54 protein-coding genes and 2 pseudogenes (1 of these 56 running past the window's edge) are annotated in these 55,595 nt (G+C 71.4%); 34 read left to right on the plus strand and 22 right to left on the minus strand.

Going from position 1 to position 55,595, the window contains the following annotated elements; all coding sequences use genetic code 11:
• Nucleotides 1-77: 77 nt before the first annotated feature.
• Together ACFVYA_RS20515 and ACFVYA_RS20520 are read right to left on the minus strand one after the other, a co-directional pair.
• A complete protein-coding gene (locus ACFVYA_RS20515) occupies nt 78-2,099 on the minus strand; it encodes a M4 family metallopeptidase (RefSeq protein ID WP_387046989.1) in 2,022 nt (673 codons plus the stop codon).
• A 250-nt stretch (nt 2,100-2,349) separates the two neighbouring features.
• Complete coding sequence (locus ACFVYA_RS20520; RefSeq protein WP_387046990.1) at nt 2,350-3,636, minus strand: tetratricopeptide repeat protein; 1,287 nt, start codon at nt 3,634-3,636, stop codon at nt 2,350-2,352.
• A gap of 348 nt (nt 3,637-3,984) precedes the next feature.
• Between ACFVYA_RS20520 and ACFVYA_RS20525 the strand changes: the two genes are divergently transcribed.
• The 7 genes from ACFVYA_RS20525 (at nt 3,985) to ACFVYA_RS20555 (ending at nt 12,738) form a co-directional block, all read left to right on the plus strand.
• Nucleotides 3,985-4,770: a TIGR00730 family Rossman fold protein gene (locus ACFVYA_RS20525; protein WP_285988417.1), complete on the plus strand. Its 786-nt coding sequence runs from the start codon at nt 3,985-3,987 to the stop codon at nt 4,768-4,770.
• Nucleotides 4,770-5,354, plus strand: a complete 585-nt coding sequence (locus tag ACFVYA_RS20530; protein WP_387046993.1) for a TIGR00730 family Rossman fold protein — start codon at nt 4,770-4,772, stop codon at nt 5,352-5,354. Before ACFVYA_RS20525 ends, ACFVYA_RS20530 begins: the two co-directional genes overlap by 1 nt.
• A gap of 557 nt (nt 5,355-5,911) precedes the next feature.
• The gene (locus ACFVYA_RS20535) at nt 5,912-7,549 is read left to right on the plus strand and encodes a glycosyltransferase family 4 protein (RefSeq protein WP_387046996.1); all 1,638 of its coding nucleotides are present in this window, start codon (nt 5,912-5,914) and stop codon (nt 7,547-7,549) included.
• On the plus strand, nt 7,534-8,445 hold the full coding sequence (locus tag ACFVYA_RS20540; RefSeq protein WP_285988420.1) for a glycosyltransferase family 2 protein: 912 nt from the start codon (nt 7,534-7,536) through the stop codon (nt 8,443-8,445). The genes ACFVYA_RS20535 and ACFVYA_RS20540 overlap by 16 nt, the downstream gene beginning before the upstream one ends.
• Nucleotides 8,446-8,512: 67 nt before the next feature.
• Nucleotides 8,513-10,447, plus strand: coding sequence for a hypothetical protein (locus ACFVYA_RS20545; protein WP_387046998.1), 1,935 nt, complete (start codon nt 8,513-8,515; stop codon nt 10,445-10,447).
• Between the two features lie 56 nt (nt 10,448-10,503).
• Nucleotides 10,504-11,832: an acyltransferase gene (locus ACFVYA_RS20550; protein ID WP_285988422.1), complete on the plus strand. Its 1,329-nt coding sequence runs from the start codon at nt 10,504-10,506 to the stop codon at nt 11,830-11,832.
• A gap of 42 nt (nt 11,833-11,874) precedes the next feature.
• Complete coding sequence (locus ACFVYA_RS20555; RefSeq protein WP_387047002.1) at nt 11,875-12,738, plus strand: class I SAM-dependent methyltransferase; 864 nt, start codon at nt 11,875-11,877, stop codon at nt 12,736-12,738.
• A 3-nt stretch (nt 12,739-12,741) separates the two neighbouring features.
• Here ACFVYA_RS20555 and ACFVYA_RS20560 read toward each other — a convergent pair whose 3' ends face one another.
• Nucleotides 12,742-13,416 (minus strand): lysophospholipid acyltransferase family protein, encoded by a 675-nt coding sequence (locus ACFVYA_RS20560; RefSeq protein ID WP_387047003.1) that lies wholly within the window; start codon nt 13,414-13,416, stop codon nt 12,742-12,744.
• 50 nt (nt 13,417-13,466) lie between these two features.
• On the opposite strand from ACFVYA_RS20560, the gene ACFVYA_RS20565 reads away from it, so the two are divergent.
• The gene (locus ACFVYA_RS20565; RefSeq protein ID WP_387047005.1) at nt 13,467-14,369 is read left to right on the plus strand and encodes a glucosyl-3-phosphoglycerate synthase; all 903 of its coding nucleotides are present in this window, start codon (nt 13,467-13,469) and stop codon (nt 14,367-14,369) included.
• On the opposite strand, the gene cydC is transcribed toward ACFVYA_RS20565, so the two are convergent.
• Genes cydC through ACFVYA_RS20585 form a run of 4 tightly spaced genes read right to left on the minus strand, consistent with a single transcriptional unit; the run spans nt 14,305 to nt 19,610 of the window.
• Nucleotides 14,305-15,897 (minus strand): thiol reductant ABC exporter subunit CydC, encoded by a 1,593-nt coding sequence (gene cydC / locus ACFVYA_RS20570; RefSeq protein WP_387047008.1) that lies wholly within the window; start codon nt 15,895-15,897, stop codon nt 14,305-14,307. The genes ACFVYA_RS20565 and cydC overlap by 65 nt on opposite strands.
• Complete coding sequence (gene cydD, locus ACFVYA_RS20575) at nt 15,894-17,450, minus strand: thiol reductant ABC exporter subunit CydD (protein WP_387047010.1); 1,557 nt, start codon at nt 17,448-17,450, stop codon at nt 15,894-15,896. The genes cydC and cydD overlap by 4 nt, the downstream gene beginning before the upstream one ends.
• Nucleotides 17,451-17,459: 9 nt before the next feature.
• Nucleotides 17,460-18,446 (minus strand): cytochrome d ubiquinol oxidase subunit II, encoded by a 987-nt coding sequence (locus tag ACFVYA_RS20580; RefSeq protein WP_387047013.1) that lies wholly within the window; start codon nt 18,444-18,446, stop codon nt 17,460-17,462.
• A 3-nt stretch (nt 18,447-18,449) separates the two neighbouring features.
• The gene (locus ACFVYA_RS20585) at nt 18,450-19,610 is read right to left on the minus strand and encodes a cytochrome ubiquinol oxidase subunit I (RefSeq protein WP_387047014.1); all 1,161 of its coding nucleotides are present in this window, start codon (nt 19,608-19,610) and stop codon (nt 18,450-18,452) included.
• 60 nt (nt 19,611-19,670) lie between these two features.
• Here ACFVYA_RS20585 and ACFVYA_RS20590 point away from each other — a divergent pair, with 60 nt between their 5' ends.
• Genes ACFVYA_RS20590 through ACFVYA_RS20610 form a run of 5 tightly spaced genes read left to right on the plus strand, consistent with a single transcriptional unit; the run spans nt 19,671 to nt 21,990 of the window.
• Complete coding sequence (locus tag ACFVYA_RS20590) at nt 19,671-19,988, plus strand: helix-turn-helix transcriptional regulator (RefSeq protein WP_285988430.1); 318 nt, start codon at nt 19,671-19,673, stop codon at nt 19,986-19,988.
• Nucleotides 19,985-20,653, plus strand: a complete 669-nt coding sequence (locus ACFVYA_RS20595; RefSeq protein WP_387047017.1) for a permease prefix domain 1-containing protein — start codon at nt 19,985-19,987, stop codon at nt 20,651-20,653. Before ACFVYA_RS20590 ends, ACFVYA_RS20595 begins: the two co-directional genes overlap by 4 nt.
• The gene (locus tag ACFVYA_RS20600) at nt 20,650-20,979 is read left to right on the plus strand and encodes a DivIVA domain-containing protein (RefSeq protein ID WP_387047018.1); all 330 of its coding nucleotides are present in this window, start codon (nt 20,650-20,652) and stop codon (nt 20,977-20,979) included. Before ACFVYA_RS20595 ends, ACFVYA_RS20600 begins: the two co-directional genes overlap by 4 nt.
• The gene (locus ACFVYA_RS20605) at nt 20,976-21,434 is read left to right on the plus strand and encodes an SRPBCC family protein (RefSeq protein WP_285988433.1); all 459 of its coding nucleotides are present in this window, start codon (nt 20,976-20,978) and stop codon (nt 21,432-21,434) included. Before ACFVYA_RS20600 ends, ACFVYA_RS20605 begins: the two co-directional genes overlap by 4 nt.
• Nucleotides 21,427-21,990 carry a DNA-3-methyladenine glycosylase I gene (locus ACFVYA_RS20610; RefSeq protein WP_387047020.1) on the plus strand — a complete coding sequence of 188 codons (564 nt, stop codon included), beginning with the start codon at nt 21,427-21,429 and terminating at the stop codon, nt 21,988-21,990. The genes ACFVYA_RS20605 and ACFVYA_RS20610 overlap by 8 nt, the downstream gene beginning before the upstream one ends.
• 22 nt (nt 21,991-22,012) lie before the next feature.
• Here the strand turns inward: ACFVYA_RS20610 and ACFVYA_RS20615 are convergent, their stop codons facing one another.
• Entirely contained in the window at nt 22,013-22,807 is a 795-nt protein-coding gene (locus tag ACFVYA_RS20615) for an enoyl-CoA hydratase-related protein (protein WP_387047022.1), read from the minus strand.
• Nucleotides 22,808-23,006: 199 nt separating this feature from the next.
• On the opposite strand from ACFVYA_RS20615, the gene ACFVYA_RS20620 reads away from it, so the two are divergent.
• Together ACFVYA_RS20620 and ACFVYA_RS20625 are read left to right on the plus strand one after the other, a co-directional pair.
• Entirely contained in the window at nt 23,007-23,174 is a 168-nt protein-coding gene (locus tag ACFVYA_RS20620; RefSeq protein WP_013222969.1) for a DUF3117 domain-containing protein, read from the plus strand.
• A gap of 90 nt (nt 23,175-23,264) precedes the next feature.
• Nucleotides 23,265-24,716, plus strand: a complete 1,452-nt coding sequence (locus ACFVYA_RS20625; RefSeq protein ID WP_387047025.1) for a leucyl aminopeptidase family protein — start codon at nt 23,265-23,267, stop codon at nt 24,714-24,716.
• Here ACFVYA_RS20625 and ACFVYA_RS20630 read toward each other — a convergent pair.
• The gene (locus ACFVYA_RS20630; RefSeq protein WP_387047026.1) at nt 24,641-25,606 is read right to left on the minus strand and encodes a LysR family transcriptional regulator; all 966 of its coding nucleotides are present in this window, start codon (nt 25,604-25,606) and stop codon (nt 24,641-24,643) included. The genes ACFVYA_RS20625 and ACFVYA_RS20630 overlap by 76 nt on opposite strands.
• A gap of 62 nt (nt 25,607-25,668) precedes the next feature.
• Here ACFVYA_RS20630 and ACFVYA_RS20635 point away from each other — a divergent pair, with 62 nt between their 5' ends.
• On the plus strand, nt 25,669-26,937 hold the full coding sequence (locus tag ACFVYA_RS20635) for an MFS transporter (protein ID WP_387047029.1): 1,269 nt from the start codon (nt 25,669-25,671) through the stop codon (nt 26,935-26,937).
• Here the strand turns inward: ACFVYA_RS20635 and ACFVYA_RS20640 are convergent.
• Nucleotides 26,930-27,574, minus strand: coding sequence for an O-methyltransferase (locus ACFVYA_RS20640; RefSeq protein WP_013222974.1), 645 nt, complete (start codon nt 27,572-27,574; stop codon nt 26,930-26,932). The two genes, ACFVYA_RS20635 and ACFVYA_RS20640, sit on opposite strands and share 8 nt — an antisense overlap.
• A 191-nt stretch (nt 27,575-27,765) precedes the next feature.
• On the opposite strand from ACFVYA_RS20640, the gene sigE reads away from it, so the two are divergent.
• The 5 genes from sigE (at nt 27,766) to ACFVYA_RS20665 (ending at nt 32,090) form a co-directional block, all read left to right on the plus strand.
• The gene (sigE, locus tag ACFVYA_RS20645; RefSeq protein ID WP_387047090.1) at nt 27,766-28,392 is read left to right on the plus strand and encodes an RNA polymerase sigma factor SigE; all 627 of its coding nucleotides are present in this window, start codon (nt 27,766-27,768) and stop codon (nt 28,390-28,392) included.
• Entirely contained in the window at nt 28,389-29,039 is a 651-nt protein-coding gene (locus tag ACFVYA_RS20650; protein ID WP_285988439.1) for an anti-sigma factor, read from the plus strand. The genes sigE and ACFVYA_RS20650 overlap by 4 nt, the downstream gene beginning before the upstream one ends.
• 575 nt (nt 29,040-29,614) lie before the next feature.
• Nucleotides 29,615-31,132 carry a trypsin-like peptidase domain-containing protein gene (locus tag ACFVYA_RS20655; protein ID WP_387047032.1) on the plus strand — a complete coding sequence of 506 codons (1,518 nt, stop codon included), beginning with the start codon at nt 29,615-29,617 and terminating at the stop codon, nt 31,130-31,132.
• A gap of 77 nt (nt 31,133-31,209) precedes the next feature.
• Entirely contained in the window at nt 31,210-31,632 is a 423-nt protein-coding gene (gene tatB, locus ACFVYA_RS20660) for a Sec-independent protein translocase protein TatB (protein WP_285988441.1), read from the plus strand.
• A gap of 47 nt (nt 31,633-31,679) precedes the next feature.
• On the plus strand, nt 31,680-32,090 hold the full coding sequence (locus tag ACFVYA_RS20665; RefSeq protein ID WP_387047092.1) for a GNAT family N-acetyltransferase: 411 nt from the start codon (nt 31,680-31,682) through the stop codon (nt 32,088-32,090).
• Between the two features lie 57 nt (nt 32,091-32,147).
• On the opposite strand, the pseudogene ACFVYA_RS20670 reads toward ACFVYA_RS20665, so the two are convergent.
• The 5 genes and pseudogenes from ACFVYA_RS20670 to ACFVYA_RS20690 form a co-directional block, all read right to left on the minus strand.
• Nucleotides 32,148-32,695, minus strand: a pseudogene (locus tag ACFVYA_RS20670) (IS30 family transposase); the annotation flags it as partial.
• A gap of 260 nt (nt 32,696-32,955) precedes the next feature.
• Nucleotides 32,956-34,101, minus strand: coding sequence for an Mrp/NBP35 family ATP-binding protein (locus tag ACFVYA_RS20675; protein WP_285988442.1), 1,146 nt, complete (start codon nt 34,099-34,101; stop codon nt 32,956-32,958).
• A 10-nt stretch (nt 34,102-34,111) separates the two neighbouring features.
• Entirely contained in the window at nt 34,112-34,612 is a 501-nt protein-coding gene (locus tag ACFVYA_RS20680; RefSeq protein WP_387047033.1) for a DUF1003 domain-containing protein, read from the minus strand.
• Entirely contained in the window at nt 34,605-35,882 is a 1,278-nt protein-coding gene (locus ACFVYA_RS20685) for a magnesium transporter MgtE N-terminal domain-containing protein (RefSeq protein ID WP_387047036.1), read from the minus strand. Before ACFVYA_RS20685 ends, ACFVYA_RS20680 begins: the two co-directional genes overlap by 8 nt.
• Nucleotides 35,883-35,892: 10 nt before the next feature.
• A complete protein-coding gene (locus ACFVYA_RS20690; RefSeq protein ID WP_387047094.1) occupies nt 35,893-36,804 on the minus strand; it encodes an aminoglycoside phosphotransferase family protein in 912 nt (303 codons plus the stop codon).
• Nucleotides 36,805-36,897: 93 nt separating this feature from the next.
• Here ACFVYA_RS20690 and ACFVYA_RS20695 point away from each other — a divergent pair, with 93 nt between their 5' ends.
• Nucleotides 36,898-37,776 (plus strand): slipin family protein, encoded by an 879-nt coding sequence (locus ACFVYA_RS20695; protein WP_387047039.1) that lies wholly within the window; start codon nt 36,898-36,900, stop codon nt 37,774-37,776.
• On the opposite strand, the gene ACFVYA_RS20700 is transcribed toward ACFVYA_RS20695, so the two are convergent.
• On the minus strand, nt 37,773-38,477 hold the full coding sequence (locus tag ACFVYA_RS20700) for a DUF4190 domain-containing protein (protein WP_387047041.1): 705 nt from the start codon (nt 38,475-38,477) through the stop codon (nt 37,773-37,775). The genes ACFVYA_RS20695 and ACFVYA_RS20700 overlap by 4 nt on opposite strands.
• Nucleotides 38,478-38,505: 28 nt before the next feature.
• Nucleotides 38,506-38,901 (minus strand): DUF4190 domain-containing protein, encoded by a 396-nt coding sequence (locus ACFVYA_RS20705; RefSeq protein ID WP_387047042.1) that lies wholly within the window; start codon nt 38,899-38,901, stop codon nt 38,506-38,508.
• A gap of 141 nt (nt 38,902-39,042) precedes the next feature.
• Here ACFVYA_RS20705 and ACFVYA_RS20710 point away from each other — a divergent pair, with 141 nt between their 5' ends.
• From ACFVYA_RS20710 to ACFVYA_RS20735, 6 genes are all read left to right on the plus strand, one after another.
• Entirely contained in the window at nt 39,043-40,245 is a 1,203-nt protein-coding gene (locus ACFVYA_RS20710) for an acyl-CoA dehydrogenase family protein (protein ID WP_387047045.1), read from the plus strand.
• A 113-nt stretch (nt 40,246-40,358) separates the two neighbouring features.
• Complete coding sequence (locus ACFVYA_RS20715; RefSeq protein WP_167455155.1) at nt 40,359-40,883, plus strand: general stress protein; 525 nt, start codon at nt 40,359-40,361, stop codon at nt 40,881-40,883.
• Between the two features lie 244 nt (nt 40,884-41,127).
• Nucleotides 41,128-42,450, plus strand: a complete 1,323-nt coding sequence (locus ACFVYA_RS20720) for an ABC transporter substrate-binding protein (protein ID WP_387047046.1) — start codon at nt 41,128-41,130, stop codon at nt 42,448-42,450.
• On the plus strand, nt 42,447-43,418 hold the full coding sequence (locus ACFVYA_RS20725; protein WP_387047048.1) for a carbohydrate ABC transporter permease: 972 nt from the start codon (nt 42,447-42,449) through the stop codon (nt 43,416-43,418). The genes ACFVYA_RS20720 and ACFVYA_RS20725 overlap by 4 nt, the downstream gene beginning before the upstream one ends.
• Entirely contained in the window at nt 43,418-44,257 is an 840-nt protein-coding gene (locus tag ACFVYA_RS20730) for a carbohydrate ABC transporter permease (protein WP_285988452.1), read from the plus strand. The genes ACFVYA_RS20725 and ACFVYA_RS20730 overlap by 1 nt, the downstream gene beginning before the upstream one ends.
• A gap of 4 nt (nt 44,258-44,261) precedes the next feature.
• The gene (locus ACFVYA_RS20735; RefSeq protein ID WP_387047050.1) at nt 44,262-45,443 is read left to right on the plus strand and encodes an ABC transporter ATP-binding protein; all 1,182 of its coding nucleotides are present in this window, start codon (nt 44,262-44,264) and stop codon (nt 45,441-45,443) included.
• Between the two features lie 43 nt (nt 45,444-45,486).
• Here the strand turns inward: ACFVYA_RS20735 and ACFVYA_RS20740 are convergent, their stop codons facing one another.
• Nucleotides 45,487-46,359 (minus strand): hypothetical protein, encoded by an 873-nt coding sequence (locus ACFVYA_RS20740; RefSeq protein ID WP_387047096.1) that lies wholly within the window; start codon nt 46,357-46,359, stop codon nt 45,487-45,489.
• Between the two features lie 285 nt (nt 46,360-46,644).
• Here ACFVYA_RS20740 and ACFVYA_RS20745 point away from each other — a divergent pair, with 285 nt between their 5' ends.
• Nucleotides 46,645-46,839: a PspC domain-containing protein gene (locus ACFVYA_RS20745; protein WP_285988455.1), complete on the plus strand. Its 195-nt coding sequence runs from the start codon at nt 46,645-46,647 to the stop codon at nt 46,837-46,839.
• Between the two features lie 39 nt (nt 46,840-46,878).
• Entirely contained in the window at nt 46,879-48,717 is a 1,839-nt protein-coding gene (locus ACFVYA_RS20750) for a HEAT repeat domain-containing protein (RefSeq protein WP_387047052.1), read from the plus strand.
• A gap of 1 nt (nt 48,718) precedes the next feature.
• Here ACFVYA_RS20750 and ACFVYA_RS20755 read toward each other — a convergent pair whose 3' ends face one another.
• Complete coding sequence (locus ACFVYA_RS20755; protein WP_387047054.1) at nt 48,719-49,384, minus strand: TetR/AcrR family transcriptional regulator; 666 nt, start codon at nt 49,382-49,384, stop codon at nt 48,719-48,721.
• 119 nt (nt 49,385-49,503) lie between these two features.
• On the opposite strand from ACFVYA_RS20755, the gene ACFVYA_RS20760 reads away from it, so the two are divergent.
• Entirely contained in the window at nt 49,504-51,003 is a 1,500-nt protein-coding gene (locus ACFVYA_RS20760) for an MFS transporter (RefSeq protein ID WP_387047056.1), read from the plus strand.
• Between the two features lie 40 nt (nt 51,004-51,043).
• Here ACFVYA_RS20760 and ACFVYA_RS20765 read toward each other — a convergent pair whose 3' ends face one another.
• From ACFVYA_RS20765 to ACFVYA_RS20775, 3 genes are read right to left on the minus strand one after another with little or no spacing between them, the layout of a single operon-like run.
• The gene (locus ACFVYA_RS20765) at nt 51,044-51,703 is read right to left on the minus strand and encodes a response regulator (RefSeq protein WP_387047058.1); all 660 of its coding nucleotides are present in this window, start codon (nt 51,701-51,703) and stop codon (nt 51,044-51,046) included.
• The gene (locus ACFVYA_RS20770; protein ID WP_387047059.1) at nt 51,700-52,842 is read right to left on the minus strand and encodes a histidine kinase; all 1,143 of its coding nucleotides are present in this window, start codon (nt 52,840-52,842) and stop codon (nt 51,700-51,702) included. Before ACFVYA_RS20770 ends, ACFVYA_RS20765 begins: the two co-directional genes overlap by 4 nt.
• Nucleotides 52,839-53,675: a CPBP family intramembrane glutamic endopeptidase gene (locus tag ACFVYA_RS20775; protein ID WP_387047061.1), complete on the minus strand. Its 837-nt coding sequence runs from the start codon at nt 53,673-53,675 to the stop codon at nt 52,839-52,841. Before ACFVYA_RS20775 ends, ACFVYA_RS20770 begins: the two co-directional genes overlap by 4 nt.
• Before the next feature lie 172 nt (nt 53,676-53,847).
• Between ACFVYA_RS20775 and ACFVYA_RS20780 the strand changes: the two are divergent.
• The 3 genes and pseudogenes from ACFVYA_RS20780 to ACFVYA_RS20790 all read left to right on the plus strand — a co-directional run.
• Nucleotides 53,848-54,331, plus strand: a pseudogene (locus ACFVYA_RS20780) (SigE family RNA polymerase sigma factor).
• Nucleotides 54,331-55,074 carry a hypothetical protein gene (locus ACFVYA_RS20785; protein WP_387047062.1) on the plus strand — a complete coding sequence of 248 codons (744 nt, stop codon included), beginning with the start codon at nt 54,331-54,333 and terminating at the stop codon, nt 55,072-55,074. Before ACFVYA_RS20780 ends, ACFVYA_RS20785 begins: the two are co-directional and overlap by 1 nt.
• Nucleotide 55,075: 1 nt before the next feature.
• On the plus strand, nt 55,076-55,595 hold the 5' portion of the coding sequence (locus ACFVYA_RS20790; protein ID WP_387047064.1) for a hypothetical protein. The gene runs 158 nt beyond the window's last position; 520 of the gene's 678 nt are visible here — the first part of the coding sequence; the start codon lies at nt 55,076-55,078; the stop codon falls past the right edge of the window.

Here is a 55,595-nt window from a genome sequence, read left to right on the forward strand (position 1 = left end):
AGTGTTTTATACTCGCCTGGGTGTGTTTCTCTCGGCTACGCGGGGCGGGGGCGGGCCCCCCCCCCCCGCGGCAGTGATCAGCCGGCGCCGGCGTCGCTCCAAACGGCCCACGAGCCGGGTGCGCCGGGTTCGGCCCCGGTGGAGTACCACAGCGACGTCCACTTGTGACCGTTGTGGCCCACCACGTCGTTCGGCACGTACGCCTTGGCGGAGTCCCACTCGGCGAGGCCGTCGCAGCCGGTCGGCGGCGGGGTGCCGGTGCCGACGGTGAGCGAGAACTGCGCGCTGTGGTCGGCGTCGGTGCCGTCGCCGGTGACCGTCACCTGGCTGGTGCCCTCCGGCGTGGTCGCCGACGTGGTGATGGTCAGCGTCGCCGTGCCGCCGGAGGAGATGCTCGCCGGGCTGATCGTCGCCTTCGCGCCCTCGGGCAGGCCGGACGCCACCAGCCGCACGGTCTGGGCGGTGCCCGAGGTGATGCGGGTGGTCACCGTGGTGGTCGCCGTCTGTCCGGGTTGGACGGACGCCGAGGTCGGCGACAGCGTCAGCGAGTAGTCGTTGCCGGCGGGCGGCTGGCCGCTGCAGGCCGGCTCACCGCTGACCGCGGGGACGCTCACCGCGTCCCAGGCGGCCTTGGTGGCGGCGAACTCGGTGCAGCTGCCCGGGAACAGCGCGACCGCGGCTTCCAGGGTGGCCTTGCGGGCCGCGCGGTGGTTCCACGACGACGTCTTCTTCAGCAGGCCGTTGTAGAAGATCTTGCCCGCCTTCTGGATGCCGACGCCGGCCACCGTCGAGTTGTTGCACGTCGGGCTGGCGCCGCTGCCCTGGGAAAGGAGGTAGAACCAGTGGTTCTGCGGGCCCGCGGCGGCGTGCACCTCGGTGCTCGGGATCGAGGCCGAGTAGCAGTTCGGGTCGCCGACCTTCGACGGGTTGTCCATGTAGCGGATCGGGCCCTGGCCGACGAGGTTGACGCCTTCGCCGACGGAGAAGTCCGGCGTGTCCTTGGGGTTGTCGGCGTAGTACTCGGTCAGCGCGCCGAAGATGTCGCCGGTGGACTCGTTGAGCCCGCCGTTCTCGTTGCCCGACCCGGCGCCGCCGGGCGTGGTCTGGAAGATCGCGTGGCCGAACTCGTGGCCGACGACGTCCATCGGCGTCGCCTGGCGGCGGTTGTCCTGCGAGTGCCCGAAGTGCGTCGAGGAGCCGTCCCAGTACGCGTTGACGTCGTTGAGGCCGACGCTCGCGCGGAACCCGCCGCCTGCCCCGTCGATGCCGTTGCGGCCGAGCCAGTCGGCGAGCATCTTCCACTCGGTCTGGACGCTGTAGAGCACGTCGACGCAACCGGTCTCGAGGTCGGTGCCCGAGCCGTTGCCCCAGGTGTTGCTGCTCTTCGTGAAGATCGAGCCGCCCTCGCGGCCGCAGGCGATGCCGCGGCGGCCGGGGTCGGTCATGGAGTACGAGCTGCCGGAGCCGGAGGTGTCGATGGAGACGGTGCCGGCGTAGTAGGAGTTGCCGGTACCGGCTTCGCGGACGTCGTCGCGCGTGTCGAGGATCTTTCCCGTGGTGCTGTCCACGAAGACGTGCAGGCGGGTGGGCTTGCCGTGGTCCCGGCCGCTGACGACGACCTCGTAAGCGAGCTTCGGGGCGTCCCCGGCCAGCACCACCAGCTTCGGCGTCTCCGTGCTGTCTGCTGTGGACACTTTCGCGGCGGCGATCTTCGTCGCCTGCTCGGCCTTCAGCGCGGCCTGCGTGCCGACGGTGATCGGAGCCGTGCGCGCGGCTTCGGTGCCGCGCACGCGCCCGGCGCCGTCGGCGACGACCACCGCGTCGCCGCCGACGACCGGCAAGCCGTGGTAAGTGCGCTGGTAGGAGGCGAAGTAGAGCCCGCCGCCACCCGGGGTGACTCCGGTGCGGACGAAGGCCTCCCCGGCGCCCTTCGCGAGCCGGTCGGCGCCGTTGAGGGCGGCCTGGTCGGCGGCGCGGGCGGCGAGCGCCTCGGGCGGGGTGGCGGCGGGAGGTGCGGAAGCGGCGGCGGCCGGGATCGCCGGCACCGCGAACGTCAGGGCCAGGCCGGCGATCGCCGCCAGCCCACGTGGGGATCTCATGGGGAACCTTTCCGGGGACCGGGAGGATTGTGCCCGGAGCAATAACTGGTGTTATTGCGCCGGACGCGTCCGAGTAAAGGTTCCACCCGCGGACGGGTCAATGGGCCGAACGGAGCAGTGCGGCCCCGTCGTGATCAGGTTGATTCGGGCAAAACCGCAGGTGGCAGCCCCTTCGCAGACTGGTCTGAACCAATTAACAGACTTTCGTAGGAAAGTGCTGTTGGTCCGGACCACCGAGCCCGCAGGTCCGTTACGTGTCGGTGCCGGCGGCCGAATCCAGGCCGCGGCGGTAGGCCTCGACGGCTTCGTCGAGGTGACCACTTTGCCGGAGCGTGTCGCCGAGCCGCAGGGCCGTCGAAACCGCGGCGCCGTGGAGAGCCGCCCGCGTCTGGATCTCGAAGGCCTGCCGCAGCAGCCCGGTCGCCGTCTCGGGGTCGCCCTGGGCCGCGGCGATCTGGCCCAGCAGGCTCGTCGCTTCGCCCAGCGACTCGACGTCACGGGACAACAGCTCCCGGACCTCGGAAACGAGCGTCGCGGCCTCTTCCGGCGCGCCCTGCCGGAGCCGGACTTCGGCCAGCTCGAGCGTCGCCCCGGCGAAGCCTTCGTCCGCGCCGATCGCCGCCAGCTGGCCGCGGGCCGCCGTCAGCTCCGCGCGGGCCTCGTCGAGGCGGCCCAGGTGCCGCAGGAAGTAGCCGCGCGCCCAGCGGCAGCGGGCCGCGTCGCGGTCGAACCCGACCGACGCGAACAGCCGGCACGCCTCGGTCAGGTCCTCGTCCGCCCGGTCCGCCCGGCCGGTCGCCTGCCACACCTGCGACGCCTGCCGGTGGAACCGCGCGACGAAGTCCGGCCGCGCCGCCGCCCGCGCCAGCCGCCGTCCGTCCTCGGCCGCGCGGCGGGCCCGGTGCAGGCCGCCCATCTCCATCAGCGGGTGGATCAACGCGGTGAGCAGGCACAGCTCGGCATCCGGGTCCGACGGCCGCGTCGCCAGCTCGGCCTCGAGCCGGGCGATCGCCGCCCCGGCGTCGCCGCGCTGGAACCGGCAGCCCGACCACCGGTGCACGATCATCGCCCGCAGCCACGGCGGAGCCGCGCCGGCCAGTTCCTCCGCGTGCTCCAGCCCCCGCTGCGCCCCCGCGACGTCGAAGAGCTGCCACCGCACCTCGGCCTGGCAGAACCGCGCGTAGCACTCGACGTCGTCGAGGTGGTAGCCCGCCGCCTGCTTGCCCGCGGCGGCGAACCGCTCCTCCGCGGCGGCGATCCGGCCCTGTTCGAGGTCGCGGTACCCCTCGTCCAGTGCCGCGCGCAGCTCGGCGGCGACGCCGGGCGGCCTGCCGAACCGCAGCTCGTCGACGGTCAGCCCGAGCCGCTGCGCCAGGTAGGCCAGCATCTCCTCCGACGGCGGGCGGCTGCCGGTCTCGACCTTCGCCAGGAAGCCCCGGTCGTAGCCCGGCTCGGCCAGCTCGCGCTGGGTCCAGCCGCGGCCGGTGCGCAGCCGCCGGATCCGCGCTCCGAGCGGTTCGGCGGGGGCACTGGTCATCTCCCCACGGTAGGTCATCGGCGCGACAGCCGGGGAGACAGACATGGTGACGCCTCCGGCCGCGCGCGGGCCGTTCACCGGCGGGAGCCTGGGGCGGCCGGAACGCCGCCACCCGGCGGTGTCCGCCCTCGAACTGTCCACTTTGGATAGACCGGGCACCCCGGCGTCGCGCCGGCGGAGACGAGTCCATTCCGGACGGGAGGTGCCGGCACGCGCCGAGGAGTGCACTCGTCCGCGTGAATCCGTCGGCGGCCGGGAAGCCGCCGCGCCGACGACCCGGGTTCACGGCCGGCGGGCTTCCTTCCCCGACTCCCGAAAGAAGTGGTTGCCAGGCCGTAGCATGGCGAGGTGAGCGAACAGTCTGAATGGCCGGACGGCCAATACCCCGAACGCCCGGTGGAGCGCCAGAAGGGCCCGGTCGTGCTGCGCGGCGACCGCCGTGACCAGGGCAGCACGACCGACCAGCGGCTGCTCGACTCGCGCGGCCCGAGCGACTGGGTGCACACCGACCCGTGGCGCGTGCTGCGGATCCAGGCCGAGTTCGTCGAGGGCTTCGGCGCGCTCGCCGAGGTCCCGCGTGCGGTCACCGTGTTCGGCTCGGCCCGCACCAAGCGCGAGCACCCGGAGTACGAGCTCGGCCGCAAGATCGGTGGGGCGCTGGCCAACGCCGGCTTCGCGGTGATGACGGGCGGCGGCCCGGGCGCGATGGAGGCGGTCAACCGCGGCGCGGCCGAGGCCGGCGGCTTCTCCGTCGGGCTCGGCATCGAGCTGCCGTTCGAGCAGGGCCTGAACCCGTGGGTCGACCTCGGCGTCAACTTCCGCTACTTCTTCGCCCGCAAGACGATGTTCATCAAGTATTCGCAGGCCTTCATCTGCCTGCCCGGCGGCTTCGGCACGCTCGACGAGCTGTTCGAGGCGCTGACCCTGGTGCAGACGAAGAAGGTCACGAAGTTCCCGGTGGTGCTGTTCGGCAGCGACTACTGGGGCGGGCTGTACGACTGGATCGCCAAGACCGTGCAGGCCGAAGGCAAGGTCAGCCCGCACGACCTCGACCTGCTGCACGTCACCGACGACATCGACGACGCCGTCCGCGTGGTGCAGGAGTCCTACCAGGCGTGGGAGGACACGCACTGATGCGGCGGATCTGTGTCTTCTGCGGGTCGTCGATGGGCTTCTCGCCGCGGTACGCCGAGCAGGCGGCCGCGCTCGGGAAGCTGCTCGCCCAGCGCGGCATCGGCCTGGTCTACGGCGGCGCGAGCGTCGGCACGATGAGCGTGGTCGCCGACGCCGCGCTGGCCGCGGGCGGCGAGGTGATCGGCGTCATCCCGGAGGCGCTCTCCAGCGTCGAGATCGCGCACGCCGGGCTGACCGAGCTGCACGTCGTCGCGGACATGCACGAGCGCAAGGCCAAGATGGCGGCCCTCTCCGACGGCTTCGTCGCGCTGCCGGGCGGCGCGGGCACCCTGGAAGAGCTGTTCGAGGTCTGGACGTGGGCCCAGCTCGGCCTGCACGGCAAGCCGATCGGCCTGGTCGACGTCGACGGGTACTACGCGCCCCTGATGACGTTCGCCGACCACATGGTCACCGAAGGCTTCCTCCGGGACGGCTACCGGCAGCTCCTGCTCGCCGACGCCGACCCGGCCGCGCTGCTCGACCGGTTCGAGACGTACGAGCCGCCCGCGCCGCCGAAGTGGGCGAAGGAAGCGCCGGGGATCTGACGCGCGTGGCCGGGGTCACCGGCCGGGCCGGAACCGAAGCCTCCGGACCGGTCGCGGCGAGCCCGGCCGGCGGCGATGATTCGCCGAGGTTGCCATCGTGTTTCGGCGACGTGTTGTGCAATTCGTGCGCTTTGAATCTGCGTGAGTTGTCCTGCGGCAACAAAGTGCCGGGCGCGGTGCGCCGACCGGCGGCGCGTCCGGTCCGGAGTCCCTCGGGCCCGGGACCAGGCCGGTCCCGACCTGTGGACACCGTGGGTGACGACGCCTGGTGAGCGTGCTCCGGCGCCCGGTTCGACAGCCGGAAACGAGACGCGGATCCATTCCGGTAACATCCTCCTGGTTTGGTGAGCTGAATGTCCTGTCACCCTGTGCAACGGGAACCCGCGTGCAGATGGGTGACTTTTGACCCCTATAGTGTGGTTCTGCGTAGCGTCGTCGGGGGTCAGTTCGGCGCTTGCCCGAAGCCGGAGGAACCGATTTCGGCCAGCTTCGTGGAGCAGCAATGTTTCGTGGTTGGTCAGAGCTTTCCGAAAGGGAAACAGACTGATGGGGCGGGCGTGAGTACCGATTTGCTGACTGAGACGTTCGAAGTGGTCGAAGACCGTGGTGTCGGTCTCGTCGGGGATGGTGCCCTCGACGAGCGCGAACGCCGGTTGCTCATCGGCGCGGCCACCTACCACTCCCTGGTGCGACGCGGCGCGACACTGCGCCTGACCGTCGTCCGGGCGCTGCACGTGGGCTACCCGTCGCTGACCGACGAGCGCTGCCTGCACATCGGCTGGACCCAGGACCGCGAGTCGGTCGGTTCCGTGATCGTGCGCAGCCTGGTCGCTCCGGAACCCGGCACGCAGGTTACGGGCGGGTTCGTCGACCTCGTCATCGACGTCGGCGGCAAGCCGGTCGTGCAGAACAGCTACCAGCAGCTCAACGGCCCGATCGGCAAGGCCAAGAAGCTGGTCCGGTCGCGGGTCCCCTTCCAGTACGACCACCTGCGTCAGCTGCGGACCGACGTCGTCGAGAAGCGCATGCGCTCCACGCAGCTGCCGCGGCGGCTGCCGGTCGCCGGCAACACGAACTACCACCGCGCGGCCACCACCGCCCGGCCCGCCATCCTGTTCGGCCTGCACTGGCTCGAGCTCGGCGGCGCGGAGCGCTGGGCGCTGGACTGCATCCAGCTGGCCAAGGAAGCCGGATTCGTCCCGATCGTCGTCACCGACCGGGACTCGGCCCACCCGTGGATCACGCGGCCCGAGTTCGACGACACGGTGATCATCCCGATCACCCACCCGATCAAGCTGGGCACCGACTCCGCGTTGTTCGGCGGGCTGTTCGCGGCCTTCGACATCCGCGGCATCCACGTGCACCACAACACCTGGCTCTACGACCGGCTGTCCTGGGTGAAGTCGGTCTGGCCGGACGTCCCGGTCGTCGATTCGCAGCACGTCCTGGAGTGGCGGACCGGCGGTTTCGTCGACCACGCCGTCCAGGTGTCGGCGATGATCGACCAGCACCACGTGATCTCCCCGCAGCTGCGCGACTACCTGATCCACCGGCAGAGCATCCCGGCGCACAAGGTGGTCCTCGCCACCCTCGCGAACGCCACCACCGCCGGGATCACCCCGGACACCGTCGGCGCCGAGGCGAAGTCCTCGCCGTTCACGGTGACCTACATCGGCCGCTTCCACCAGCAGAAGCGACCGCACGTGTTCCTGAAGCTCGCCGCCGAGCTCAAGAAGTCGTCGCCGGTCCCGGTGCGGTTCATCGTCCAGGGCGACGGCCCGCTCGCGGACGAGGTGCACGCCTTGCGCGGCCGGCTGGGCCTGACCGACGTGCTCGAGGTCCGCGCGGCGGACCACCCGGTCAAGGACACCCTGGCCGAGTCCGACGTCCTGGTCGTCACTTCGGAGAACGAGGGCCTGACCCTGACGACCTTCGAGGCCACCGCCGCCGGGGTCCCGGTGGTCTCGTCCGACGTGGGCTCCCAGGCTTCGGTGGTCCCCGACGGCCTGCTGTGCCCGCGGCACCCGTACGCTTTCGTGCGGCAGGCGGCCGAGAAGATCCGGACCATGATGTCTTCCCCGGACCAGCGCAAGCAGTGGTTCGAGGAGCAGGCCGCCAAGAACGAAGCCTTTGCCAAACTGCCCAAGGCCAGCGCCTGGGCCAAGGAGCTGTACCAAGGGTGGAAGAAGCAGTGAACAAGGTCGCCGCGGTCGTCGTCACCTACAACCGCAAGGACAAGCTCCGCAAGGTGCTCGACCACATCCTGGCCCAGAGCCTGGCCCCCGAGTGGGTCGTGGTCGTCGACAACGCGTCGACCGACGGCACCGACGAGGTGCTCGCGTCGTACGCGACCGAACCGCGGGTCACCGTGCTGCGCCTGTCCGAGAACACCGGCGGCGCCGGCGGCTTCTCGGCGGGCATGGCCAAGGGGTACGAGCTGGGCGCCGACTTCCTCTGGATCATGGACGACGACTGCTACGCGCAGCCGGACGCCCTCGAGGAGATGGTCAACGGGCTCGACAAGGCCGAACAGACCCTCGGCCACCAGATGCCCTTCGCCTGCTCGCTGGTGAAGTGGACCGACGGTGGCATCTGCGAGATGAACAACCCCGGCACGACCTGGGACTGGGGGCGGTTGCTCTCGCTCGGGCAGCAGGCGGTGCTCGTCAACCACTGCTCGTTCGTGTCGGTGCTGATCCCGCGCTGGACGCTGACCCGCTTCGGGCTGCCGCTGACCGACTACTTCATCTGGTTCGACGACATGGAGTACACCCTGCGCGTCGCCCAGGCCGCGCCCGGGGTCCAGGTGCTGACCAGTGTCGTCGTGCACGACCTCCCGGAGAACCGCGGGGTGAACTTCGGCCAGATCAACCACCAGAACGTGTGGAAGTACGAGTACGGCGCCCGCAACGAGCTCTCCTACCGGCTGCACCACGAAAGCCCGTTCGCCGCCGCCGGGTTCGCCATCCGCGTGCTCCGGGGCATGGCGCAGGGGCACGTTTCCCGGTCGCTGCGGCTGCGTATCGTGAAGGCCCTGGCACGCGGGGTGAAGTTCGACCCGAAGCCGAAGTTCCCGCGTTCGGTGCTCTGAAGCCCAGCTCGGATCCGCCACCGCGGCCGTTGTCGCGCGAGTCGTGCCGCAGTTCAGGAGAACCACGATGAAAGACCTGGTCAAGGACTCGGCGCCGGTGACCGGCCAGGACGCCGGGCCCCCCGGCGGGGAAGTGGCCGGGGACACCCGGTCACGCAGGCTCGGTGACCGGTTCCGCGCCTGGCGTCTCGTGGCCGAGGCCCCCTCGCGGGCCACGCTCCTGATCAGCGGGCTGCTCACCATCCTGACCTGGCAGCTGCCGGCGTTCTCGCCCATCGAACCCAAGGGGGACTACGACTACGGGCTCCTGATCGCGATGGCGCGGCACTTCGGCCTGAGCTTCGGCGACCGGATCGCGACGACGTACGGGCCGCTGTACTTCCTCGCGATCCCGTCGACCACCGTCCGGGCCGAGGTGGCCGTCGGCTTCCTCTTCTGGTTCGTGTTCACGACCGGCTGCCTGGCCGCCTGCTTCCAGGCGTTCCAGGGCCGGATCGGCACCCGGTGGGCGTGGGTCGCCTGCGGGGCGATCGCGGTGAGCTTCAGCATCGTGCCCCTCACCGGCGTCATCACCGCCACGCCCGGGTTCGTCGCGGTGCTGGCCATCTGCCACGCCCTCGGCCTGCTGCCGAAGTGGGCGGAGCGCTCTTTCCCGGTCGTGATGGGCCTGGTGGTCGCGGCCATGCTGCTGACCAAGTTCTCGGTCGGGCTGATGTGCGGCCCCATCGTGCTGGGTGCGGTGCTCGTCCGGCCCGGCAGGCGGCTGCGGGAGTTCGCGGAGTTCGCGGTCTCCGGTCTCGTCGGCCTGGTCCTGCTCTGGATCGTCGCGGGGCAGCCGCCGACGCAGGTGGTCCAGTACGTCGTCCGCGCGCTCTCGGTCGGCAGCGGGCACGCGCAGTCGATGGGCCTGGAGCCGACGAACAGCGCCTGGGAGTACCTGGTCGCTGCCGTGGTGACGATCGTGCTGGCCGTCGGGGTGGCCCGGATCAAGGTGGACGGCTGGCGCTGGCCGCTGTGGCTGGGCCTGCTCGCCGCCGGCTGGCTGCTGTTCAAGCAGGGTTTCGTCCGGCACGACTCGCACTCCGCGCAGTACTTCGCCGTGCTGTTCGCGCTCGGCGTGCTGTTCGCCGTGCTGCAGCGCAGCGCGGTGCTGGCGATGGTCGCGGCCCTCTCGCTGCTGGCCCAGGCGGCCAGCTTCGGCGGCGGCCTGTGGGTGATCGACCCGGCGCGGTCCCTGCACACCTTCGCCGACGGCGCCACCATCGTCGCGTCCGGCTCCCACCGGGACGCCGTCCAGGAGGACGCGCGGTCGCAGCTGCGGCAGCGCACCGCCATCCCGCAGCGGTTCCTGAGCCGGATCGGCACGCAATCGGTCCGGGCCGAACCGTTCGACCAGGCCATTGGCTGGACCTACGGGCTGACCCCGGCGATCCCGCCGACGCTGCTGAACTACGGCGCCTACACCGAGCTGCTCGACAAGATGAACGAGTCCTGGATCGCCGACGACGTCAACGGTCCCCGGTTCATCATCCGCGAGAACACCAGGACCACGCTCGACGCCCGGTTCGCGCTCTGGGACCCGCCGCGGACGGAGCTTGCCGAGACCTGCCGGTACACCATGGTGGACTCCACGGACAAGTGGCAGCTGCTCGAGCGCGGCCCGAACCGGTGCGGTGCCGAGCGGGAACTGTCCAGCACGCAGGTGGCCGCCGGGCAGTCCGTCCCGGTGCCCACGGCCGCCGACGGCGTGGTCGTCGCCCGGGTGTACCCGGAGCAGTCGCTGGCCGAGCGCGCATGGGCGTTCCTGTTCAAGCCGGACGACCTGACGGCCAGCCTCGACGGCGAGGCGTTCCGGCTGCCCTGGACGCACGGTGACGCGCCGCTGATGGTCTCGGCGCCGCAGGAGCAGTCCGCCGCGCTGGCCGGGCGGCCGCTGGCGGCGAAGACCCTGTCGATGAGCGCACCGGGACGCGTGGTGTTTTCCGTGGTCGGCCGGAAGTGACCCGGCCCGGCTCACCGGCCCCGACCGAACCCCCGGAACGCGAAGGAACCCCCACGATGGACGCAGACAACGGCCGGGTGCTGACGGTGTCCCCGCCCGGGGCCACTCCGGTCGCCGGCGTCGCCGACGGGGGCGCAATACCGAAGACCGAGGCGAAACCGGCGCGGTCCGCCAAGCCGGGTGTGCACATCGGCCAGCTCACCGGCATCCGCGCGGTGGCCGCGTTGTGGGTGCTCGCCTTCCACTTCCGGCCGGAGCTGCTGAAGTCGTTCGGGTTCCTGTACCCGCTGGTCCCGGTCTTCAACGTGGGCTACCTCGGGGTGGACCTGTTCTTCGTGCTCAGCGGCTTCATCCTGACCTTCACCCACCTCGACCGGATGGCCGAGAACTGGGGACCGAAGAAGATGGTCGGTTTCCTGTGGCTGCGGCTGTCCCGGATCTGGCCGGTGCTGTTCTTCATGCTGCTCGTGTGGGGCGCCTACCACGCCTTCTCGGTGGAGGCGAACAACGACGGACGGCTGCAGGCCGCGTTGGACCCGTCGCGCTTCCTGTCGCACGTGTTCCTGGTGCACGCCTGGAGCACGGCCCACCACGACTGGAACCCGGTCGACTGGTCGCTGAGCGCCGAATGGCTGGCCTACCTGGCCTTCACCGTGCTGGTGGTGCTCCTGTCCCGGATGCTCGTCCACGTCAGCACCCGGGCGCTGCTGGTGGTGGCCGCGGTTCTCATGGTGCCGATGGTGGTCATCGGCATGGGGTTCCAGGACGGCAGCGACCTGCTGTGGAACGGCGACACGATCGTCGGGGGGATCGTGCCGCTGCGGGTGCTCACCGAGTTCTTCGCGGGCGCGGTGGTCGCCCTGCTGGTGATGCGGCACGGTTCGACGGTGAAGCTGCCCTGGTTCCTGAAGCCGACCACGATCCTGGTGGCGATCGTCGTGCTCGTCTACGCCGTGCAGCGGTGGGACCCGGCGCCGAGGTTCCGCTTCGACCAGGACTGGCGGATCAACGGCCACCTGATGTGGGGCTCGACCGAGACCGTCGTCGTGGTGCCGCTGTTCCTGCTGCTGATCGGTTCGCTGGCGGTCAGCCGCCGGGATCCGGCGACCAGGCTGCTGGCCAGCCGGGTGCTGGTGTGGGGCGGCAAGGTCTCCTTCGCCCTGTATATGGTGCACTGGTTGTTCCTCGACCTGGCGCGCAAGATGATTTATTCGAAGCTCGCCATCCCCGAACAGCTGTCCGGGTGGCAGAGCTGGCCGTTCCGCCTTACCGTGCTCGTGGCGATCGGGCTGGCGGTGCTGAGTGCCCACCTGGTGTACCGGTTCGTCGAAGAGCCCTGCCGCCGGATCATGCGTACTCTGCTGCCCTCATCGATGAGGGTGTGAGCGTCGGGGGCCAGCCCCGGACGCGGATCGGAAGGACATTGCATGCGCGACCTCATTCGCCGGAGCCTGCGCGCCGACCGGCTTCGCCGTTCCTTGCGTGACAAGGTCGCGCGGGCCGTCGAAGAAGCGGTCGGCCGGCACTTCGCGGATCAGTCGGCCAGACTGGACGACCTGAGCCGGGAGGTCGCCGAGCTGCGGCGGCAGGTGCCCGCGGAGACCGGCGCCCAGGCCGAGCGGGTGGTCGAGCGGGTGATCGAGCACATCGGCCACGTCGAGCACCGCGTCCGCCGTGACCTGGAGTTCGCGGGGGAGACCGAGGCGGCGCAGCGCAGTGCCGCGTTCGTCCGGGACCACATGAAGACCGCCCGTCCGTTCCCGTCGCCGCACAGCACGCTGGAACACGGCCTGTCGCTCGCCCCCGAAGGCGGCCTGGCGCTCGAGTTCGGCGTGTACTCGGGCACCACGTTGAAGATCATCGCCCAGGCCCGCGGCGGCGAGTCGGTGTACGGCTTCGACTCGTTCGAAGGGCTGCCGGAGACCTGGCGCGCGGGCTACCCCGCCGGGACGTTCGACATGGACAGCCTGCCCGACGTGCCGGGCGCCGAGCTGGTCGTCGGCTGGTTCGACGACGTGCTCCCCGGCTTCCTCGAGGCGCACCCCGGTCCGGTGGACCTGCTGCACGTGGACTGCGACCTGTACTCCTCGACGAAGACCGTCCTCGACCTGGTCGGCCCGCGCCTGCGGCCGGGCTCGATCGTGGTGTTCGACGAGTACTTCAACTACTCCGGCTGGCAGGAGCACGAGCACCGGGCGTGGCTGGAGTACGTCGAGCGGGCCGGGCTCAAGTTCGAATACCTGGCCTACACGGTCGACCACGAGCAGGTCGTCGTGAAGGTGCTCGGCTGACGCTCAGGCCACGCCTTCGCTCGGCCGCTTGTGGTAGGTGTCGACGTACTCCTGGCCGGAGAGCTCCAGGATCGCGTACATGACCTCGTCGGTGACCGACCGGCGGATCGCCGGCGCGTAGTCCTGGCCTTCGTAGCGGGAGAAGTCCAGGGGTTTGCCGAACGTGATGCCGATCTTCGCCCGGCGCGGGATGCGGGCGCCCTTCGGCTGGAGCTGCTCGGTGCCGGTCAGCGCGACCGGCACCACCTTCGCGCCGGTCGCCAGGGCGAGCGCCGCGACGCCGGTGTGGCCGCGGTGCAGCCGGCCGTCCAGCGACCGGGTGCCCTCGGGGTAGATCGCGAAGACGCCGCCCGCGTCGAGCACCTTGCGGGCGGCCTCCAGGGCCGCCAGCCCGGCCTGGGCGTTGCCGCGCTCGACCGGGACGTAGCCGAGGCCGCCGAGTAACCCGGCCAGCGCCTTGCCCTTGAGGCCCTTGCCGACGAAGTACTCCGCCTTGCCGAGGAACTTGACCTGCCGCGGGGTCGCGAAGGTGATCACGCCGGTGTCGAGGGCGGCGCGGTGGTTGGCCGCCAGGAGCACCGGGCCGCTGGGCGGCACGTTCTCCACGCCGTGCACTTCGGGCCGGTACACCGCCCTGACGAGCGGTCCCAGCACGAACCGGACAAGCAGCGCGATCAAGTGGTCCTCCTCTTCGGTGCGGTGCCCCCAGCATGGCACGATCGTTACTCGTGAGTTGGTTCGAGCGGCGTACGTGGCAGGAGCCCGGGTGGACGCCTGCGGACATCGTGGCCGCGAAGGGTGACCGGACGGTTTCGGTGGTGCTACCGGCACTGGACGAAGAGCGGACCGTGGGGGACGTCGTCGCGTCGGTGCGGCCGCTCGTCGGCAGCGTCGTCGACGAGCTGGTCGTCGTGGACTCGGGTTCCACGGACGCGACCGCCGAAACCGCCGAGGCCGCGGGAGCGCGGGTGGTCCGTCGCGAGGACGTCCTGCCGGACCTGCCGCCGGTGCCGGGCAAGGGCGAGGTGCTGTGGCGTTCGCTGGCCGCGACCAGCGGCGACCTCGTCGTCTTCCTCGACTCCGACCTGGTCGACCCGGACCCGGCGTTCGTGCCGTCGCTGCTCGGGCCGCTGGTCTCCGCGAGCGGCGTCCACCTGGTCAAGGGCTTCTACCGCCGGCCGCTGCGGCTGGAGAGCAGCGGCGGCGGGCGCGTCACCGAGCTCCTGGCACGGCCGGTGCTCTCGGCGTTGCGGCCCGCCCTCGGCGGGCTGATCCAGCCCCTCGGCGGCGAGTACGCGGGCACGCGCGAGTTCCTCGAGTCGGTGCCGTTCGCCGCCGGCTACGGCGTCGAAATCGGGCTGCTGCTCGACGCCGAGGCGCGGTACGGCCTCGACGGGCTCGCGCAGGTCAACCTGGGCGTCCGCAAGCACCGGAACCGCTCGCTGCCCCAGCTCGGGGTGATGTCCCGGCAGATCCTCGGCACCGCACTGGACCGCTGCGGCGTCCCGGCAGCCGCCGCGCCGTTCACGCAGTTCGTGGCCGTGGACGGGGAGTGGCTGCCGGACGTCACGGACGTCCGCGTCGCCGATCGGCCGCCGATGCGGGACGTGCTCGCCCGTCCTCGAGGGTGAGCACCTCGTCGAAGCCCTCCAGGTGCTCGGGGCGGTGGGTGACGAGCACCACGCTCCCGTTCGCCTTCGCGAGGACGCTCTTCAGGACGGCGTCGCCGTGGGCCGGATCGAGGCCTTCGACGGGCTCGTCGAGCACGAGGACCGCCGGGGCGGCCAGCACGGCCCTGGCGAGGATCAGCCGCTGGCGCTGACCGCCGGACAGCGCCGCGCCGTCCGGGCCGGTGCCGCGGTCGAGGGCCAGGTCGAACCCGGCGGTTTCGCAGGCGTCGGCCAGTTCTTCGCCGGTCGCGTCCGGCTTGGCGAGCAGGAGGTTCTCGCGGACGGTCGTGTGGAAGACGTGGGCGTCGGCTTCGGCGCCCGAAATGATCTTCGACAGGTCGGCGTACTCGCCGAGCGGGTGGCCGTCGAGGGTCACCCGGCCTTCGGTCGGGGCCTGGCTGCCGAGCAGGAGGCGCAGGAGGGTCGTCTTCCCGGCACCGCTGGGGCCGAGGATCCCGACGCGCTTGCCGGGCGGCAGGTCGAGGTCGACGTCCCGGAGCACCGGTGGCCGCCCGGGGTGGCGGACACCGGCTTTCTCCAGCCGGAAGTGGCCGGCCCGAGCGGTGCGGGTCCCGGCCGGGACGGCGGGTTCGCGCAGCACGGCGCGCACCCGGGAGGCGGCGGCGCGGATCTCCGGAACCCGCCGGGCGGCCCCGATCAGCGGGAGGACGACCTCGAAGGCCGCCACGGCGGCGAGGGTGAGCGCGGCGGTCCAGGGCACGGAGGCACGGCAGAGCACCCCGACGCCGACGGCGGTGACCAGCTGGACGAGCACCCCGGCCGCGGTGAGCAGGGCGGTCCGGCCGGAGGCAGCCCGCTCACCGGCGGTGATCCGGTGGACGACGTCCGCGGCGTTTCGCCGGTGTTCTTCGAGTGCCCCGGCGGCGAGCAGTTCCCGGTGCCCGGTGACGAGCTCGACGGCTCGTTCGGCGAGTTCGGCCCGGTTCGGGGCGCTTTCCCGGGCGGCCTCGGTGGTGCGGCGGATGACCAGCCACGGGAGCAGGACCCCGGCGGCGAGCAGCCCGGCGGCGAGCGTTCCGGCCGCCGGCACCGACGCGGTGGCGGTGACGGCGACCGCGGCGGTGCCCACGATCGCGGCGACCCCGGCGGGCAGGAGCCACCGCAGGACGGCGTCCTGCAGTGCGTCCACATCGGACACCAGCCGGGTGACGAGGTCGCCGCCGGAGTACCTGGTGCCGGGCAGGAGGGCTTGGTAGACGCGGGTTCGCAGCGAGCCGAGCCAGCGCAGGACGACCTCGTGCCCGGCGAGCCGTTCGGCGTACCGCAGGCCACCGCGGAGGAGGGCGAGGGTGCGGACGGCGACGATGGCGACGGTGAGCGCGGCGAGCGGAGGCCGCTCGGCGGCGCGCAGCAGCAGCCAGGCGGCGGTGGCCATGAGCGCGAGGGCGGCGAGTTCGGCGGCCGCCCCGAGGAGGGCGGCGCGAAGCAGGCGGAGCAGGTCCTTGGTGGACAGGGCCCAGGTGTTCACGCCGCCACCTCCGGGCAGATCCGGCCGCCGCGGAGTTCGATCACCCGGTCCGCCAGCGAGACCATCGCCGGGCGGTGGGCCACCAGCACCGCCGTCCGGCCCGGCAGCAACCGCCGGGTCGCCGACAGCACCGCCGCCTCCGTCCGGGAATCCAGCCGCGCCGTCGGTTCGTCCAGCAGCACCAGCCCCGCCGACGTCCGGGCCAGCGCCCGCGCCAACCCCACCCGCTGCCGCTGTCCCGCCGACAGCACCTCGCCCAGCTCGCCCACCGGCGTCTCGAACCCCTGCGGCAAGCCGGCCGCGACGGAGTCCAACGCCGCCGCGCGGGCCGCGAACGGGACGTCCGCCGACGGCAGGCCCAGCGCGATGTTCGAAGCCAGCGAACCCTGGAACAACGTCGGCCGCTGCGGGACCCAGGCGACTTCGGCCAGCCAGGCCGCCGGCGCCAGCGACCGCAGGTCCACCCCGTCCACCAGCACCCGGCCCGAAGTGGGCGGCACGAATCCCAGCAGCACCGCCAGCAGTGTGCTCTTGCCCGACCCGCTCGGCCCCACCACCGCGATCCGCGATCCGGCGGGCACCGTCAAGTCCACTTCGGACAACGCGGGAACCCCTCCGTAGGAAACCGAGACCCGGTCCAGGACCAGGGAAGGTGCACCCCGCCGCCGCGTGGAAACCGCGGAACGCGGGGAAACCACCGGACCGGCCAAGGCCTCCCGCAAGGCCGCCAGCCCCTCCGCCGCCGCGTGGAACTTCGCGCCCGCCGCCCGCAGTGGCAGGTACGCCTCGGGCGTCAGCAACAGGATCACCAGCGCCGGACGCGCCGCCAGGTCACCCGAGAGCAGCCGGAACCCGATCGGCACCGCGACCAGCGCGACCGAAAGCGTCGCCACCAGCTCCAGCACCAGTGCCGAAAGGAAGGCCACCCGCAGCGTCTTCATGGTCGCGTCCGCGTGGGCGGACGCCATGGCCCGGACCGTCGAAGCCTGCGCGGCCGCCCGGCCGAACACCTTCAACGTCCCGAGCCCGCGGACGACGTCCAGGAAGTGCCCGCCCAGCTTCGTCAGCAGCTCCCACTGGACGGACGCCTTCGCCTGCTTCCCGGCCAGGACGGCGAACACCGGAATCAGCGGCAGGGTGACGACCACGACGAGCGCCGAGACCAGGTCCTCGGTGAACAGCCGGACGATCACCGCGGCCGGCACCACCACCGACACGACCAGCGAGGGCAGGTACCCGGTCAGGTAGCTGTCCGTGGCGTCGACACCGCGCGTCACCTGTGTCGCGACGACGCCCGCACGGTCCGAAGCAGACCTGAGCAACCGCCGTCGCAGGGCATCGCGGACCGACGCCGCAAACCGTCCACTGAGGACACCGTGCCCCCAGGAAAGCCCGGCTCGCGCCGCGATGGCCACGATCAGGGACAGCGAAATCCCGCCGCCGGTGAGCAGCGTGGCGAGCCCTTCGGCTTGGAGGAGCACGGAAACCGCGGTGAGCACGCCGAGCAGGCTCAGCGCGCAGAGGTACCGCCGGAGTCCGGGGAGTGCGGGCACGACGTCTCCCTAGAAGTGCAGCAGCGAGCGCTGGTCGACGGGACGGCGGTGCGCACGCCAGGTCAGCCACTGCACCACCAGCAACACCAGCACCGAGGGAGGCGCGAACCAGGCCAGCACCGCGAACGTCTCCGGCGCCGTCGCCGCCTGGCCGACTGTCAGCGCGTACCCCGGCGCGGCCAGCACGGCCGGGAACCGCAGGGTCCCGGCGAGCAGCGCCGGACAGGCCGAAAGCACCATCGTCCCGACGAGCGCGACCCGGTACCGCCGCGCCGCCAGCCCGAGCCGGGCGACGGCGAAAGCCGCGAAAGCCAGCCCGGCGACGACCGCGCCGAACACCGGAACGCCGTCCAGCGCGAAGACACCCCACGCCGAGGCGACCACCAGGAACGCGAACACCGGTGCCGAGAACGCGCGGGCCAGGCGCACCGCGCGGCCGGCCAGCTCGGCCGGCCCCCGCACGGCCAGGAAAGCCGCGCCCTGCCAGCAGAACAGCGCGACGAACCCGAGCCCCCACAGCACCGCGTAGGGCGAGAACAACGCGAGCACGTCCCCCGAAGGCGAGCCGTCGGGCGACAGCGGCAGCCCGAGCACCAGGTTGCCGAGGAACAGGCCCCACGACAGCGCCGTCACCAGCGCGCCGCCGACGATGCCCGCCGTCCAGGCGCCGCGGCGCGCGTCCGGGCGGCGGCTGCGCAGCTGCATCGACGCGGTGAACGTCGTCAGGCCGAGCAGCAGCGTCACGACCAGGACGTACGCCCCGGCGAACACCTTGCCCTCCAGGTGCGGGAACGCGCCGAACAGCAGGCCGACGGCCGCCACCAGCCACACCTCGTTGGCCAGGAAGAACGGCCCGAGCGCGCCGAGCGTCTGCCGTCGCCGCCGCTCGCCGGACTCGAAGCAGGGAAGGAGCATGCCGACGCCGTAGTCGTACCCCGCGAGCGCGAAGTACCCGCACGTCAGCAGGCCCAGCACACACCACCAGAAGGTCGCCATCGGTCAGACTCCGCTCAGGACGGGCAGTTCGGCGGGCGCTTCGGCCGGCTCCGGGCCGCGCTTGGCGACCCGCGCCATGAGCACCCAGTCGGCCACCGCGAGCGCGGCGAACAGCAGTGAGAAAGCGATGAAGGAGAACAGGATCTGGCCGGCGGGGACGTCCGCGATCGCGTCGGCGGTCCGCAGCTTCCCCCAGACCAGCCACGGCTGGCGGCCGAGTTCGCGCACCAGCCAGCCCATGATCGCCGCGGCGAACGGCAGCGGGATCGCCGCGACCATCAGGTAGTGCAGGAAGCGCGCCTTCGTGATCCAGTTCCGGATCAGCAGCAACGTGCCCAACAGCGCACCCAGGAACATGACGAACCCGAGCATGATCATCAGGCCGAGCGGCAGGCCGACACCGCCGGTCTTCAGCTTCTCCGGCTGGTACATCGCGAGCTCACCGAACTGCGCGAAGCCCTGGTTGACGACGAAGATCGAGCCGACGAGCGCCGCGACGACGCCGAGCCGCATCGACCGGCGAAAGAACTCGACCTCGGTGGTGCGCTTCAGGAAGTGCCACGCGCTGACGCCCACGACGAAGAAGCCGCCGGTCACGATCGCGGCGCCCACGACGTGCGGCAGCGACGCGACCAGTGCCGGGTTGGTGAACAGCGCGCCGAAGTCGTCGAGGCGCAGCGTGCCGTTCTCGACGCGGCTGCCGACCGGGTTCTGCAGGAACGAATTGGCCAGCATGATGAACAGCGCCGACGCGTACGCGGTCAGCGTGACCAGCCACAGCAGCGTCAGGTGCAGCCACTTGTTCATGCGCCCGAAGCCGAAGATCCACAGGCCGAGGAAGGTCGACTCGAGGAAGAACGCGACCAGCGTCTCGATGGCCAGCGGTGCGCCGAAGACGTCGCCGGCGAAGGCCGAGAGCCCGGTCCAGGTGAGCCCGAACTGGAACTCCATCACGATCCCGGTGACGATCCCGAGCGCGTAGTTGATCACGTAGAGGCGGCCCCAGAACCGCGTCATCCGCAGGAGCTCGGGCTTGCCGCCGAATGTCCAGCGCGTCTGCATCACGGCCACCAAGGTGACCAGCCCCAGGGTGAGCAGCACGAACAGGAAGTGGAACGAGGTCGTCGTCGCGAACTGGAGCCTCGCGACCGGGAGTGCGTTCATGTAGACAGGCTACACATAGTCTGCCTACATGTAGCCAGTCGACGTGTAGACTGCTTACCCATGAAGGCGGACACCCTGCGCGGGCACCTCGACGCGTTGCTGCTGGCCGTGCTCGACGGCCGGAAACTGCACGGCTACGCGATCATCGAGGCGCTCCAGCTGCGCAGCGACGGCGCGCTCGACCTGCCGACCGGCACCGTGTACCCGGCGCTGCGCCGGCTCGAGCGGGCCGGCTGGCTGGCCAGCGAGTGGGACGTCGTGTCCGGTCGCAAGCGGCGGACCTACCGGCTCACCCGCTCCGGCGAGCAGGCGCTGGCCGCCGAACGCACCGAGTGGCGGGAGTTCACGGCAGTCATCGGGGGAGTGCTGGGCGCATGATCGACGCATACCTGGGGGAGCTGGACCGCAGGCTGCACGGCTGCGGCCGGTTCAAGGCCGACCTTCTCGAGGAGGCCCGCGACGGGCTGCACGACGCCGCCGACGCCTACCGCGCGGGCGGCTGGAGCGACGAGGACGCGCAGCGCCGGGCGGTCGCCGACTTCGGCCCGGCGGCCGTCGTCGCCCGCGACTACCAGGCCGAGCTGGGCATGCTCAGCGGCGTCCGCACGCTGTGGAAACTCGTCATCGGCGTCCCGGCGATGCAGATCCTCTGGGATTACGCGCGGATCCTCACCTTCGGCGAGTGGACGAAACTTTCGACGCCCACGCCGGAGTGGTACAAGGTCGTCACGCACGCCGCCCACGGCGCGGTGTTCGTCGTGCCGGTGATCGGGGTGCTCGCGCTGCTCGGCATCCGCTGGCTGAGCCGGCGCATGGACGGCACCGGGCTCGCCCGGTTCTGCGGGATCCTCATCGCGCTGGCGGTCGGCGTCAACCTCGCCTCGGTCGGGCTGCTGATCTCGGCGACCGGGTTCGTCGACGTCTCGCGCCTGTTCCTGAGCGTCCCGTGCGCGCTGCTGATGGTCGCCTGGGTACTGCTTTCCGTCCGGCTCGTCGTGCTCGCGAGACGTTCCTGGGGTGGGTATGCCACGATCGTCGCGTGACGACCGCGCTGATCTACCTCGTAGTCATGCTGCTGGTGGCGGCCGTGGTGTTCCTGCTCGCCGCCGTCGTGTTCGGCCGGGGTGAGGAACTCGCCCCGCTGCCGCCGGGCAGCTCGCCCACGCGGCTGCCCGCCGAGGACATCACCGGCGAGGACCTGGCCGAAGTCCGCTTCCAGCTGGTGCTGCGCGGGTACAAGATGTCCGAAGTGGACTGGGTGATGCGGCGCCTCGGTGTCGAGCTCGACGAGCTGCGCGCCCGCGTCGCCGAGCTGGAGCAGCGCGAACGCGACCGGGAACGGGAGAGTTCGCCCGAGGCCTCCCCGTGACGGACCTGATCCTCTCGGTCGACGTCCGCGCCCCGGCGGGGACGACCTGGCTCGCGCTGACGGACTGGGCGCGCCAGGGCGAGTGGATGCTCGGCACCGAGGTCGAGGTGATCGAGGGCAACGGCCGGAGCGTCGGGTCGCGGCTGTCGGCGTTCACCGGCGTGGCCGGCCTCGGCTTCACCGACACCATGGAGATCACCAGCTGGGAGCCGCCGGTCCGGTGCGGCGTCCGGCACCTCGGCAGCATCGTGGCCGGCACCGGCGTGTTCCAGGTGGTGCCGAAGGGCGCGACGCGCTCGACGTTCGTCTGGGCCGAGCACCTGCGGCTGCCGTTCGGGCCGCTGGGCCGGCTCGGCTGGCCGGTCGTGCGGCCGGTGTTCGCGCTGGGGGTGCGCCAGTCGCTGCGGCGGTTCGCGCGGTTCGCGGAGAACTATTCGGTGGGCGGGGATGAGTGAGCTGATCGGCGCCGACGGCGTCTCGCGGTGCAGCTGGGGCAATTCGACCCCGGACTACGCCGACTACCACGACAAGGAGTGGGGCGTCCCGCTCCACGGGCAGGACGAGCTGTACGAGCGGCTGTGCCTCGAGTCGTTCCAGTCGGGGCTGTCGTGGATCACGATCCTGCGCAAGCGCGAAGGCTTCCGGAAGGCGTTCAAGCAGTTCAAGCCGGCGAAGGTGGCGAAGTTCGGCGACGCCGACGTAGAGCGGCTGATGCAGGACGCGTCGATCGTGCGGAACCGGGCGAAGATCCTGGCCGCCATCAAGAACGCGCAGGCGATCGCGGCTTTGGACGAGCCGCTGGACGACCTGCTGTGGTCGTTCGCGCCGGCGTCCCACCGGCGTCCGGAGACGATGGCCGACGTCCCGGCCATCACCGACGAGTCCAAGGCGATGGCGAAGGAGCTGAAGAAGCGCGGCTTCGTCTTCCTCGGCCCGACGACCTGCTACGCGCTGATGCAGGCCACCGGCATGGTCGACGACCACGTCCGCGGCTGCTTCCGGGCGGCCTGAGCCCGGAAGCAGCCCCGGTGCGCTACTTGCCCTGGAAGGCCGGCTTGCGCTTGCCGACGAAGGCCTCGACGGCCTCCGTGTGGTCGGCGGTCGCGCCGAGCGCCGACTGAGCGGCGTCCTCGGCGTCGAGCGCCTCTTCGAACGTCGACTGCGCGGCCAGGTTGAGCACGCCCTTGATCTTCGCGTAGGCCACGGTCGGGCCGGCCGCCAGCTTCGCCGCCACCTGCTGGGCGCGGGCGGCGAGTTCGGTGTCCGGCACGACCTCGCCGACCAGACCGAGCCGCAGCGCCTCGGCCGCGTCGACGGTCCGGGCCAGCAGCATCAGCTCGGCGGCGCGGCCGTAGCCGACCAGCCGCTGCAGCGTCCACGAGGCGCCCGAGTCCGGGCCGAGCCCGACGTTGGCGAAGGCCATCAGGAACGACGACGACTCGGCGGCGATCCGCAGGTCACTGGCGTAGGCGAAGGCGGCCCCGGCGCCGGCGGCGGTGCCGTTGACCGCCGCGATCACCGGCTTCGGCATCGCCACGATGGTCTTGACGATCGGGTTGTAATGCTCCTTCACAGTCTGTAGCGGGGCGGGGTCACCCGCTTGCAGCAGCCCCACGTGTTCCTTCAGGTCCTGCCCGGCGCAGAACGCCTTGCCCGATCCGGTCAGCACGACCGCGCGGACTCCCTTGTCGTCCGCCGCCTCGCGCAGCGCCGCGAGCAGTGCTTCCTTCAGCTCGACGGTCAGCGAGTTGTACGCCTGCGGCCGGTTGAGGGTGAGGGTGCGCACCCCGTCGGCGTCGGCGGTCAACAGGACGTCGGATGTGGTCACGTCTTCTCCTTGCGCGGAAAACTTCGGTCGGCCGAGAGTCTTTCACCTCGCGCGGGCCGCATACCAGCACCGATACGGCGGCAAAAGATCCCCTCCGCTGATGCGCCCGGCCGCTGATGAGGGACAATGGACAGCAGACCCGGCTGGCTTTCACGCGAGCGCGACCCGGGCGCGCCGGTTGAGACGGAGGGAGCACGCTATGGCGGCCATGAAGCCCCGGACCGGAGATGGTCCCCTCGAAGTGACTAAGGAGGGGCGGGGCCTCGTGATGCGCGTACCGCTCGAGGGTGGTGGGCGCCTCGTCGTCGAACTCTCCGCAGAAGAAGCGAAGGACCTCGGCGCCGCTTTGGCGGAGGTCACCGGCTGAGCCGACTCCCTCGATCCGTCCTTCCGTCGCACCCCGGTCTCCCTTCGGAGGCCGGGGTCGCGGTTCCTCTGCGCCCGAAGGTTGCTCACTGTGCGTAATCCGCTACCGCCCGTTCCGGCTACTCTGCTCGACATCGAGGTCGCGGGCGAACTCCGCCGCGGCGTCCCGACGGCCCGGCTGGTGGCCGCGGCCGACAACGATGACGTCGAGCCGTTGGAGATCGAGGGCGTCCGGATCACCGGCAAGTCCGGCGACGTGCAGACGGTGCCCGGCGACGGCCCCCGCTGGATCGCCGGACTCGGCGGTGGCGCGCCGAAGGAGTACCGCAAGACCGGCGCCGCGCTGGTCCGCGCGGTGAACGCGGCGCTGGCCGAGGACGTCGAACACGGCGGGAAGGCGTTCCGCGCGGTGCAGCTCGAGCTGCCCGAAGAGGCGTCCGGCGAGCACGTCACCGAGCTCGTGCTGGGGCTCCTGCTGGGCGGCTACCGGTACAAGGTGTCCGGCGACGACCCGAAGCCGTCCGTGCGGACGGTCCGGCTCGTGGGGGAGGACCCCGCGCTGCCTGCGCTGGTCGAGCGCGCTTCGGTGCTGGCCGCGGCGACGGCGCTGACCCGCGACCTCGCGAACACGCCGTCCAACGTGAAGACGCCCGCCTGGCTGGCGGACACGGCCGCGCGCGTGGCCGGCCCGCGTGTCGAGGTGACGGTGCGGGACGAGAAGTGGCTGGCGGCGGAAGGCTTCGGCGGCGTCCTGGCCGTCGGCGGCGGTTCCGCGCGGCCGCCGCGGCTGATCGAGCTGGCGTACAAGCCGTCGGGGGCCGCGCCGCACCTGCTCCTGGTCGGCAAGGGCATCACGTTCGACACCGGCGGCCTGTCGATCAAGCCGGCCGACGGGATGCACCTGATGCGCACGGACATGGCGGGCGGCGCTGCGGTGATCGCGGCGATCCGCGCCGTCGCGGCCCTGGGGCTGCCGGTCCGGGTGACGGCGCTGGTCCCGTGCGCGGAGAACCACGTGTCGGGATCGTCGTACCGGCCGGGCGACATCGTCCGGCACTACGGCGGCAAGACGACCGAGGTGGGCAACACGGACGCGGAGGGCCGGATGGTCCTGGCGGACGCGCTGGTCTACGGGATCCGCCGCTTCACCCCGGACTACGTGGTCGACGCGGCGACGCTGACGGGCGCCATGAAGGTCTCGCTGGGCCTGCGCACGGGCGGGTTGTTCGCGTCGGACGACTCGCTGGCCGCCGCGGTCGTCTCGGCCGGCTCGCGGGTGGGCGAGGCGTGGTGGCGGATGCCGCTGGTGGAGGACTACGCGGAGAACGTCCGCGGCGAGTTCGGCGACGTCCGCCAGACACCGGGCGGCCCGGGCGGCATCACGGCGGCGTTGTTCCTGCGGGAGTTCACGTCGGGCCTGCCGTGGGCGCACTTGGACATCGCCGGGCCGGCCCGGTCGGAGAAGAACTACGACGAAGTGGTCCCGGGGGCGACGGGGTTCGCGGCGCGGACGCTGGTGGAGCTGGCGGCGTCGCTGGGCTGACGGCTCGCGAGGACGTGCTCGCGGAAGCCGGTGACCGCCGGGGTCATCGGCTCGTCCGCCCGCCACGCCAGCCCGATCGTCCGGTACGGCGGTGGCGACAGCGGCACCTCCGCCACGCCCGCCGGGGTGCCCGGCCCGAACCGCGGCAGCAACGCCACCCCCAGCCCGGCCGCCACCAGGCCGCGGACGGTGTCCGACTCCTGGCCCTCGAACGCGATCCGCGGCGCGAAGCCCGCCGCCGCGCAGAGCTCGTCCGTCAGCGTCCGGACCCCGTACCCCGGCTCGAGCAGAACGAACTCCTCGTCCGCCAGCTCGGCCACCCGCACCGACGCCCGGCCGGCGAGCCGGTGCCCCGCCGGGACCGACAGCAGGATCTCCTCGTCCACCAGACCCGCGCAGGCCAGCGCCGGAACGTCGGGCAGCGGCGCCAGCAGCGCCAAGTCCAGCTCGCCGCCCGCCAGCCGGTCGACCATGTCCTGCCGCGAACCCTGCACCAGCGTGAACCGCACTCCCGGGTACCGCGCCCGGTGGCCGCGCAGCAGCGAAGGCACCAGCGACCGCCCGAGCAGGTGCAGGAAGCCCAGCACGACGTGGCCCGACTCCGGCGAGACCTCCTCGCGCGCCAGCCGGACGCCGGTGTCGAGCGCCGCCAGCCCGCGCTCGGCCGCCTCGGCCAGCAGTTCCGCCGCGCGCGTGAGCCGGATGCCCCGACCGTCCGGGACCGTCAGCGGGGCGCCCAGCGCGTCCGCCAGCGCCGCGAGCCGCCGGCTCACGGTCGGCTGCGGCACGCCCAGCAGTTCGGCCGCGCGTGTGACGTTCCTCGTCTCCCGGAGGGCGGCGAGCAACGGCAGGTGCGGCGCGACCTGCGCGGACAGCGAGTCATACGTCACCGCATCGATTCTGCCACCTTGGTGCATTGGACGTATTGGTTAGTCGTGCTTACTTTCAGGACGTGACTTCCACCCGCCGAGTCAAGACCGCCGTCGCCGCGGCCGGGATCTCCTCGTTCGCCCTGCTCTACGCGCCGCAGCCGGTGCTGCCGCAGCTGGCGGCGCAGTACCACCTCGACCCCGGCGGCGCGGCGCTCGCGGTCAGCGTCGCGACCGGCGCGCTCGCCATCGCGGTCCTGCCGATCGCGGCGCTGTCCGAAGTGGTCGGCCGCCGTCCGGTGATCCTGACGTCGGTCGTCGCTTCGGTGGTGTTCGGCCTGCTGCTGCCGCTGATGCCGACGTACCCGGCGCTGCTGGTCCTGCGCGCGCTGCAGGGCATCGCGATCGCCGGGTTCCCCGGGGTGGCGGCCGCTTACCTGGCCGAACGCCTCGGCCGGGCGGGCGTCGCGGCGGCGGTCGGCGCGATGATCGCCGGCAACACGGTCGGCGGCATGCTCGGCAGGCTGGCCAGCGGGTTCACCGCCGGCCCGCTCGGCTGGCGCGGTGCGCTGTTCGTCGTCGCGGGCATCGGGGCGGTGTGCTCGGCCGTCACCGTCGTGACGCTTCCGCCGGGCCCTCGCGCCGCCGGGGCCGCCCGGGTGCGCGACGTCACCCGAGGGCTGGTCACGGCGCTGAGCAAGCCGGTGCTGCTCGCCCAGTACACCGTCGCGCTGCTCGCGATGGGCTCGTTCGTCGCCCTCTACAACGCCGCGGGCTTCCGGCTGACCGGGCAGCCGCTGAACCTGTCGCCGGCGATCGCGTCGCTGGTCTTCCTCGCCTACGCGAGCGGCTCGGTGTCCTCGGCGGCGGCCGGGCGGCTGGTCGCACGGGTGGGCCGCCGCCGGGCCCTGGCCGGGGCGCTGCTGCTGACGGCGGCCGGCGCGGCGCTGACGCTGCCGGATTCGCTGCCGCTGGTCATCGCCGGGTTCCTGGTGCTGACCTGCGCGTTCTTCGCCGCGCACGCGGTGGCGAACGGCTGGGCGGCGGCGGACGCCCCGGAGGACGCCCGCGGCCAGGTGGGCGGCACGTACACGGCGACGTACTACCTGGGCAGCAGCGTGGGTGGCGCGGCCGGGGCGTGGGTGTACGGCCACGCGGGCTGGCCGTGGCTGATCGCGGTGGTGGCGGGGTGGCTGCTGCTCGCGGTGGCGGCGGTGGTGGCCGGGACCGGAGCGGCCCCCACCCTCCCCGGGGGGCGTCCCACGTCCAGTCTACCGGCGCCCACCGACGGAACCGTCGGCCGACGGCCGGTTGTCCACAGCTCGACGAGCCTGTGGACAAAGCTCAGGTAGCGGCCGCGACCAGCAGTCCGCCGCCCACCGGCAGCAGGGCCGGGACCAGGCGTTCGTCCTCCCGGAACGCCCGCGCGACCTCGCGCAGGGCCAAGGTCTCGGGGTCCCGGTGGGCCGGGTCGATCACCCGGCCGCCGGCGAGCACGTTGTGGAACGCGATGATCCCGCCGCGCCGCAGCAGCGACACGCCCAGCTCGTAGCAGCCGGGGTACTCGATGTGCGCGGAATCGACGAACACCAGGTCGTAGCCGCCGGGCGTGAGCCGCTGCAGCACGTCCAGCGCGCGCCCGATGATCAGGCGGGTGCGGCCCGGTGCGAAGCCGGCCTCCCGGAACGTCGCGCGCGCCGCGCGCTGGTACTCCGGCTCCACGTCGATCGAGGTCAGCACGCCGTCGGGGGCCATCCCGCGCAGCAGGCTGAGCCCGCTCACCCCCGCGCCGGTGCCGACCTCGACGACGGCCTTCGCACGCAGCGTCGCGGCCAGGAAACGCAACGTCGCTCCCGCACCCGCGCTGAGCGGGGTGCAGCCCAGGTCTTCGGCCCGTGCGCGCGCCGAAGACAGCACCTCGTCGTCGGGCAGGTACCCGTCGACGAACCCGGAATCGGCCGGTGCGGCCGCAGGGGTGGGCGTGTTCACGCACGGAGGTTAGCGTTGGTTGTCGATAAATCCGCGCAGGCTCCCTGGTAAGCACCCGGGAAGAAGTTCTCAGCCTGTTCTCAGTCCAGTCTCACTAGAACCATAAGGAACCCGGAGAGACTGAAATCCGGACGCCACGGGAACACCGTGACGAGGACCCGCGTTGGGTGGAGCAGACAGGAGAAACGCTGATGGAGGTGCCTGCTCCCGCGATGCAGAACGCCGTTGCCGACACCGGGGCCAAGCCCGTGACCTTGGACACGGTGTCCCTGAATGACGAGGCGTGGACGCCGCCGTCCTGGGACGAGGTCGTGCGCGAACACGGCGACCGCGTCTACCGGCTCGCCTACCGCCTGACCGGCAACACCCACGACGCCGAGGACCTCACGCAGGAGACCTTCATCCGGGTCTTCCGCTCGCTGGCGTCCTACAAGCCCGGCACGTTCGAGGGCTGGCTGCACCGGATCACCACCAACCTGTTCCTGGACATGGCCCGCCGCCGCTCGCGCGTGCGGATGGAAGGCCTGCCCGAGGACACCGACCGCATCGTGGGCGACGACCCGAGCCCCGAGCAGGTCTACTCGGACACGCACCTGGACCCGGACCTGCAGGCGGCGCTCGACGAGCTGCCCCCGGAGTTCCGCGCCGCCGTGGTGCTGTGTGACGTCGAAGGCCTGTCGTACGAGGAGATCGGCGCGACGCTGAACGTCAAGCTGGGCACGGTCCGCAGCCGCATCCACCGCGGGCGTCAGGCGCTGCGCGCCTCGCTCGAGCGTCGTCGCGCTCACGCACCGCAGTCTGCGAAGGTGACGGTATGACCGCACCGCGAGGCTGGGCACTCCCCGAGTCGCACCTGCTGCCGGACGTCGTGGTGGCGTTCGTCGACGGCGAGCTTTCCCACGGCGCACGCGACCGCGCGGCGTCGCACATCACCCGCTGCCCGGCGTGCGCGGCCGAGGTGCGCGCCCAGCGTCAGACGATGGAGGCGATCCGCCACGCGGGGGCGCCGTCGATGTCGGCGGGCTTCCTGGCGAGCCTCCAGTCGATCCCGCAGCACACGGACCTGCCGAGCACCCCGGACAACCTGGCGATCACGGCGGACGGCCAGCTGGTCGCGGTCCAGCGCCCCGACCGGGTCGCGGGCCTGCGCGATTCGGGCGTCCTGGGCGGTGTGGCGCCGTTGGGATCATCGGCCCCGCTGGGCCAGTCCCCGAACGTCCTCGGCGGCGGCCGCTTCAAGCGCCGCGCCGCGCAGGGGGCGGGCGTGGTGGTGTCGGGCCTGGTGCTGAGCGCGCTGGCCTTGGTGGGGACCTCGGCGGACGGCGACGGATCCCCGGAGACGGGCGGCGGAGCACCGCAGCCGGCGAACCTCCTGCCGGCCCAGATGGCGGTGCCTCAGCAACCGGCCCCCCTCTCGACCCCGGCGAGCACAACTCCCGTGGCGGTGCCGGCAGGCATCCGCTGAGTGAACTGTGAAGGCCGCTGCGAATCCCGTTCGCGGCGGCCTTCGGTATGTCCGGTCCTGTGCCGGTGGTGATGGCGCGCCCTGGCGTTGACGGCGGACTTGCGCAGTGCGGCGCACAGCCAGGCGCAGGGTGGGCGTGCTTGAGGACCTGAGTTCCGGCTCGCTCGGCTGGGGGCCCGGTTGAGCGAGCGGCAGGAAAGCGAGCTTTGGCTGCCTACTCCCGCCGACCGGTCCCAACGCAGCCTCGCGCCAGTGCGGCCCAGTGCGGCCTCGCGCCAGTGCAGTCTCGCTGCAAGGCGGCCTCGCTCCAGCCCAGCAACCCGGCCCCAGCGCAGTCCCGGCCCGGCAGGCCCGGCGCAGCCCCGCCCTCCCTGGGGGGCGTGCCCTTGTCCAGCCTATCGCCACCCTCGGACGAAAAGCCCCGTTCAAAGCCCCTCCAGGCCGTTTTGTCCACATCGCCGTGACCCTGTGGACAAGTGGCTCAAGAAACAGCCACTTCACCCCTGGACCGGCAGACTCGGAGCACTGGGCTTGGGTATCGTCACGCCCAGCCACCTGATCTTCTGCACCGGGGAATGATGACCGAGCCGAACGAGAATCCCGAGCAGCCCGGCGCGCGCGAAGCCGATCGGCTGGGCCCGCGGCCGCTCGCGCGGCCGGCCGTCGATCCGGCGCAGGCCGCCGTGTTCGGCAGGCCGCAGGGGGTTGATGGCGCGTTCGACAAGCTCTACTCGCCGCCGAAGACCAACGGCGTCAACCTCGCCCCGCCCGCGCCCGAGTCGCTCGCCGAGGCCTTCCGGCGGCCGCCCGGGGCCGAGGGTGTGCTGCTCGAACGGCCGCGGGAAGCCACCGGTGACGTGCCGGACGCCGAACCGCCCCTGTGGACCGGTACTCGTGATCCCTGGCGTGATCCCGGGGCCGCCGCGGTGCTCGCCGGGCCCGCCATGGCCGCCGAGGACGAGGCGAAGCCCGCCAAACGGCCGCCCGGCGCGCTGCTCAGCCTGCCCGAAGTGCTCTTCGGACGGCGTGTGCAGCCGAAGGCGCTCGTCCTGCTCGGCGTCGTCGCGCTGCTCGTCGGCGCGGCCGGCGGCCTCGTCGGCTGGTGGGTCGCCGACACCGGTACCGAGCTCACCGGCTCCGCCACCATCGCCGAAGCCGAGGCCGGCAAGGAACGCCCCGCCGGGTCCGTCGCCGAGATCGCCAAGCGCGTCGCGCCCGCCGTCGTCTCGCTCGAGGTGTTCAAGCCCGGCGCCGAGTCCGGTGAGCAGGGCTCCGGCGTCATGATCGACCCCCAGGGCTACATCCTCACCAACGAGCACGTCATCGCCTCCGCCGCCGCGGACCCGGGCGTCAAGGTCACGGCCGTCTTCATCGACGGCACCCGCACCGAAGCCAAGCTGGTCGGCGGCGACCAGAAGACCGACCTCGCCGTCGTGAAGGTCAACGTCACCAACCCGACCGTGCTGCAGGTCGGCAAGTCCGCGGACCTGCAGGTCGGCGACACCGTGATGGCGATCGGCTCCCCGCTGGCGCTGCAGAACTCGGTGACCGCCGGCATCGTCAGCGCACTGAACCGGCCGATCACCGCAGGCGGCGACAACGGCGCCGCGCCGGTCACCTACGAGGCCATCCAGACCGACGCCGCGATCAACCACGGCAACTCGGGCGGCGCGCTCGTCGACTCCACCGGCGCGCTGGTCGGCATCAACTCGTCGATCCGCTCGGCGGGCGCGGACGGCGGCAGCATCGGCATCGGCTTCGCCATCCCGAGCGACTACGCGATCAAGATCGCGAAGGCGCTGATCAAGGACGGCAAGGTCCAGCACGCCGACATCGGCATCAACGCGTCGTCGACGGTCGCCGGCTCGTCCACGATGGGTGCCCAGGTGAAGAACGTCGCGCCCGGCGGCCCGGCCGCGAACGCGGGCATCAAGGAGGGCGACGTGATCACGAAGATCGGCAACCGGCTCGTCCGCGACTCCGCGGAACTGACGGTCGCGGTCCGCGCGCACGATGTCGGCGAAGTGGTCCCGGTGTCGCTGGCGCGCGACGGCGCGAGCTTCGTCGTGGACGTAACCCTGGCTTCCGACTGAGTTCCCGCGTTCGGCCTGCCGGAGTGCGGCGGGTGGCGGGTACCCTGGGCGGGTAGGTTCCGAGTGGAGGTAGACGGGTGTTCGACAGTGTCGGATGGGGGGAGATCCTCGTCCTCATCATCGCCGGTCTGTTCATCCTCGGCCCGGAACGGCTTCCCGAAGCAGCGTCCTGGCTCGCGAAGAGCGTGAAGAAGGTCCGCGACTTCGCGACCGGCGCGAAGGAGCAGCTCCGCGAAGAGATGGGCCCGGAGTTCGACCAGCTGCGCAAGCCGCTGGAAGACCTCCGCGGACTGCGGAACTTCGACCCGAAGCGGGTCGTGACACAGCACCTCTTCGACGGCGACGCCGACCCGCTCGGCCTGAAGGGCATCACGAACGGCAGCAGCACGCCGGCCAACGGGACCAACGGCTCGAACGGCTACCTGGCCGGCCAGACCCAATCCGCACCGGAGCCGCTCAAGCCGGGCGAGCGCCCGCCGATCGACCCGGACGCGACATAGTCCGCATCGATTTCCTCACCGAACCCGACCGCGTCCGCTGGGAAGTCCTGGCCCGTGGCAAGGACGCGTACTTCGACGTCTCACGCAGCGACGAAGCCTACGAACGCACCTGGCGGCGCCTGTTCGACGACGAGCGGATCCGCGGCATCGCCGCCCGGATGGACGGCGAGGTGGTGGGGATTGCGCACTACCTGTTCCACGCGAGCGTCTGGTACGCGGGGAAGTGCTACCTGGCGGACTTGTTCGTCGACGCCGCGGCTCGTCGCCGGGGCGTGGCGAGGGCGATGATCGAGTGGGTGGCGCGGGACGCCGAGGAGCAGGGCTTTCCGGGCCTGTACTGGAACACGCTCGAGGACGCCCCGGCTCGCGCGCTGTACGACCAGGTGGCCAGGCTCAACGCGGGCCTCATCCACTACAGCCACCGGCGCGACGCCCGGCCGTTCACAGGGCAGCCGTGATGTGGACAAGCCGGGCAGGCGGCGGCCTTTTCGGGTGTTCCGTCGGGTAGGCCCGATAGACTGCCAGTTGAGGGTCATTCTGGGCCGGTCGTTGAGTTCGGTGGCGACGGTGTCGAGGTGTTCGGCGGTGTGCATCGAGAGGTCGGTGCCTTTGGGGGAGTACTGGCGGAGCAAGCCGTTGGTGTTCTCGTTGGACTCGCGTTGCCAGGGTGCGTGCGGGTGCGTGGCGATCTTGGCGATCTTGGCGATCAGGGCATCCCGGACCAGGGGCGGGGTGTAGCCCTCAGGCAGGTGCAGCAGCATCACGTAGCGGGGTGGTGCGTTCGACCAGCGTGCCGATCGCTGAGCGGTTGAGGGCACCCATGATCAGGTCGCCTTCCCAGTGCCCGGGGACCGCCCGATCCGCCACCTCCGGTGGCCGGTCGCTGATCATCACCATCGGGGTGGCCATCCGCGGCCGCCGCTGATCCGGGCGCTCATGGGGGCCGCCGCTTGATGCGGCCGGTCCGCAGCCACCCGGCGACCTCGCGCCGCAGCCCGCCCCGGGCCTGCACATACAGGGCTTGGTAGATCGTTTCGCAGCACATCTGCCACTCCGGCCGTCCCAGTTCGGCTGCGATAGCCCGCAGCCAGATCCCGGGCTTGGCGGACCCGGTCGGCGATCCGGACCCGCTCCTGCAGGCTGAGAAATCGTGACGACACCTCCGCCGGCGCCGACGGAGCCGCCGCGGCCTGGGCTGCCTCGGCGCGCCAGCGTTTGGCGGTCCGGTAGTTGACCCCGACCCGCCGGGCCGCTTCCCTGCTTCCACCAGGGCAAAGTAGGCCACCGCCGAGGGCGGGGGAGTTTGGTCGTCGGTGGCGCCGCTCAGCGACCGGCAGGCGTCACGTTCAGCATCATCCCGGCCAGCCCGCGCGCCCGGACCGAGAGCTTCTTCGCCACGTCGCTCAGGACCACCGAGGCCGGTGCCTCCGGCTCGGACAGCACGATCGGCGTGCCCGCGTCGCCCTGGGTCACCACGCGCGGGTCCATCGGGACCTGGCCCAGCAGCGGTACCTCCGAGCCGATCGACTTCGACAACGACGAAGCCACCGTCGCGCCGCCACCAGACCCGAACAGCTCCAGGCGCGACCCGTCCGCCTGCTCCAGCCAGGACATGTTCTCGATGACGCCGGCCACCCGCTGACGCGTCTGCAACGCGATCGCGCCCGCTCGCTCGGCCACCTCGGCCGCCGCCTGCTGGGGGGTGGTCACCACCAGGATCTCCGCGTTCGGGATCAGCTGGGCCACCGAAATCGCGATGTCGCCGGTGCCCGGGGGGAGGTCCAGCAGCAGGATGTCCAGGTCGCCCCAGAACACGTCCGCCAGGAACTGCTGCAGGGCCCGGTGCAGCATCGGGCCGCGCCAGATCACCGGGGTGTTGCCCGGGGTGAACATGCCGATCGAGATGACCTTCACGCCGTGGGACTGCGGCGGCATGATCATCGTGTCGACCTTCGTCGGCTTCTCGCGCGCGCCGAGCATGCGCGGGATCGAGTGGCCGTAGATGTCCGCGTCCACGACACCCACCGACAACCCGCGGGCGGCCATCGCCGCCGCCAGGTTCACCGTCACCGACGACTTGCCCACGCCGCCCTTGCCCGACGCCACGCAGTACACCCGGGTCATCGAGCCCGGCTGGGCGAACGGGATCACCGGCTCCGCCGCGTCGCCGCGCAGGGACTTGCGCAGCTCCGTGCGCTGCTCGTCGCTCATCACGTCCAGCTCGACGCGGACGTCGGCCACGCCCGGGAGCTTCGAGACGGCGGCCTGCGTGTCCGCGGTCAGCGTCGCCTTGAGCGGGCAGCCGGCCACCGTCAGGTAAATCCCGACCGTGACCACGCCGTCGTCACCGACGACAACGTCCTTGACCATCCCCAGGTCCGTGATGGGTTTCCGGATCTCGGGATCTTGCACGCTCTTCAGCGCGCTGCGGACGTCATCGACGCTGGGGAGCTGCTGCGTACTGGTCACCCCGTCCATGTTACGTACCGGTAGGGGTGCGGGACTTCCTGGGCTGGATGGACAGGTCTTCCCGGAGCCGGTCGAGCTCGCTGCGGAGGTAGTCGCGCGTCGCCACCTCACCGACCGCCAGGCGCAGCGCGGCCAGTTCCCGGGCCAGGTACTCCGTGTCCGCCTTCGTCTGGGCCGCGCGGTTGCGGTCCTCGTCCAGGGAGACGCGGTCGCGGTCGTCCTGCCGGTTCTGCGCGAGCAGGATCAGCGGCGCCGCGTACGCCGCCTGCGTGGAAAACGCCAGGTTGAGCAGGATGAACGGGTACGGGTCCCACTGCAGCGAGACCGCCGTGATGTTCAGCACGACCCACACGATGACGAGCAGCGTCTGCCAGAACAGGTACTTCCCGGTGCCGAGGAACCGCGCCAGCCGCTCGGACAGCCTGCCGAACGTGTCCGGGTCGATGTTCAGCCTGAACCGGTTCTGGCCGCGGGGCTGGTCGAGCCGCCGTCCCGAAGTCAGCTCAGGCACGGTCTTCCTCCAAGGTGTCGTGCAGCCCGGTCTCCCGCCAGTCCTCGGGCAGCAGGTGGTCGAGGACGTCGTCGACGGTCACCGCGCCGATCAGGTGGTCCTCGGCGTCGATGACCGGCCCGCAGGTCAGGTTGTAGGCCGCGAAGTACCGCGTGACCTCGGCCAGCGAGGCCCCCGGTTTCAGCGGCGGGAGCCCGGTGTCCACGGCGCTGGCCACCAGCTCCGCCGGCGGCTCCCGCAGCAGCCGCTGGAAGTGGACGACGCCGACGTAGCGCCCGGTCGGCGTCGCGGTCGGGGGCCGGCAGACGAACACCATGCTGGCCAGCGCCGGCGGCAGCTCGGCGTTGCGGATGTGGGCCAGCGCCTCGGCGATCGTCGTGTCCGGGGTCAGCACCACCGGCTCCGGCGTCATCAGGCCGCCCGCGGTGTCCGACGAGTACTCCAGCAGCCGCTTGACCGGCGCCGACTCCTCCGGCTCCATCAGCTCCAGCAGCCGGCTCTGGTCGGCCGGCGCCAGCTCGGCCAGCAGGTCGGCCGCGTCGTCGGGGTTCATCGCTTCCAGGACGTCGGCCGCGCGCTCCTCGGCCAGGTAGGCCAGCAGTTCCTTCTGGTCGTCGTCCGGCAGTTCCTCGATGACGTCGGCGAGGCGCTCGTCGTCCATCGCGTCGGCGACCTCGTGCCGCCGCTTGAGCGGCAGGTCGCGCACGGTCGCGGCGATGTCGGCCGGGCGCATCGTGTCGAACAGCACGAGCAGCTGGCCGGCGCCCTGGGGCTGGCCGGTCAGGTCGGTCAGGCCGAGCCCGGCGACCTCCGACCACGGCAGCACCTGCATGGGCGAGCGGCGGCGGCCCAGCCCCACCCGCCGTTCGCGGATGGCGAGCTTGGCCAGGACCCAGTCGCGGGTGCGGGTCGGCTCCATCCCGGCGTCGACGACGGTGATCCGCGTGTCCGACCCGGCGAGGGTGGCGTGCGCGTCGAGCAGCTGGCCGAGCACCAGGACCTCGTTGGGCCGCTGGTTGAACTGGCGCATGTTGACCGAGCCGGTGGCGAGCGTCACGGCGGACGGCTCGATGGAGGTGACGCGCAGCATCGGGACGAAGACGCGCCGCCGGGTGCTCAGCTCGACGACCAGGCCGAGGATCCGCGGCGGCTGGGCGTCCAGGCGCAGCCCGGCGACCAGGTCGCGGACGCGGCCGATCGACTCGCCGTCCGGGCCGAACACCGGCAACCCGGACAGCTGAGCTGCGAAAACCCTGTTGACCCCGGCCATGCCGGTGACACTATCGGCTGGCTGCCCACGGAGCGATTTCCGCCACTGTGAGAAAGGCCGGGTCGTCGCTGTTCTCGCCCGATGCGAGCTGCTCCTCGAGCATCCAGATCCAGTTCTGCACGGCCCGCACGAGCGTCCAGGCCCGCGCCTTCGCCGCGTCCAGCTCCTGCGAAGCGACGATCAGCGCGAACCGCTCGTCCAATGTGGATTCGGTGAAGCGGTTCCAGAACAGCGGGATGACGCCCCACTCGAGGTCGCCGGCCAGGGGCTTCGGGTCGATCACCAGCCACGGCTCCCGCGAGCCGGCCAGGACGTTCTCGAAGTGCAGGTCCTCGTTCACCAGCAGTTCACCCGCCGACGGCCCGAGCTCGCGGCAGATCGCGACGGCGTCGGCGACCAGCCGCCGGTCGAACGGTTCGCCGAGTTCGGCCCAGCGGCGGGGGAGTTCCCCGGTCAGCCGGGCCGCCTCGGATCGCAGGTGCCGGCTCATCGCCGCCGGCGCCGGGACGGCCAAGCGCTGCGCCAGGCCGCCGATGAGCGGGAGCGCCGACCGCAGCGGCAGGTCGTCGAGGGTGCGCCCGGCGTCGAGCCGTTCGAGCAGCAGGACGCCGTCGTCCGGCGCGGAATCCAGCAGCAGCACCGCACCCCGACCGGCCCATGTGGACAGTGCGAGCGGCTCGTCGGCGGATTCGGTGTCCCGCCAGCCCAGCTTCAGCACCACCGGCGTGCCATCGGGCAGCCGTGCGGGCTGCACCACGCCGACGTAGCCGTGCATCGCCTCGCCCTCGAACGTCAGGCCCCACTTCCGGGCGTACTCCGCGGCGAGCTCCGGCAGGGCGGCCAGCCACGGGACGGCGCCGTCGCCGAGCACCCGGGGCGCGCGGGCGGCGAACAGCGGGGGGATGCGGAGGTCGGTCACCACCCCAGCCTGGCCGCCGTGTCCAGTGCGTTTCGTCAGCTTCCCGGCGGGCGTACGCTGGGCTTTCAAGGGGAAAACGCAACCCCGGGAGCAGTCATGCTGGTGGAGATCCTCAGCGCCGTCGTCCTCGCGGGCGGAGTCTGGCTCGCGTCGAGCGTGCGCGTCGTGAAGCAGTACGAACGCGGTCTGGTCTTCCGGTTCGGCCGGGTGCGGTCGCGGGTCGCGGAACCCGGCCTCAAGGTGCTGGTGCCCTTCGCGGACCGGCTCCAGAAGGTCAACATGCAGATCGTGACCATGCCGATCCCCGCCCAGGACGGCATCACCCGCGACAACGTCACGGTCCGCGTCGACGCGGTCGTCTACTTCAAGGTCATCGACCCGGTCGTCGCGGCGGTCAACGTGCAGGACTACCGGTCGGCGGTCGGCCAGGTCGCGCAGACGTCGCTGCGCTCGATCATCGGCAAGAGCGAGCTCGACGACCTGCTGTCCAACCGCGAGCGCCTCAACGAGGGCTTGGAGCTGATGATCGACAGCCCGGCGCTGGACTGGGGCATCCACATCGACCGCGTCGAGATCAAGGACGTCGCGCTCCCGGAGGCGATGAAGCGCTCGATGTCGCGCCAGGCCGAAGCGGAGCGGGAGCGGCGCGCGCGCGTCATCTCCGCCGACGGCGAGCTGCAGGCGTCGTACAAGCTGTCGCAGGCGGCCGCGCAGATGGCCGACACGCCCGCGGCGCTGCAGCTGCGGCTGCTCGAGACGGTGGTGCAGGTGTCGTCGGAGAAGAACTCGACGCTCGTGCTGCCGTTCCCGGTGGAGCTGCTGCGGTTCCTCGACGCGCAGACGCCGAAGGCGGCCGTCCCGGCGCCGAAACCCGAGGCCGAGCCGGAACCGGCCGAGGCGAAGCCGGAGGTGAACGGCCACCCGGCGCCGTCGCCGCGCAGCCCCGGCGACGCGGTGCTGCCGTCGGCGGACTAGCTGCTCAGGTAGCCGTTCGAGCCCAGGATGATCAGGGTGGTGATGAAGCCGACCCAGAGCGCGATCACGACGTAGCCGACGATCACGGCGGCCGTGGCCAGCCCGCGGCCGCCCGCTTCGCCGCGGTTGGTCTTGCTCAGCGCGACGTGGCCCATGATCAGCCCGGCGAGGGCGGTGATGCCGGAGCAGAAGCCGAGGATCGAGCACACGAGGGCACCGATCGCCAGCGCGTTGTCCTGCGCGCGCGGCTGTCCCGGGTACGGCTGCCCGAACGGCGCCGGCGCGGCGTACGGGCGCCCGTACGCCGGCGGGTAGGGCTGCTGGTGGGTCTGCTGGAACGTGGGCTGGTACACCGGCTGCGGCTCGCCGGGGGCGGCGAACGGCGTGCCGGGGATGTAGGCGGCCGGGGTCTCGTACGCGCCGGGCGGCAGCGGACCGGGCTGCTCCGGGGCGACGGTTGCCTCGGCCGCCACCGGCGTCCCGGCGGCCGGGGTCTCGGCGGCCGAAGTCCCGGCGGCCGGGGTCTCGGCGACCGTCGTGTCCGCGGTGTCCGCCGGCGCCGCCGCGGCGATCGTGGCGTCGGGCGAGGGCGGGTCGTAGTTCTCCGGCTCGTACGGTGCCTGATCCGCGGCCGGCGGCGGGTCGTACGCCACGGTCGGGTCGGCGACCGGGCGGTCCTTGTCCCCGGACGGGTCGGTCATGACGGGTCCCCTCGGTGCGGGCCGGCGCTCAGTGGAAGGCGCCGTTGGCGGCGGCGATCGAGATGAACAGGATGGTGAGGCCGATGCCCAGGGCGATCCCGACGTACCCGATGACGATCGCCGCCATCGCGACGCCCTGTCCCTCGGCCTCGCCGCGTTTGGCCTTGCCGTAGGCGATGTGGCCCATGATGATGCCCGCGACGGTCACCAGCACGCACAGGAAGATGCCGAGGATCGAGCAGACCAGCGCGCCGACCGCGAGGCCCGAACCTTCTCGCGGCGGACCTGGCGTCCCGGGGTAGCCCTGGTACTGCGGCGGGTAGCCGCCGCTCGGGTACTGCTGGCCGTAACCGGGCTGCTGGTAGCCGCCCGAGGGCGGGTACTGCCGGCCGTACGGGTTGTTCGGGTCCTGCGGGTAAGTCATGATCTCTCCCCTCCCCGCCGCACTTTACGGGGCCGGACCCGCTGAGCGTGAGCGCCCTCATAGCAGGGTGACGGCTTTCCGGTCATACTCACCGGTAACCCAGCGCCGGGAGCGGCGTCCTACTCCGGAAAGGGAGCCGTGATGGCCCGTCTCGCCCAGACCGCCGGCCTGACCGACGTGCAGTCGGAGATCCTCGCGACCGTCCGCCAGTTCGTGGACAAGGAGGTCATCCCGCACGCGCAGGAGCTCGAGCACGCCGACACCTACCCCGCCGACATCGTCGCGGGCATGAAGGAGATGGGCCTGTTCGGGATCACCATCCCGGAGTCCTACGGCGGGCTCGGCGAGTCGCTGCTGACCTACGCGCTGGTCGTCGAGGAGATCGCGCGGGGCTGGATGAGCGTGTCCGGCGTGATCAACACCCACTTCATCGTGGCGCACATGATCTCCCGCCACGGCACCGAGGCGCAGAAGCAGCACTTCCTGCCGCGGATGGCGACCGGCGAGGTCCGCGGCTCGTTCTCGATGTCGGAGCCCGATCTCGGCTCGGACGTCGCCGCGATCAAGACCAAGGCCCGGCGTGATGACGACGGTGCTCACTACGTCATCGACGGCTCGAAGATGTGGCTGACCAACGGCGGGTCGTCCAACCTCATCGCGCTGCTGGTGAAGACCGACGAAGGCGCCGAGAAACCCCATCAGAACCTGACCACGTTCCTGGTCGAGAAGCCGGAGGGCTTCGGCGAGGTGGCGCCCGGGCTGACCATCCCCGGCAAGATCGACAAGATGGGCTACAAGGGCGTCGACACGACCGAAGCGGTCTTCGACGGCTACAAGATCGGCGCCGACATGGTGCTCGGCGAGGCGCCGGGCAAGGGCTTCGCGTACATGATGGACGGTGTCGAGGTCGGCCGCGTCAACGTCGCGGCGCGCGCCTGCGGCATCGCGATCCGGGCGTTCGAGCTCGCGGTGGAGTACGCCCAGCAGCGCAAGGCGTTCGGCAAGGCGATCGCCGAGCACCAGGCCGTCGCGTTCAAGCTGGCCGAGATGGCGACCAAGGTCGAGGCGGCGCACCTGATGATGGTGAACGCGGCCCGCCTCAAGGACTCCGGCGCGCGCAACGACGTCGAGGCCGGGATGGCGAAGCTGATCGCGTCGGAGTACTGCGCGGAGGTCACGCAGGACGCATTCCGCATCCACGGCGGTTACGGGTATTCGAAGGAGTACGAGATCGAGCGGCTGATGCGCGAGGCGCCGTTCCTGCTGATCGGCGAAGGCACCAGCGAGATCCAGAAGACCATCATCAGCCGGGGGCTGCTGCGGGAGTACAAATCGCGGTCCTGAACGACGTTTGTCGCTCTGTCGACAAACGACCGCCCGGCCTTTCGGGGTAAGCGGCTCGCACGGTCCGGGTGTTCTTGACAAGATGGACGCCCGGACCCACGAGTGCGCAGGTGATGATGGTGAGTAGTCCCTTTGGCGGGGGGCGGGCGCCCGGTGGCCTGCCGCGGCTGCCGACCCCGCCGACCGGCTGGCCGATCGGGTCGTACGCGACTTACGGCGAGGCGCAGAAGGCGGTCGATTTCCTCGCCGACAGCGAGTTCGCCGTCGGCGACGTCACGATCGTCGGGGTCGACCTGATGCTCGTCGAGCGCGTGATCGGCAAGCTCAGCTGGGGCCGCGTGCTCGGCACCGGCGCGGTGTCCGGGGCCTGGTTCGGCCTGTTCGCGGGGCTGCTGCTCGGGTTGTTCGTCAACCAGGGGTTCGCGTTGCAGGTGCTCACCGGGCTGGTGCTCGGGGTGCTGTCCGGGCTGATGTTCGCCGCGATCGGGTACAGCATGTCGCGGGGCCGCCGGGACTTCTCCTCGGCGAGCCAGCTCGTCGCCGGTCGCTACGACGTCCTGTGCCAGCCGCGCTCGGCCGAACAGGGCCGGGAACTGCTGGCCAAGCTGGCGCTCAAACCGCCGTCCGCGAACCCCTGAGAAACCCGACCCCTACCAGGGAAAAATCACGATTCGACGCGCGGTGCGCTGAATCGTTACCGATACTGCTTGCGGGGTGTGATCGCCCGGCATAAGTTGGCCGACACCAGTCGGGCGGCCTCGCCCCACCAGCGCGGCGGCCCGAGCACTAGCACGTCGGGGTGCTGGCGCGGTTTCGCCTCATCGCGTCGCGGTGCCCACCGGGTGCCGCGGTAACCGGCGTGCACGCGGGTGAGGAGGCCTTATGGGGAAGAGGATCGGCGCGGGCAAACGAGGACGTTCGCCCGGCCGCACCGCCATCCTGCTGGGGGCAGGGGCATTGGTGACCGGCATGCTGGCCGGGTGCGGGACGAGTTCCGGGATGAAGATCAACATCTACATGTCGCCCGAGGACAACTTCCAGAAAGTTGTCGACGCCTGCAACGTGAAGGCGGCCGGGAAGTACGAAATCATCTACAACAAGCTGCAGCGCGGGTCGGACGACCAGCGGCTGCAGATGGCGCGCCGGCTGGCCGCGGGCGACACCGCCATGGACATCCTGGGGCTCGACGTCACCTGGGTTTCGGAGTTCGCCGAAGCCGGCTGGGCCGAGGAATGGACCGGCGCGAACAAGGCGGAGGCGTCCCGGGGCGTGCTGCCGGGGCCGCTCGACACCGCGACCCACAACGGGAAGCTGTACGCGGCCACGAAGAACACCAACGTGCAGCTGCTCTGGTACGACGACCGGGTGACGCCGAAGCCGCCGGCGACCTGGGACGAAATGATGCAGAAGTCCCAGGAGCTCAAGGGGCAGGGCAAGCCCTACGAAATCGTGTTCACCGGCGCGCAGTACGAAGGCCTGGTCGTCTTCTACAACACGTTGGTCGCGTCGATGGGCGGGCACATCCTGTCCGACGACGGCAAGTCCGTGGTGATGGACGAAGGCGCCGTGAAGGCGCTGGAACTGCTCAAGAAGGTGTCGACCTCGGGGCTCACCGACCCGTCGCTGAGCAACATGAAGGAAGACGACATCCGGCAGGCGTTCCAGCGCGGCCAGGCCGCGTTCCAGCTCAACTGGCCGTACGTCTACGCCGCCTACGCCAAGGACAAGAAGGCGGACCTCCCGCACTTCAAGTGGGCGGTCTACCCGGCGGCCGCGCCCGGCGTGCCCGCCCGGACCACGATCGGCGGGTTCGACCTGGCGGTGAGCACCTACTCGCAGCACAAGCCGGAGGCGTTCGAGGCGGCGCTGTGCCTGCGCAGCCCGGAAAGCCAGAAGATCTCCGCGATCAACGACGGTGTGCCGCCGAGCATCGAATCGGTGTACCACAACGACGTTCCGCTCGATCCGGGGAAGCCGGCGTCGGCCGACAACCCGAACATGGCGAGCCAGTACCCGATGCGCGAAGCGATCCTCGCCGCGCTCAAGACCGCCGCGGTGCGGCCGCTGACCCCGGCGTACCAGAACATGTCGACGGTGATGTCGAAGGTCCTGTCGCCGCCGTCCGAAATCGATCCGAAGGCCACCGCGGACAAGCTGCGCGAGGAGCTCGACAACGCGCTCCAGTCGAAGGGAGTGATCCCGTGACCGTCCAGGACTCGACCCCGGCCGGCACCGCCGGGGCCACGGTCGCCGGGCAGGCGACCGCCGGCAAGAAGGGCAAACCCGCCCTCTCCGAAGGGAAGAAGGCCGAGCGGCGGCTCGGGCTGTGGCTGTGCGCACCCGCGTTCGTCGTGATGATCGCGGTCACCGGCTACCCGATCCTCTACTCGGTCTGGCTGTCGCTGCAGCGGTACGACCTGCGGTTCCCGGCGCAGCAGCAGTTCATCGGCTTCGACAACTACGCCGCCGTGCTGTCCAGCTCGTACTGGTGGACGGCGTTCGGCACCACGATGTTCCTCACCGTGGTGTCGGTGGCGATCGAGTTCGTGCTCGGCATGGCGCTGGCGCTGATCATGCACCGGACGCTCGTCGGCCGCGGCCTGGTCCGCACCGTCGCGCTGATCCCGTACGGCATCGTCACGGTCGTCGCGGCGTTCTCGTGGTACTACGCGTGGACGCCGAAGACCGGGTACCTGGCGAACATGCTGGCGTCCGACGCGGCGCCGCTGACCGAACAGTGGCCGTCGCTGTTCATCATCATCGGTGCCGAGGTGTGGAAGACCACGCCGTTCATGGCGCTGCTGCTGATGGCCGGCCTGGCGCTGGTGCCGGACGACCTGCTCAAGGCGGCGGCGATGGACGGCGCGACCGCGTGGCAGCGGTTCACGAAGGTGATGCTGCCGGTGATGAAGCCGGCCATCCTGGTGGCGCTGCTGTTCCGCACGCTCGACGCGTTCCGCATCTTCGACAACATCTACGTGCTCACCAACGGCGCGCAGGACACCGGATCGGTGTCCATGCAGACCTACGACAACCTGGTGAAGGGGCTCAACCTCGGCATCGGGTCGACGATGGCGGTGCTGATCTTCATCACGGTGGCGATCATCGCCTTCCTCTTCATCAAGGTGTTCGGCACCGCCGCACCCGGATCCGACAACGGGGGTAAGCGCTGATGGCGATGGGAACCGTCACGACGGGCCGCAAGGTCAGGTGGGGCCTCGTCGACATCCTCGTGCTGGTGTTCGCACTGGTGCCGGTGCTCTGGGTGGTTTCGCTGTCGTTCAAGACCAAGGACACGCTGACCGACGGGAGCTTCATCCCGCAGGCGTGGACCTGGCAGAACTACGCGGACATCTTCCAGACGTCGGAGTTCCTGCTGGCGCTGGTCAACTCGATCGGCATCGCGATCATCTCGACGCTGATCGCGGTGGTGCTGGGCACGATGGCCGCGTACGCGGTCGCCCGGCTCGACTTCCCCGGCAAGCAGCTGCTCGTCGGGCTGTCGCTGCTGATCGCGATGTTCCCGCAGGTGTCGCTGGTGACGCCGTTGTTCAACATCGAGCGGAACATCGGGCTGTTCGACACGTGGCCGGGGCTGATCCTGCCCTACATCACGTTCGCGCTGCCGCTGTCGATCTACACGCTGTCGGCGTTCTTCCGGGAGATCCCGTGGGAACTGGAAAAGGCGGCGAAGATGGACGGCGCGACGCCGGCACAGGCGTTCCGCCGGGTGATCGCGCCGCTGGCCGCGCCGGGCGTGTTCACCACGGCGATCCTGGTGTTCATCTTCTGCTGGAACGACTTCCTGTTCGCCATCTCGCTGACGTCGACCACGGCGTCGCGCACGGTGCCGGCGGCGCTGTCGTTCTTCACCGGGGCCTCGCAGTTCGAGGACCCGACCGGGCAGGTGAGTGCGGCCGCGGTCGTCATCACCATCCCGATCATTGTGTTCGTGTTGTTCTTCCAGCGTCGCATCGTGGCGGGGCTGACCTCCGGTGCGGTGAAGGGGTAGCGCTATGGCAGAGATCGTGCTCGACAAGGTGTCGAAGAAGTACCCCGACGGCGCCCTCGCCGTGTCCGAAGTGGACATGACCATCGGGGACGGCGAGTTCCTCGTCCTGGTCGGCCCGTCCGGCTGCGGGAAGTCGACCATGCTGAACATGGTGGCCGGGCTGGAGGACATCACCTCCGGCGAGCTGCGCATCGACGGGCAGCGCGTCAACGAGAAGGCCCCGAAGGACCGGGACATCGCGATGGTGTTCCAGTCCTACGCGCTCTACCCGCACATGAGCGTCCGGGAGAACATGGCCTTCCCGCTGCGGCTGGCCAAGGTCGACGACAAGACCGTGCGGGCGAAGGTGGAGGAAGCGGCGACGATCCTCGACCTGACCGCGCACCTGGACCGCAAGCCGGCCAACCTCTCCGGTGGCCAGCGCCAGCGCGTCGCGATGGGCCGGGCGATCGTCCGCAACCCGAAGGCGTTCCTGATGGACGAGCCGCTGTCCAACCTGGACGCCAAGCTCCGCGGCCAGATGCGCACGTCGGTGTCGAAGATCCAGAAGCAGCTCGGCACGACGACGCTGTACGTGACGCACGACCAGACCGAGGCCATGACCCTGGGCGACCGGGTCGTGGTGCTGCGGGCCGGGTACGTGCAGCAGATCGGCTCGCCGCAGTTCCTCTACGACAACCCGGCGAACCTGTTCGTGGCCGGGTTCATCGGCTCGCCGTCGATGAACTTCGTCCCGGCGACGCTGGAGAACAACGAGCTGCGCAGCGCACTGGGCACGACGCCGCTGACCGACCGCGTCCGGCAGCTGGTGGAGCGGGCGAACGCGCCCCGCGACGTCATCGTCGGCATCCGGCCGGAGCACTTCGAGGACGCGGCGCTGGTCGAGGCCGGGCAGAAGACGGGCGGCGGCACGTTCACCGCGCACATCGACGTGCTCGAGTCGATGGGCTCGGAGAAGTTCGCCCACTTCACGCTGGAGGGCGAAGCCGCCACCGCCGCGGAGCTGGCCGAACTGGCCGCGGACAGCGGGTCCGCGGACGTGCCGGGCGGGGAGTCCCAGGTCGTGGCGCGCCTTTCGGCGGAGTCGTCGGCGGCGGAGAACGCCGACCTCGAGGTCTGGTACGACGCGGACAAGATCAAGCTGTTCGACCCGTCGAACGGCAAGAACCTCACCTACGAGGACTGAGCCCGGAGTTCGTGGAGGCCATCCCGGGAAACCGGGGTGGCCTTCACGGCTGTCCGGGGGTGGGGAGGCGGGGGAGGATCACCGCCGCCGCGCTCCGGGCCAGTGCGCACGTGCCGTCGCCCGCCGTGCCTGCCGTTTCGACCACGCTGATCTCCGCCAGTTCGCGGCGTCCCGGCAGGCCCGGGGCCGGCTGGGTGGTGTCGACCAGGCAGAACGCGTCAGCCGCCCGGACATGGGCGTCGCGGCCGCCGAGCTGCTCGGACGGACCGTCCGGCGCCGCCGTCTCCACCGTCAGCTTCAGGCTCACCTTGCCGCGGATGCAGCTGTGCCCGGACAGCCCGGTCGCCGGCTGGCTGCCGGGGCCGGCGGCCGCGTCGAGGTCGGGGTTGTCCAGCAGGGCGCAGGGTGCCACCCGGCCCCACGAGCGGTCCGGGAACGTCAGCCGGCCGACCTTGTGCGCGGTGATCGCGGCCAGCGCCGAACCGACGGCGGCGTCCGCCACCTCGCAGCGGGCGGCCTGGTCGCCGGCGTCGTCGGTGACCGAGAGGTCGAGCCGGTTGCCGTCGGCGAAGGTGATCGCGCGGGTGCAGGCGCTGCGGTCGTTGAACATCGACTGCTGGACCGCGACGCCCTCGGGCACCGGCCCGGGGTAGTCGTAGGGCTTGATGTTCGGGTCGGAGTCGAAGGCCAGTGGCCCGACGAGGATCGTGCGCGGGCCGGCGGTGGCGTGGCAGCTCTCGAACGTCGGGACGGCGACCGCGCCGGGCGCCACTTCGGGCACGTTCAGCAGGCTGCAGTAGTCGACGTCCCCGAAGTCGCCGAGCGCGCCGGCGGCGGTCAGCGGAGTGGGCCCGGAATCCCGCTCGGGCGCGGCCTGGGTGGTGGCGCACCCACCGGCGAGGAGGGCGCAGAGCATCGCGACGGCCAAGCTTTTCGGACGCGGGTACACGGGGTGCAAGTATCACCACATCGCGCGGAAAAACCAGCCCTGACGGGGACATCTCTCAATATTCTCCGGATTGCCCCGCACGAACCGGCTGTTCAGGCGGATTTCGGAGCGTGTGTGCGGGTTTCCCCGACGTCCTGAACGATTTTCGCTTTTGCCGTCCCCTAAGGGAGCGATCCATCCCGCGAGCGATGCGGAAGCGGGTACTCCGGTGGTGGAGTGGAGGTATCGAACTTCGAGGAAAGGGAAACGACGATGAGCGCACCGGTCACCCGCAGGCTGTCCCGCCCCCGCCACGGCCGCATGATCGGCGGCGTCTGCGCGGGCCTGGCGCAGCGGTACGGCATGAAGCCCGGCACCGTGCGGCTGCTGGCCGTGCTGTCCTGCCTGCTGCCCGGGCCGCAGTTCGTGGCCTACCTGATCATGTGGGCGGTCATCCCGTCCGAGTAAGCCGGGGGCGCGCAAGGGGAGTCTCGTTACGCTGCGCCAATGACCCGAGACGAGGAGCGGCCGGACTGGCGCGATTGGCTGCGCGAACTGGCCGAAGGGAACCAGAACGACGGTTACCTCGGCCTGATCGACGAGCTCGTGCTGCCGGGCCGGACCGCGGCCGCCGCCGAAGCTCTGCCCGAGCTGCTCGCCCACGCCGAGGACGGCACCGCCCGGTTGCGCCACGAGGTGCTCGACGTCGTCAGCCAGCTCGTGCACGCCGAGGGTGCCGCGGACGAGCGCTGGCCGGCCGCGTGGGCGGCGGCGGTGCCGCGGCTGGCCGCCCTGCTCGGCGACTCGGTCCACGGGGTCCGGCAAGGGGCCACGCTGGCCTTGGGGGCCGCCTCGGACCCCGCCGTCCTGCCGGTGCTCCTGGACCTCTGGCCCGTGGAACGGGCCGAGCCGGTCCGGGTGGGGCTCTTGCTCGCGATCGGCGAGCTGGGTGGCGAGGACGTGCTGCCGTGGCTGGCCGAGCGGAACGAAACCCCCGCGATCGCCGTCGCGGCTCTGGTCTCGATCGCGCGGAGCACCGGCGCGGCGCAGGTCGGCCGCCTCGTCGAGGCGTTGTGCGGCGACTTGTCGGCCTTCGTGGGTGCTTACGGTTTCGACGCGCCGGGGCACGTGGTCGTGTGGGTCGCCGCGCACCTGTCCCCGCGACTGCGGACGGAAGTGCTGACCGGGCTGGTGGCGCGGTCGGAGCGGCAGAGCGAGGCGTTGTGGGTGGCGGCGGGCATCGTGGCCCGCCGGCCATCGGCGACCGCAGAGCTGCTCCCGGTGGTCGCGGCCGCGTTGGACGGGCCGGAACGGGGCGCGGCGGCCGCGCTGCTCGCCGGGGTGGCGCCGGCTTCCGCGGAGTACGCCGACCGGCTCTTCGGCCTCGTGGCCGACGAGACGGCCGTCGGCTACGACGACCAGGTCCGCGATTACGCGTTGTGGGCGCTGCTGAGGTTGAAAGACCGCCGATGCGTGGAGCCGCTGCTGTCCCGGTTCGACCAGCGCGAGACCGTGCTCAGCACGGTCGGTAGCCCGCGCACCCACGACCTCTGGACCCCGTTTCGCGCACCCGGGGCGCACCAGGTGCTGGCGGACGCCCCGGAGTTCGCGGCCGATTTCCTGCCGTGGATCTGCGGGCGGCTGGGCCCGAGGACCCACCGGTTCACGGTGTACCCGCTGACCCGACTGCTGCAGGCGTGGGGTCCGGTGGGCGCGGCGGCGGCCCCCCACCTGGCACAGCAGCTCGACGCCCGGGATCCGATCACCGTGGAGTTGTGCGCCGACACACTCGCCGAGATCGGCGCCGACGACGAGCTGTCGATGGCCGCCTTGAAGACGACCGCGAGGTGTCACAGGCTGCCGCTGGCCGCGCGCCGCGCCGCGGCGACGGCTCAGGCCCGGCTCGGCGGTGACTCTTCGCTCGCGGTGACGCTGCTGCAGCCCGGGATCCTCAAAGGCGACGCGAAGTCGGTCGGCTGGGGGGCTTCGCTGGGGAAGCTGGGCGCGCCGCTCGAAGGCGTGTTGCGCGCGTACAAGCCGCAAGGGCTTCGCGACCAAGTGGCTGTCGCTTACGCCACCGCACGGGTCACCGGGGACGTCGGGGAGGCGCTTCCGGTGCTGCTGCGCGCATTGGCGGACGTCGACGCGGCGCAGATCGGGTGGGCGGCGACCGACGCGATGCGGGCGCTGGCGAAACTGGGTCCGCTGCCCGCGGAGGTCGCGCCGGTGCTGCGGGAACTGCTGGCCAGGGACGACCGGTTCGCCAGGTTGGGCGGCTGCGACCTGTTTCTCGACGACGAGGAGTTCCGCCGGGACGTCGCCCGGGCCCTGGCGAACTGCGCCTGAGTCAGGGGCGCCAGCAGGACATCGCTTCCTCGATCTCCTGCTCGTCGAGCGGCGGGTGGGGCAGCGCCGACGGCGTGCCGGGCTCGGCGCGGAGCCCGTCGAGCAGCATGGCGAGGGACCGCCGCCAGAGGCCCGGGTCCACCGCGCACGTGAACTCCACCACCGAGCCGATCATCATGTGCACCATCGCCATGTCCGAAGGGGCGAAGTCCGGCCGCAACCCGCCGGCCGCCTGGGCGCGCTCGATGAGCTGTGTGATCAACGGCACCATGCGGGCTTTCTTTTCGGCGACGTGCTCGTGGCCGAACTTGTTGGACAGCATGATCTCGCGCAGCCCGCGGTCGGCGGAGTGCAGCTCGGCCGCCTTCCACGTGAAGTCGACGAACGCCTGCCACGCGTCATCGGCCTTCAGCGCTTCCACGGCGAGGTCGCCGATTTCCGCCATCCGCTCGGCGAACATCGCTTCGACCAGGTGTTCCTTGCTGGGGAAGCGGCGGTAGACCGTGCCGACGCCGAGGCCGGCGTGGTGGGCGATGTCGTCCAGCGTGGCTTCGAGCCCGCGCCGGCCGAACACTTCGCGGGCCGACGCGAGGATGCGACGGCGGTTGAGTTCAGCGTCACGCCGCAGCGGCCGCGCCGGTGCGGCGGGACCAGCGTCCCGTGCCATGCCGTCCAGTCTAGCTCTTGAAGTAGAGGCGCCCTCTCCGCTTCTTGTGTACCTTGGGACGCGTAAGGGGAGATACCTACTCCACATAGTCTTTTGATCACTTTCTGTGAGGACACTCCATGCCCGAGTCCACACTCGCCGTCGCGCCGCCGGGGGACGCGCGCGCCGGCGCAAACCCCCACCACGCCAGACGCTGGCTGATCCTGGTGATGATCGGCATCGCGCAGCTGATGGTCGTGCTGGACGCGACCGTCGTGAACATCGCGCTGCCCTCGGCCCAGCTCGACCTGGGCTTTTCCATTGACGCCCGGCAGTGGGTCGTCACGGCGTACGCGCTCGCGTTCGGCAGCCTGCTGCTGCTCGGCGGGCGGATCGCGGACCTTTTCGGCCGCAAGAACGCGCTCCTCGTCGGCTTGGCCGGCTTCGCCGCGGTGTCCGCGCTCGGGGGCTTCGCGACCAACATCGAGATGCTGCTGGTCGCCCGGGCGGCACAGGGCGTGTTCGGCGCGCTGCTCGCCCCCGCCACGCTTTCGCTGCTGACCACGACGTTCACCGACCCGAAGGAGCGCGGCCGCGCGTTCGGCGTGTTCGGTGCCATCGGCGGTGGCGGCGCGGCGGTCGGCCTGCTGCTCGGCGGTGTGCTCACCGAGTACCTCGACTGGCGCTGGTGCATGTTCGTCAACATCATCTTCGCCGTCATCGCGTTCGCCGGCAGCTCGGTGCTGCTGCGCAACCAGAAGGACGCCGGCCCGCGGCCGAAGCTCGACCTGCCGGGCACGCTGACGGCGTCGGCCGGCCTGTTCGCCCTGGTCTACGGCTTCGCCAACGCCGAGTCGGACTCGTGGTCTTCGGTGTCGGTCTGGGGCTTCCTGGCCGCGGGTGTGGTGCTGCTGGGCGTGTTCGTCTGGCTGCAGCAGCGCGTCGAACACCCGCTGCTGCCGCTGCGCGTGCTGCTCGACCGGGACCGCGGCGGTTCGTACCTGGCGATGTTCCTGCTCGCCATCGGGATGTTCGCGATCTTCCTGTTCCTGACGTTCTACGTGCAGCAGAACCTGCAGTTCACGCCGATCCAGAGCGGCCTCGGCTTCCTGCCGATGGTGGCGACGCTGATGCTGTCGGCCACGACGGCGACGGCCGTGCTGCTGCCGCGGTTCGGCCCGAGGCCGCTGGTGCCGACCGGCATGGCGATCGCCGCCGCGGGCCTGTTCTGGCTGAGCGGCATCGGCCTGGACAGCACGTACGCCTCCGGTGTCCTCGGCCCGCTGCTGGTGATGGGCCTCGGCATCGGGCTGGCGATGGCGCCGGCGATGAGCGTCGCGACGTTCGGCGTCGAGGCCCACGACGCGGGCGTCGCGTCGGCCGCGGTGAACACGATGCAGCAGGTCGGCGGTTCGATCGGCACCGCGCTGCTGAGCACGCTGGCCGGCAACGCGGCCGCGGCCTACATCGCGGGCAAGGCCCCGACGCCGCAGCTGGCGGCCGAGGCGTCGATCGAGAGCTACACGACGGCGTTCACCTGGGCCGCGGTGATCTACGTGGCGGGCGCGGTGCTCAGCGGCCTGCTGCTGCGCCCGGGCGTCCCGAAGGGCGAGGCGGCGCCCGGCGCCGTGCACATGTAGTTCCGGTCGTGGGAACGGGCCTCCTGCCGGGGAGGCCCGTTCACGTCACCAAGCCGTGCCGGTAGGCGTAGACGACGGCCTGGACGCGGTCGCGCAGGTCCAGCTTGGTGAGGATGCGCGACACGAACGTCTTGACGGTTTCCTGGCTGATCACGAGCCGTTCGGCGATTTCGCTGTTGGAGAGGCCGTCGGCGAGCAGCCGCAGGACCTCCAGCTCACGGGGGGTCAGCGGGACCTTCGGTGCGGCGCCCGGGGCGGGCCGGATCCGGGCGGCGTGCCGGCCGACGAGGCGGCGCGTCACGTCCGGGTCCAGCAGCGCCGCGCCGGTGGCCACGGTCCGGATCCCGTGCAGCAGCTGGTCCGGCGGCGCGTCCTTGAGCAGGAACCCGCTCGCGCCCGCGCGCAGCGCTTCGTAGACGTACTCGTCGAGGTTGAACGTCGTCAGCACGAGCACCTTGACCGGGTGCGGCACCCCGGCCCCGGCCAGCAGGCGGGTGGCCTCGATGCCGTCGAGCACCGGCATGCGCACGTCCATCACCACGACGTCCGGGTGCAGCCGGCCGGCGAGGTCGACCGCGGCCCGCCCGTCCCCGCACTCGCCGACCACCTCGAAACCGGGCTGGGCGCCGATGATGGTCACCAGCCCGGTGCGGATCAGCATCTGGTCGTCGCAGACCAGGACCCGGATCGGCGCGCTCACGAGGGGTTCCCGGTGGGGATCCGGGCGCACACGGTGAAACCGGCGCCGTCGCGGCCCGCGCTGAAGTCGCCGCCCAGGACGCCGACCCGTTCCCGGAGCCCGGCGAGACCGCGGCCGCTCCCGCCGGGCGACGTGCTCCCGGAACCGGCCGTGCTGACCGCCACGGCGATTTCGCGCTCGCCGTGGTGCACTTCCACCGAGGTGCGGCTGCCACGGGCGTGCTTGAGGGCGTTCGTCAGTGCTTCCTGCACGACCCGGTAGGCCACCAGGTCGGCGCTGCCGGCGGACTCCGCGGGCGTGCCCTCCTCGGTGAACTCCACCGGCTGCCCGGCCTGGCGGGCGTGCTCGACGAGCGCGAGGAGCCCGCCGGGGGACGGTGTCCTGGTCTCCGGCCCGTGGTCGGGGTTGAGCAGGTCGAGCAGGTGCCGCAGGTCGGTGATGGCCCGCCGGCCGGTGTCGGTGATCGCGGTCAGCGTCCCGTCGAGCCGGTCCGGTGCGGCGGTCAGGTACCGGGCCGCCTCGGCCTGCACGACCATCGCCGTCACGTGGTGGGTGACGACGTCGTGGAGCTCACGGGCGATGCGGGTGCGTTCCGCGGCGAGCGCGTCCTCGGCGACGCGACGGCGGCGATCCGCTTCCGCCACCCGGGTGGAACGCAGCCACGCGCCGATGCCCCACGCGAACACCAGCAGGAGGTAGAACGTGCCGAACTCCACCACCGGCTCGGACCCGAACCGGAAGAGAACGACCGCAAGCAGCACGTACGCCGCGGAAAACAGCAGCGCGGTGGTGCGCCGGCGCCGGTCCAGGTAGGCGCCCGCGCTCACCAGGGCCACGGCCAGCGCGGTGCCCGCGGCCGAGTGGTAGCCGCGGAGCTGGTCGAGGGCGAAGCCGAGCGAGACCAGGGCGAGGCACAGCACCGGCCACCGCCTGCGCACGGCGAGCGGGAGGGTTTCGAGGAGGAGCACCCCGACGGCCGGCGCGTCGAAGGGGCGTGTCGGCAGGCCGCCGAGCTCCGTCCCGTGGTTCCGCAGCGCGGGCACGAACGCCGATGCCAGGAACAGCAGGCCGAGCAGGAGATCGCGGAGCACGGGGTCCACCCGGCGCCAGCGCGCCAGGAGCCGCCGGTGATCGATCACGGGGCGAGTGTAGTGACGGTGTCGACCCGCTCGGCGCGCTTGGGGCGCGGGATCAGGTGGCCGCGCCGGCGGGCCAGCCACAGGAACGCGGTCGTCGCCAGGACGCAGAACAGCACCGAGTACAGGCTTCCTTCCGGACCGAAGGCGCCGCCGGTGACGATCGACGGTCCGGACGTCACGGCGTCCAGCAGTCCCTGCGGGGTGCCGTTGCCGGAGACCACGGTGCCGAAGATCCCGGCCCCGGCGAAGTTCCAGCCGAAGTGCAGGCCGATCGGCAGCCACAGCTTGCGCGTCGCGACGTACGCGGCGGTCAGCAGGCCACCGGCCTCGATCGCGATGGCGATGGCCCCCCACAGGGTCGCGTCCGGGTTGAACAGGTGCGAAAGCCCGAACAGCACCCCGGTCAGCACCAGGGCGATCCCGGTGCCGGTGCGTTCCTCGACGATCCGGAACAGGACGCCGCGGAACAGCAGCTCCTCCGTCACCGCGGCGGCGGCCATGAAGCCGACGAGGCCCGCCGCGCCCGCCACGGTGCCCCAGCCACGGACCTCGTAGTCACCGAGGAGGGCGATGTTCGCGATGACCGCTCCGAAGAGCGCGATCCCGATCAGCACCCCGCGACCGGCCGCGAGCCCGGCACCCGGCCGAGCGAGCTCGGTGACCGGCCGGTGCTCGGTCCGCCGCACCACCCACCGGTAGACGGCGACCCCGGCCGCGGCGGTCAGGACGCCGATGACCAAGGTGAGCCAGGGATTCGCGCCCACCACGGCGACACCTTGACTGCCGATGAACGCGACCGCCGCAACGGCCAGCAGCTGCCAGACGAGCCTCATGAGAACCCCTTCGCCGAATCCGCGGCCGATGTCCCGCGGCTGTGCTGAACGCTAGGGAGCCGGCGGCCGGGAATCGTCACCATCGGGGGGACACCTGCACGTAGCTCGCACGGGGGACGCTTGAACCTTTCCGGGCCTTCGCGCACTAGTAAGGGGGAGAAGGAGGGGTGGGGTGGCGAGAGACCTCGATTTCAGCGAGTACTTCGCCGCGCGCGTCCAGCGGTTCCGCCGCGTGGCGTTCGCGCTCTGCGGGGACTGGCACGCGGCCGAAGACCTGGTCCAGGCGATGTTCGTCCAGCTGTACCGGCGCTGGCGCCGGGTCCGGCCGGGCACGGTCGACGCCTACGCGCGCCGCATCCTGCTGAACCTGTTCCTGGCCGGGCGCCGGGTTTCCGGACGCGAGTACGTGACGTCTTCGGTGCCGGAAGGGGAGTCGCCACCGGGCCGGGACACGTCGTTGCGGCTCGACGTGGAGCGAGCGCTGGCTGACGCCCCGGCAGCGGGCGATGGTGGTGCTGCGGTTCCTCGAAGACCTTCCGGTGAGCGAAGTCGCGACGCTGCTGGGGATCGCGGAAGGAACGGTCAAGTCCCAGACGGCCCGCGGGGTCGAAGCGTTGCGGGCGGCCCTGCCGTCGCAGACCGGAGAGGAGTGGTGATGGAAGAGGTCCGGTCGTTGCTGACGGCGTACGTGACCGAAGACGAGCCCCCGATCGGCCTGTCCGGGGCCGCGGTGCTCGCCGCGGCCCGCCGGTCCCGCCGGCAGCACCTGCTCACGGCGGCGGTGGCCTCGGCCGTCATCGTGCTGGCCCTGGCGCTGGCGGTGGTGGTGCTGCCGCACCGGGACGACGTCGCGAACACGCCGTGCCCGGCGGCTTCGGACACGCGCGCGGCCCTGGTCGATCGGCTGAGCTGCGTGGTGGGGCGCGCGGTGCGCGCGCTGCTGCCGCCGGACGCGCAGATCACCCGGTTGACGATCCCGGGGGAGACCCCGCCGGCGGACCCGTTCCACCTGATCGCCGACCCGGCCGGGGACGCGCCCCGGGACGCGTTGTTCCACATGGGGGTCCGGGTGACCGACGCACGGGGTTCCGGGTCGGTGTACATCCTGATCGTGCCCAGCGGCAACTCGGGCGGCCCGCCGTGCGGTGATCCGGAGGAGATCCTTTGCCGCACCGAACCGACCCCGCAGGGCTTCTTGTGGTTGTCGACACTGCGCACCGGCGACGTCACGACCCATCGCGTGGCGCTGGGCGCACCGGAGGCGCAGGTGCAGTTCTGGTCGAACAACAGCGGGGTGCTGCAGCAGACGGGCGTCCGCCTGCCGCAGCAGCGCCCGGAGCCGACACTGACCCTCGAGCAGGTGCGGGGATTGGCGTTGACGCCGGGGTTACGTTTGTGACGTGCTGGAGCTGTGGGGGACCGTGCCGGACGGAGCGGTCGTCGCGTCCACAGTGGACGCCCGATGCCGGACCCGGCCGGGTGCCGAGCCGCCGCGCAACGGCCGGATCCTCGATGGCACCGGCCGGGTCGTCACCGCGTTCCATGCCGGGGACGCGGTGGAAGCCCTGGTCGCCGGATCCGACGGCGAGATCTGGACGAGCTACTTCGACGAGGCCTCGATTCGCGTCGGCGGTGCGAAGCGCCATCACCCGGGCCTGATCCGGTGGACCGCCGGAGGTGAACCGGCGTGGTGGGCGATCGACGACCCGGTTCGTCTCTCCTGGATGGACTGCTACGTGCTCAACGTCGGCGAGCGGCGGACCTGGGCCGTGCCGTACACCGAGGTCCCGCTCGTCGAGGTCGGCCGCGAGGGCATCCGCTCGGTCCGGCGGTCGTCGTTGCGGCGGCCGCGCGGCGTGGCCGTGTCCGGCGGTGATGCCGTCTTCCTGTCGGTGGCCGGCAAGCACCCCGGGTACTACT

Source organism: Amycolatopsis sp. NPDC058278 (assembly GCF_042881395.1).
Taxonomy (GTDB): Bacteria; Actinomycetota; Actinomycetes; order Mycobacteriales; family Pseudonocardiaceae; genus Amycolatopsis.

Bases quoted from the DNA above. Each gene is read 5' to 3' on its own strand.
- ACFVYA_RS20515 (WP_387046989.1), bottom strand. From the start codon at position 2,099: ATGAGATCCCCACGTGGGCTGGCGGCGATCGCCGGCCTGGCCCTGACG.
- ACFVYA_RS20520 (WP_387046990.1), bottom strand. From the start codon at position 3,636: ATGACCAGTGCCCCCGCCGAACCGCTCGGAGCGCGGATCCGGCGGCTG.
- ACFVYA_RS20530 (WP_387046993.1), top strand. From the start codon at position 4,770: ATGCGGCGGATCTGTGTCTTCTGCGGGTCGTCGATGGGCTTCTCGCCG.
- ACFVYA_RS20545 (WP_387046998.1), top strand. From the start codon at position 8,513: ATGAAAGACCTGGTCAAGGACTCGGCGCCGGTGACCGGCCAGGACGCC.
- ACFVYA_RS20550 (WP_285988422.1), top strand. From the start codon at position 10,504: ATGGACGCAGACAACGGCCGGGTGCTGACGGTGTCCCCGCCCGGGGCC.
- ACFVYA_RS20555 (WP_387047002.1), top strand. From the start codon at position 11,875: ATGCGCGACCTCATTCGCCGGAGCCTGCGCGCCGACCGGCTTCGCCGT.
- ACFVYA_RS20580 (WP_387047013.1), bottom strand. From the start codon at position 18,446: ATGGCGACCTTCTGGTGGTGTGTGCTGGGCCTGCTGACGTGCGGGTAC.
- ACFVYA_RS20585 (WP_387047014.1), bottom strand. From the start codon at position 19,610: ATGAACGCACTCCCGGTCGCGAGGCTCCAGTTCGCGACGACGACCTCG.
- ACFVYA_RS20590 (WP_285988430.1), top strand. From the start codon at position 19,671: ATGAAGGCGGACACCCTGCGCGGGCACCTCGACGCGTTGCTGCTGGCC.
- ACFVYA_RS20595 (WP_387047017.1), top strand. From the start codon at position 19,985: ATGATCGACGCATACCTGGGGGAGCTGGACCGCAGGCTGCACGGCTGC.
- ACFVYA_RS20610 (WP_387047020.1), top strand. From the start codon at position 21,427: ATGAGTGAGCTGATCGGCGCCGACGGCGTCTCGCGGTGCAGCTGGGGC.
- ACFVYA_RS20620 (WP_013222969.1), top strand. From the start codon at position 23,007: ATGGCGGCCATGAAGCCCCGGACCGGAGATGGTCCCCTCGAAGTGACT.
- sigE (WP_387047090.1), top strand. From the start codon at position 27,766: ATGGAGGTGCCTGCTCCCGCGATGCAGAACGCCGTTGCCGACACCGGG.
- ACFVYA_RS20650 (WP_285988439.1), top strand. From the start codon at position 28,389: ATGACCGCACCGCGAGGCTGGGCACTCCCCGAGTCGCACCTGCTGCCG.
- ACFVYA_RS20655 (WP_387047032.1), top strand. From the start codon at position 29,615: ATGATGACCGAGCCGAACGAGAATCCCGAGCAGCCCGGCGCGCGCGAA.
- ACFVYA_RS20685 (WP_387047036.1), bottom strand. From the start codon at position 35,882: ATGGCCGGGGTCAACAGGGTTTTCGCAGCTCAGCTGTCCGGGTTGCCG.
- ACFVYA_RS20695 (WP_387047039.1), top strand. From the start codon at position 36,898: ATGCTGGTGGAGATCCTCAGCGCCGTCGTCCTCGCGGGCGGAGTCTGG.
- ACFVYA_RS20700 (WP_387047041.1), bottom strand. From the start codon at position 38,477: ATGACCGACCCGTCCGGGGACAAGGACCGCCCGGTCGCCGACCCGACC.
- ACFVYA_RS20705 (WP_387047042.1), bottom strand. From the start codon at position 38,901: ATGACTTACCCGCAGGACCCGAACAACCCGTACGGCCGGCAGTACCCG.
- ACFVYA_RS20710 (WP_387047045.1), top strand. From the start codon at position 39,043: ATGGCCCGTCTCGCCCAGACCGCCGGCCTGACCGACGTGCAGTCGGAG.
- ACFVYA_RS20715 (WP_167455155.1), top strand. From the start codon at position 40,359: ATGATGGTGAGTAGTCCCTTTGGCGGGGGGCGGGCGCCCGGTGGCCTG.
- ACFVYA_RS20720 (WP_387047046.1), top strand. From the start codon at position 41,128: ATGGGGAAGAGGATCGGCGCGGGCAAACGAGGACGTTCGCCCGGCCGC.
- ACFVYA_RS20730 (WP_285988452.1), top strand. From the start codon at position 43,418: ATGGCGATGGGAACCGTCACGACGGGCCGCAAGGTCAGGTGGGGCCTC.
- ACFVYA_RS20735 (WP_387047050.1), top strand. From the start codon at position 44,262: ATGGCAGAGATCGTGCTCGACAAGGTGTCGAAGAAGTACCCCGACGGC.
- ACFVYA_RS20740 (WP_387047096.1), bottom strand. From the start codon at position 46,359: ATGCTCTGCGCCCTCCTCGCCGGTGGGTGCGCCACCACCCAGGCCGCG.
- ACFVYA_RS20745 (WP_285988455.1), top strand. From the start codon at position 46,645: ATGAGCGCACCGGTCACCCGCAGGCTGTCCCGCCCCCGCCACGGCCGC.
- ACFVYA_RS20750 (WP_387047052.1), top strand. From the start codon at position 46,879: ATGACCCGAGACGAGGAGCGGCCGGACTGGCGCGATTGGCTGCGCGAA.
- ACFVYA_RS20755 (WP_387047054.1), bottom strand. From the start codon at position 49,384: ATGGCACGGGACGCTGGTCCCGCCGCACCGGCGCGGCCGCTGCGGCGT.
- ACFVYA_RS20760 (WP_387047056.1), top strand. From the start codon at position 49,504: ATGCCCGAGTCCACACTCGCCGTCGCGCCGCCGGGGGACGCGCGCGCC.
- ACFVYA_RS20775 (WP_387047061.1), bottom strand. From the start codon at position 53,675: ATGAGGCTCGTCTGGCAGCTGCTGGCCGTTGCGGCGGTCGCGTTCATC.
- ACFVYA_RS20785 (WP_387047062.1), top strand. From the start codon at position 54,331: ATGGAAGAGGTCCGGTCGTTGCTGACGGCGTACGTGACCGAAGACGAG.